The organism is Leuconostoc sp. C5, assembly GCF_056530425.1.
The window spans coordinates 1,657,501-1,715,171 of the sequence record NZ_CP134351.1; the positions used below are offsets into that span (position 1 = coordinate 1,657,501).

A 57,671-nucleotide genomic window follows, 5' to 3' on the forward strand; every position below is an offset into this window, starting at 1 on the left:
AACACTTTTGTAACTCTTATATATCAGTCCTACAACCCCAACATGCAAGCACGTTGGTTTGGGCTCTTCCCCGTTCGCTCGCCGCTACTTAGGGAATCGATTTTTCTTTCTGCTCCTGCTGCTAATGAGATGTTTCAGTTCACAGCGTATTCCGTCAAATATCCTATGTATTCAGATACAGACAACTCTTACGAGTTGGGTTTCCCCATTCGGAAATCTTTGGGTCATAGCGTACTTACCGCTCACCAAAGCTTATCGTAGTTAGTCACGTCCTTCATCGGCTCCTAGTGCCAAGGCATTCACCACGCGCCCTTATTAACTTAACCTATACAACCGAAGTTGTGGTTTAAGTTTATGAGTTGGTCATTTTTCAGACCTGCGATTAAACCGTTCTTTTTAAAGAACTTTTTGTGTTGTTTCTCGGTTCATTTTAGTGCAATCTTACGATTGCTTTTAAAAGAATTTGTTACTATTCAGTTTTCAATGTACAACATGCTAGCCTTTCGACTAGCTATGGAGAATAGCGGGATCGAACCGCTGACCCCCTGCTTGCAAAGCAGGTGCTCTCCCAGCTGAGCTAATTCCCCATAGGATCACTTTGAGACCATGATACCTATTAAAGTATCACACTCAAAACTAAACAAAACTTTGAAACAAACAAATTGACACTTAAGTCCCTGTCGCTTTCCGATTATCCTTAGAAAGGAGGTGATCCAGCCGCAGGTTCTCCTACGGCTACCTTGTTACGACTTCACCCCAGTCATCTGTCCTGCCTTAGACGGCTCCTTCCTAAAAGGTTAGGCCACCGGCTTTGGGCATTACAAACTCCCATGGTGTGACGGGCGGTGTGTACAAGACCCGGGAACGTATTCACCGCGGCGTGCTGATCCGCGATTACTAGCGATTCCGACTTCATGTAGTCGAGTTGCAGACTACAATCCGAACTGAGACGTACTTTAAGAGATTAGCTCACCCTCGCGGGTTGGCAACTCGTTGTATACGCCATTGTAGCACGTGTGTAGCCCAGGTCATAAGGGGCATGATGATCTGACGTCGTCCCCGCCTTCCTCCGGTTTGTCACCGGCAGTCTCGCTAGAGTGCCCATCTGAATGCTGGCAACTAACAATAAGGGTTGCGCTCGTTGCGGGACTTAACCCAACATCTCACGACACGAGCTGACGACGACCATGCACCACCTGTCACTTTGTCTCCGAAGAGAACACTTCTATCTCTAAAAGCTTCAAAGGATGTCAAGACCTGGTAAGGTTCTTCGCGTTGCTTCGAATTAAACCACATGCTCCACCGCTTGTGCGGGTCCCCGTCAATTCCTTTGAGTTTCAACCTTGCGGTCGTACTCCCCAGGCGGAACACTTAATGCGTTAGCTTCGGCACTAAGAGGCGGAAACCTCCTAACACCTAGTGTTCATCGTTTACGGTGTGGACTACCAGGGTATCTAATCCTGTTTGCTACCCACACTTTCGAGCCTCAACGTCAGTTGCAGTCCAGTAAGCCGCCTTCGCCACTGGTGTTCTTCCATATATCTACGCATTCCACCGCTACACATGGAGTTCCACTTACCTCTACTGCACTCAAGTTAACCAGTTTCCAATGCCATTCCGGAGTTGAGCTCCGGGCTTTCACATCAGACTTAATAAACCGTCTGCGCTCGCTTTACGCCCAATAAATCCGGATAACGCTCGGGACATACGTATTACCGCGGCTGCTGGCACGTATTTAGCCGTCCCTTTCTGGTATGGTACCGTCAAACTAAAATCATTTCCTATTCTAGCTGTTCTTCCCATACAACAGTGCTTTACGACCCGAAAGCCTTCATCACACACGCGGCGTTGCTCCATCAGGCTTTCGCCCATTGTGGAAGATTCCCTACTGCAGCCTCCCGTAGGAGTTTGGGCCGTGTCTCAGTCCCAATGTGGCCGATCAGTCTCTCAACTCGGCTATGCATCATTGTCTTGGTAGGCCTTTACCCCACCAACTAACTAATGCACCGCGGATCCATCTCTAGGTGACGCCGAAGCGCCTTTTAACTTTGTGTCATGCGACACTAAGTTTTATTCGGTATTAGCATCTGTTTCCAAATGTTATCCCCAGCCTTGAGGCAGGTTGTCCACGTGTTACTCACCCGTTCGCCACTCACTTGAAAGGTGCAAGCACCTTTCGCTGTGCGTTCGACTTGCATGTATTAGGCACGCCGCCAGCGTTCATCCTGAGCCAGGATCAAACTCTCAATTTGAAAATTTGAAGATTGCTCTTCGATTAAACTGACTATATTTCGCTATATCTCTATAACGTAATCCGTTTATTGTTTGTTACGAATTGACTTCGCAAATTTGTTTTTGTTACTTTACGTAACAGCTACAGATTCGTTTGTTCAAAGTTTTGTTCAGTTTTCAATGTGCTACTCGTTGTCGCTGAGACAACTATATTATCTTACCACGCTCGTTTCGCTTTGTCAACTACTTCTTTTAAGAAGTTTTCGTCGACCTCACTGCCCTTACGTTGCTGCTTCGTAAGAAACAACTCCTATAACTATACTCGCTTTATTAAAAAAGTCAACCTTTTTTTCAATTTTCTTCAAAACTGACAAATAATGTGGTTTTTAAGGTTTTTAAGAGCTCATGAATCTTATTGGCCGGCATGAATTTAAGTTTAAAATTTAATTCTTGTTCAATCTTCTCAGTATCTTTTACCTCAAAAGAATAAATTGATAACAACTCACCCTCAACTTCCACGCTAGTCAATTCACCAAGACGCCAATCATCAAAATTTACTGCCCCCAACTCTTTTAAACCGCGTAGTGCTGCTCCCAAGGATGTATCATTATTGTGTTTATGCATCTTTGTAGTGAAGAACTGGTAGCCATTTTCTTTTTTTTGTACCAAAAAATAAGGTAGATTATCTTTCACTGCAATTGCTGTAACTGCTATCAACGACATATTTACTCACTTTCCGAGACGCTCAAGTGCCTCTTCAATCCATTCATTCTGTTTATTAGCAATAGATGTAAAGCCGTATTCTAAATGATAGTTTGTCCAAAAACGTTTTTTAAAATTGTGGTTTTTGCCCATCATTTTTTTGTTAGTGTTTATCATTTCATCTTGACGCAATGATAAACTTATTTTGCCATTATACTGTTCAATATCCATAATTACGATATTGACTTCTTTGCCCACTTTTAATTCACCATTCAAATCACGGACAATACCAGATTTACATTCCGAAATATGAATTAATCCTTGTGTGTGATCGTCTAATGATACGAATGCCCCATATGGTTGAATCCCTGTTATGCGTCCTTTTAGTTTTTGACCTACAGAATACTTCATTATTTTGCCTCTATGTTTCATTATATCATGGTCTCTTAGTTGTTCGTTCTTTTGAACAATAAAAAAAGCAGGTTATGCACCTGCTATCTCAATCGTATTGATAACTACGTCTACACGTGGCTTATCCGCCATATCAACTTTTACTTTCGCTATTTCATCGACAATATTTAATCCTTCAATCACTTGACCAAACACAGTATGTTTGCCATCAAGCCATGGTGTACCACCTTTTTGTCGATAAAAATCAGCTACCTCTGCCGGTAAATCACGCAATGCCGAAACCATTTGTGATGGAAAATTAGATGCCTGTACAATAAAGAACTGCGATCCATTCGTATTAGGACCAGCGTTAGCCATCGAAAGAGCCCCATACGTATTAAACAAACGATCGCTAAACTCATCTTCAAAACTGCCGCCCCAAATACTTTCACCGCCCATACCGGTTCCTTCAGGATCGCCACCTTGAATCATAAAGTCACTGATCACACGATGAAAAATGCCATTGTTGTAATATCCATTTTTTGCATGTGTAATGAAATTTTCGACAGTTTTTGGCGCAATATCAGAAAACAATTTAATTCTAATATCACCCTTATTTGTTTTAAAAATTGCAACAGGGCCACTATAATTAGCAGCGTCTAATTGTGGATAATCTACCATGAATTTTCTCCTAAAATTATAAAAAACGCCTAGTGGCGTTTATACTTCGTCTTCAAATTTGGGGTCAATAATGACAGCGCCATTTTCAATTTCTTCTAACGCTTGCCCAACAGACTTATTCGATTCAAATGTTTCTTGAGTTGCTGGTAAACCAGCATCCAATTCACGAGCACGCTTTGCGCCTAAAGCAATTAGCTTATAGCGTGAGTCAACTTTTTCTAATAGCTTATCAACTGATGGATATAGTAACATGTCTCTCTCCTTATTGTATCTTATCAAATACACGCGTTACGCGTAGGCGTTCTGCTGTAATGATTGATTTGATTCGTTCAACTGCGTTTGAAACCACATCGTTTTCAACAGCATAATCGTAATTAATCATCATTTTAAGTTCGTCACGCGCCGCTGCAACTCGTTTTTCAATCACATCAGCAGAATCTGTACCACGGCCGACCAAACGGTCGCGTAGATTTGCCAAATCCGGAAGTGTCAAAAATATGTAAATACCTTCTGGCATTTTTGATTTAACTTGCAAGGCACCTTGTACGTCTATTTCCAAAAAAACATCACGCCCGCTCGTCAACGTCTCGTCTATAAAGCTTTTAGGTGTTCCGTAATAGTTGCTGACATATTTTGCATACTCTAACATGTCACCATTATTAATTTTTTCTTCAAACTGTTCACGGGTTACAAAGAAATAATCTTCACCGTCTACTTCTCCAGCACGGGGCTGACGTGTTGTAGCGGAAATCGAATATTGAAAATCAATGCTTTCTTCTTCAAAAATTGCTTTACGTACAGTGCCTTTTCCGACACCTGAGGGTCCTGAAAGTACGATTAATAAACCACGCTGAGTCATAATATTCCTCTTTATAAACTAATAAGAATATTATAGCAATGTACAGCCACAATATCAATGTTAACATAAATACAGCCACTGTAGTGAATATTTGTTCGTATAGACAAATATAGACTTTATAAACAGAATATGCCTATTTATCAACATAATGATCATAATAATATTCAAGAAACGTTTAAGAAACTTTCCATGATTTGCTTATTTGAACATTTGTTCGTATAATAAATTTATACAATAACGAGTGGAGAAGACTGGTATGCAAAATTATATTGTCCAACATCAATTTCAAGCACCATTACATCATTTACTTCAAAAACTTATTAAATACGTTGCTTCAAAAAAAGCAGTGCCTTTAAAGCGCCAATTAAATGCACAGGAAATCATTGTACGATTAGAACTAGCGCTAAATACAACTGATCCTGTAACCGTTCAGCTCAATGATTCTTTGTTCAATGAGCGCATTACGCAGTTGTCTGGATACATTTACCAAAATAATCATGGCCAGCTTTTTGTGCAATCCTATAAGACTCATAAGTTCTCTAATATAACACCAGGAATGATTCGACACATTTCATTTAATTGACTGTCAACCAACCATATGTGTACGTAAAAAAGCACAATCATAGTTGTGCTTTAACTAAGTTTCTCTATATCTTTCATATCTAACTTTTCAAGTAAAGAATTAATCGCAATTACATCAATATAACGATCAATATCAAGAGTCCCTGCTACAAGGTCACCTAATCCTGTGAGGGCTTTTTTACTACTCAAAAAAGTTAAATAAGATTTGACCTCACCACCAATGCCATCTAAATCACGCCACTGTGGTGTCCAATAATCTAACAGATGTTTTTCAGCAAATGCATTTAACAAATTTGCTCGCCATAATTTGTGAGTTGCATTAAACTCGCGTGCCATTCCCTCGTGAAAGGCATGAAGCATATTAATGACATTATCACTGACAACATCTTTAACAGAAGCTTCTTGGAACTTTTGTAGACTTTTATCAGCAAATTCAATTTCTGTTTGCATTTCGTCTGGTGACAACGATGGTTGCAATTTTTGCACATCATCAGTATTCTTCAAAGGCTTCATTTTAGGTGATAGTCCGCGGAATGTTTCATTAATAATTTCAAGATTAAAGTCATCATCATCTTCACTTTCTGACAAAAACTTAAATTGCAGTTCATCAATGGCGTTTGACGTTTTCATCATTTCCGCAACATCTTTACCTTGCCACTTGAAAAAATTAATCGCGATTACCGTGCGCATAATCATACGCCAAAAATTAATATCAAATTTTGGTGCGTGAGCGATAAATCTCTTGTTAACACTACTTTCTTTTACCAAGAATTGTTGCATATCATACAAGACGGGTACCAACAGTACAAAGTAACGCCAATCACGATCATCGCTATTCACTAATGCTGCTTGCATAACCTCGTTCAAATTAACTGTGGCCCGTTCGTTGCTAGTAAATTTTGTAAAATTTTGTTGCACAATCGTAGCAATCACGTCATCCAAGAAAAAAGAAGCTACTTCAAATGTTTCTGTAGAATATTTAGTATTGTATGTCAAATAATATCGTGCACGCAAAAAGCCCGCAAAATCATTGTAGTTAAATTCTGGCAATACACTTTTTGAAGTGAATTTCTGCTTTGATTTTATATGACGCATTTTTTTTATTTGCGCTGATTTCCCTTGTTTCATATCATAAAAGTATCAAATTAAATCACTTATAATTCGTGATCTGCATTCAACACATCCTCCTTTTTAAATACTCAAATCTAGATTGTACTTCCCACTACCAAACTCGCGTAACTTGAACTGAAATACTTGCTCGTTACGCTCTAAATTAGGTGTGACAACGGTTGCCTGTTGTTTGCCCTCTAATTCGGCAATTTCAATTGCACTATTAATAGCTGACATCACTGGGGCAAATTCCTTTGGATCCGCAGACACATAAAACATTTCTGCATTCCCGTATGTTGCTGACCTGCGCATCAAACTAACTGAGACCCTATATCTGTTTGCATCAAAAATAATATGATTAAAGTTAAATCCGTGCGCATAATGAAATAATGATGATAAAAATTCTTGAGAGTTAAATTTTTCTTTTGCCATGTGTTTTCCTTAAAATAGTTTCAATACAAGTATACTATAAAAAATCAATCAAATTGAACAATCAATGTTCGTCGTATTAATCCCAATTTATTACCCGTTCTTACGAAAGAAGAAGGCTTTCGACGAGAAAGCCTTCTTCTTAATCAATAGTTAAATTACTTCAATTCCACAATCGTTGCACCGTCACCACCTGCATTTGCACTAGCAAAATGATACGACTTCACGCGACGATCAGATCTCAAAAACTCGGTAACACCTTGACGCAACGCACCTGTGCCTTTTCCATGTATAATTTCAACAGGACTAATGTTTGCTAATACTGCCGTATCTAAATATCGATCTAGCTCGGTTAAAGCAGCTTCATAACGTACACCACGCAAGTCCAATGACGATTTTACAGAAGCCCGCGTTGATCCACTGCTTGTTGTTTTTCGAATAATTTTTTGTTGTTTCTTCTTAGCTTTACCTTTTTGAGCCTTCACAGTTGCTTCAGTTTTAACAATATCGTCTTCATCAACAAGCATTTTTAAAATGCCCATCTCCACTTCCCATTGACCATTCTTGTGCTTTTTGACTAAAGTACCCTGCTGGCTGTAAGAACGGACGGTAATTTCATCCCCAGGGGCTAATTCTTTTACCTTTTTTGCTTTTTGCAAAATTTTATTTTTTTCCAAAGAGTCATTCTGCCGTAACTGATCTAGCTTTCCTTTTCTGGCTTGCAGTTCTTGCTCAGTTAACTCACCACGCTGTCCTGCTCTTAAACGCTCTTTACGAATTTCACTAATCAATTGCTCTGCCTGTTTTTTGGTTGCTGCGACAATATGATTAGCTTCATTTTTAGCGTCTAAAATAACATGCGCGCGCTCTTTTTCCAACTTACTTTGTTCTTCGCTTAAGGCTTCTGACTTTTCTTCCGTCGCCTTTAGTTGTGATCTAAGTTCTTCATTATTTTTTTTGACTTCATCTCGCTGTGCAACCAAATCAGCAATCATATTATTCAAGTCTTGATCCGATTCGTCAGTCAAAGCCATCGCTGCACCAATGACATCTTCACCAAATCCTAAACGCTTCGCAATTGCTAAAGCATTAGATTGTCCTGGCACACCCATCAAGAATTGATAAGTTGGTTGTAATGTTTCCACATCAAACACCATGGAAGCGTTTTTAGTTTCTGGTCGATTATAACCGTATAACTTCAACTCAGGATAGTGTGTCGTAGCTATCGTATACGCCCCTAGGCTAGCAACTTTGTCTAATATGGCAATTGCTAGTGCCGCCCCTTCTGCTGGGTCAGTTCCAGCGCCCAGTTCATCGAAAATAACTAATGTTTTATTATCAATGTGGTCAAGCATTGACACAATGTTGGCCATGTGAGAGCTGAAGGTAGACAAGTTTTGTTCAATTGATTGTTCATCACCAATATCTGCAAAAACTTCATCAAAAATACCTACCGTAGAGGGTTGCCTTGTCGTTATAAATAATCCAGATTGAGCCATTAATTGTAATAGCCCAAGCGTTTTAATCGTGATCGTTTTACCACCAGTGTTAGGACCAGTAATAATGATAGTTTTGTAGCTATCCCCAAGGCTTATATCGTTAGCTACTGCAATTTTTTTATCCAGCAGTGGATGCCAAGCTTGTCGCAAGCTAATGTGGTTCTCTACGCTGACAGTTGGTTGCATAGCATCTAAGCGGGCTGCTAACCGCGCTTTGGCATTAACAAAGTCAAAGTGCCCTAAAATTTGAACATTTTGTTGAATCTCATTTATATGTGGCTCTAATTCTGCTGATAGTTCTTGCAACACTCGCTGCTCTTCTGCATTTTCTTTCACGCGAAGCTCGCTTAGTTTGTTACTCAATTCAACAACAGCTTGTGGTTCAATATAAAGTGTCAATCCTGTTTGACTTTGATCATGAACAACACCACCAAATTGACTTCTATACTCTGCTTTTACTGGTAAAACATACCGATCACTTCGAATAGTAACAATCGGATCACTCAAATATTGTGCAGTTTTGCCTTTAGTAAATTCCTGCATCTTATTTTTAATGGCATTTTCGTGACCGACTATTTTGCCTCGAACTGATTTTAACTCATATGATGCTTCATCATTAATACGACCAGTTGAGTCAATAGCAGTTTGAATTGATTTGGTAACCTCAGGCAACGTTTCTAATTGCTCAGCTTGTTCAATAAGCACTTCTAAAGATTCACCAATTGACTCATCTTTCATCTGTATGAAAAAATTAGAAATAGCACTTGTATTACGTAAAACATTTCCTATTTCAGCTAATTCAGTAGCACTTAAACTTGCTTGAATATCTAGTCTTTTCAAATGCGGTGTGATATCGGCTAATTTAGCTAGCGGGATGCCGCCTTTCAAACGATCAATCATCATCGCATCTGCTGTTTCTTGCAGCCAATAATTAATTATATGTACATCAGTAATTGGCTGCAGCGCGTCTGCTTCTTGTCGTCCAATGGGCGTTGATAAAAAATCACTCAGTTGTGACTTGATTTTGTCATATTCTAATGTTTGTAGTACTTTTTGATTCATTTTATCTTCCCAAATATCTAGAACAAAAATGTTACTAGATTCTGTTCTATGTCAGATTCTATAGCCACCAATTATATATTTGATTAGCAAAAAATGGCATATTGTCTAATATATCGTTTAATAGCGGCGTTTTTAAGAATTGGTCTTGGATCCAGACGTTAGGCATTACAGACAGTAGTTCTAGGGCAAAAAATGCTATAACAGCGCCCATGATACCATACAGCAGACCACCGAGGATCGCGTCAAACCATCCCAATAATGGAATGTGTCGGACAACGCTAAAAGATTTTAATATCCAGTGACTAACAATGCCACCCAGGATGAATATTATTGTAAATACTAATCCTGATGCTAAAAATTGTGAACCGTCACCAACAACACTCTGTGGTATTGTCGTTCGCACAAATTGCCCCGAGACAAAATCAGTTAATAGCTGTCCAAACGGCTTAGAAAATTTAATGGCAATATACCAAACAATTACCCACAATATAAAACGAAGCACCGCATTGACTAATCCCATGCGATAACCCATTCTAATAGTAATTAAAATAAAAATTATTGCCAATCCTAATAAAATCATTTGTCAGTTTCCTTAAATATTTTGTTTGATGCGCGCGTACGGCTTTCTTGCTTAGCTGTAGCGATAATACTTGAAACGGCACTTTTTTTAGGCTTCAGCCTTTCTTTTTGCGATTGTAGCAAATTAATTTCTGCTTCCATTTCAGCTATTTTTTCACGTAATTCATCAATTTCTGCTTGTTTATACAACTGATCAGATATTGAATTGAATGTCAAAAGAATCGCCTGATCCAATTGTGACAACTTTGGAGCAACAACTTTAATTTGCTTAATCTGTTTATTAAGTAATTCCTCTGTTGATTTAAAATGGGTCAGACTCGCTTCCCCAGAAATAACATATGTTTTACCGGCAATAGTTGCCTTGTATTGTCTTCTTTGTTGTTTTGTCATACTTTAATTATACAATAAATCCCATAATTGCGCGGAAAAACTACCAACACCGTTAGTTTAGTTAATGAGCACTGGAGAAACTGGAGACTATCCTTTCATTTCATGAATTATTTAATATCGGCGCTCACAACATAGAAATTATCTCTAATTTTTACACTACGATTAAGTTTTACCGTAATTATATCTCCAACTTTAAATATCCTATCAATATGATTATTATCAACTAAAATGCTAACCTTTTTATTATTGTTTTCTGGCAAATTCAAAAGTATTGAATCCCCTTTAATCACTTTATCATTAATTTTAAATTGGAGGATTTTATCAGACACATCAGTTTTATGAAGAACCTGATAAAATTTCCTTTCATCATCTTTATTCACCACTGTGTAATCTGCCCCCGTCGTGAACTCCCACAACAGAATAGCTACCCCACCAAAAACTACTACTATTATTATGGCTATTAATAGTGACTTAGTTTTTAACATACTTTATTTTCTCCCCATGTGACTATAATTCAACAGCAATAACCCATACTGCGATTATATAATATTAACATATCTCAAACTGATTTTGAGAATGTTATCACTAACAAGTAGAAAACCAATAATAATAAGATGAATTTTTTTCTAAACACACAGTGCCAAAAACTGCTATACTGCTAATATGCAAAAAGTTATTCAAGTCAATAATCAAAAATTAAAACAAATGGCTCATTATTATAGTCAATTTTCCAGTAAGAAAGTGCCTACTGGAGCCTTGTTCTCAATTAGTAGTGGATCTGCCACTGTAACTGGCTACTACTCTGGTAAAGTCATGTTTCAAGGCAAAACTGCTAGTGCTGAGGCTGCTAAGTGGCAATCAAATTCAATTCACAGTCTTGACACGCCTAAAAAAATGAGCACAACTCTTCCAGCTGATTTCGCTAACTGGTCGGTTCTAGGTTCTGATGAGGTAGGTGCTGGTGCCTATTTTGGTCCACTAACAACAGCCGCCGTTTATGTATCCCAAGAAAACTTAGAGTGGGTGCGAGCACTAGGTATTGCTGACTCCAAAACCTTAACAGATGACAGAATGAAAAAAATTGCTCCCCAAATTATTGCTAAGCTACCTCATCATGTTGTTAATTTAATGCCTGAAAAATATAATCAACTGCAGCCATTGCATAATGTGAACCAGATGAAAGCAATTTCTCATAATTTTGCCTTAGGTAAAGTATTGGATAAAATTTTCCCAATCACACCCCAAGCCATTTTAATTGATCAATTTGCACAACAAAGCACATACTTTAATTATCTCAAGAATGCCAAGCAACAACGGATAATCCATGAAAATGTATACTTCACTACTAAAGGAGAGCAATATCATTTGAGTGTCGCCGCTGCTTCTATCTTAGCTCGTGTAGTAGAATTAGACGCCATGTCTAAATTAAGTGTCGAAGCTGGTATCAAGCTGCCTATTGGTGCAGGACGTGAAGTTGATACTGTTGCTGCGGAATTATTACGACGAGGTATTGATTTGAAACACTACGCTAAACTACATTTTGCCAACACTAAAAAAGCAGAACGCCTATTATAGACATTCTGCTTTTTTATTTATGCTTCTGGTTTTGCTGTTGTTTCTGAAGTATCGTCATCTTTAATCGATGATGCTTCAGCATCTTTTACATTTTCATCGTCGGCCAAATCAGCCAAAGCTTCTTCCAAATCAACATCATCTTGTGTTAATTCGATATCCTCACTGGCGAATTTATCTCGTAAATCAGTAAGTGCATCTTGTGTTTTTTCAATATAAGGAGTAACAAAATCTTTAGCTTTATCAACATATGGCGCTGCTTGATCTGTTAAATCCTTAATTTTTTCAGTTGCAGCGTCAATTTGGTCAGCATATTTTTCTTGACTATCCGTCTTCAAGGCAGCGGTTTTTTCTTTGGCTTTTTCTGTCACATCAGCCGCTACATCCGCTGCATTGTAAGCAGCATCATAAGCCTTATCACGTAGCAATGCCCCCGTATTATGTGCTTTGGCTGACAATTCATCCTGCTTATCTTTAGGCAATGCTTTATAAGCAACATATGCTGCCGTAGTTGCTAAAACACCTGCAATAAATACTTTTGTCTTTGACATAATTAGACCTCCGTCTTCTTTTTATTTCTAAACTTACCCATAGCCGCTTTTGTTGCGTTTTTAGTCATAGCAGCCGCCACACCAGTTGCACCGGCCTTAACACCTGAAAACTTGTGAGTCACATTTTGCGCTGAATTATTTAGTTTTGACACAGTTACTGATAAATCAGCCATTGCCTGTACCGTTGGATCAAGGGTTTTAACTTTGCCATTGATATCATTTAGCAATACATTAGCATTTCCCAAAATCTCATTACTTGAACGTGCGATCGTATCGACATCCATTGTTATAACACCCAATGAACGTGTTAGACGTAACAAGAATATGCCAATAAAAATCACCAAAAGTAGAAAGGCTACGGCAAATATAATTAATGCTAATTGTCCTGGTTCCATAAAATCCTCCGCTAAATATCATAGTTATGATTATACTTTGTTTAACTTTTTATGAAAAATTTAAAACATTCTCACTTGTATTAATTATAACAAAAAAAGACGCTCTACGAACGACTTTTTTATTAGTGTATTATTTATCATGGCTTAATGTGCATAGTCAATTGCACGTGTTTCTCGAATAACCGTAACTTTAATATGTCCGGGATATTCCAGTTTTTCTTCGACATCCGACTTAATGTCGTGTGCCAATACTTTAGCTTGCAAGTCTGTAACCTTTGTAGGTTCAACAATCACGCGCACTTCTCGACCTGCTTGAATAGCATATGCTGTGTGAACCTCCTGATAATTATTTGCAATCGCTTCAAGATCCTTTAAACGTTGCACATAATTTTCTAGTGACTCGCTACGAGCCCCCGGACGAGCAGCGCTAATAGCATCAGCCGCAGCTACTAACTCAGCAATCGGCGAGATTGCTGCAACATCACCATGATGAGAAGCAATTGCATTGATTACAATTGGCTTCTCATTAAACTTCTCAGCTAATCTGACGCCTAATTCCACATGGGAACCTTCGACCTCAGCATCAACTGCTTTTCCAATATCGTGTATTAATCCAGCGCGTTTCGCAAGCGCAACATCCATTTTAAGCTCTGCTGCCATCATTCCCGCAAGTTTTGCGACCTCGATTGAATGCTGGAGCACATTTTGACCGTATGAAGTTCGATAGTTCATACGCCCTATCATCTTAATTAAGTCTGGGTGCATGCCTCGTAATCCTAGTTCAAAGACAGCTTGTTCACCCTTTTCACGAATCGTTTCATCCATTTGACGTCGTGATTTTTCAACCATTTCTTCAATACGAGACGGATTAATTCGACCATCCGCAACTAAGGCATCTAATGCCATTTTTGCGATTTCACGTCGAACAGGATCAAATCCACTCAAAACGACTGATTCTGGTGTATCATCAATAATTAAATCAATGCCAGTTAGGGATTCTAAAGTACGAATATTACGGCCTTCACGACCAATAATTCTTCCCTTCATATCTTCACTTGGCAAATTGACAACAGAGACAGTCACGTCAGCAACAGAATCAGCTGAGGAACGTTGAATAGCTTGCACAATAATATTACGAGCACGCTTCTCAGCTTCGCTAGTTGCTTCTTCTTCCGCTTCTTTAATCAAGGCTGCTCGTTGACGAGTCAAACTTGCTTTAGTTTCACTTAAAATTTGTTTCTTAGCTTCATCAGGAGACAGTTGAGCAATTTCTTCCAACTTGTCTTGTTGTGTAGTCAACAACTTCTGTGCTAATACTTCTTTTTTATCTGCGTCATCAAGGCGTGTCTGTACTTGATTTTCTTTTTGAATCAATGATGCATCACGTTGATTCAAGGCCGCATCTTTTTTATCGAGGTTATTGATGCGATCTTCTAGCCTTTGTTCTTGTTGCTGCAGATGCTTTTGACGATCATTATACGAATCATTAACTTGATTTCGATAAGTTTGTGCCAAATCTTTAGCATCAACTTCTGCTGCACGTTTCAAACTTTTAGCTTCATTATTTGCTTGTTCAAGAATGTTAGTTGCCATTTGCTCGGCAGAAATAACTTTATGCGCGTCTTGTGACTTGCGCACATAGTATCCAATACCAAGACCAATCACAATTGCGAAAAACACTGAAATGATTGTAACTACCATGTTAGTATATCCTTTCAGCTTGTGAATATTAGATTTCACATATATTAAGTATATATGTTAATTCATGACGGGTCAATAGAGTATTCCAGAGACCGATGAGTTGTTTTACAAAAATAAAAAAGAGCGTTTTAGCTCCTAATTTTTAAATCGACGGCTTAATTCTCGCTCTTGATCACGTTTTTTAATATCTTCTCGTTTATCATATTTTTTCTTTCCACGACCTATACCGATTAAAACTTTAGCAAAGCCATGTTTTAAATAAACCTTCAAAGGGACAATGGTTACACCTTGTTCCTGCGTTGCTTTCTCAAGAACTCGAATTTCTCGTTTGTGCAACAATAATTGTCTAGTCCGTAATGGATCAACATTAAATTGATTCCCTTGCACATAAGAGGAAATATGCACATTGGTTAGTAAAGCATTACCATTGTGTACCGTTACAAATCCATCCCCTATGGTAATTTGACCCGCCCGAACTGACTTAATTTCCGTTCCCGTTAATGAGATACCGGCTTCAAAAGTTTCCGCAATGGCATAGTTAAATCGCGCTTTACGATTTTGAGCAAGATAATTTTCAGTATTTTGTTTCTTTTTTGCCATGACAAACCACCTTAAAAGTTACGTTTGCTATCCCGTTTATGCCCCTGTTTACTATCTAAGGGTGCTCTCTTTGGACGTGGTCCTTCTGATTTACCACGGCGCTCGTTTTTACGCCTCTCATCACGATTGCGACCTTTACCGAACTTACCATGTGCCTTTGAAGCTACACGAATATCTGTCGTTGGCGCATCTTCTGGATTAACCAATACAAAATCAACTACGCGCTCATCTTTATTAACACGCAAAACCTTGACTCGTACTTTTTGCCCAATTTGGAAAATACGATGCTTCGAACGGCCAATTAATGCAGCATGAGACTCATCATACTCATAATGATCATCAGTTAAGTTCGAAATATGAACCAGTCCTTCAACTGTATTCTCAAGACTAATGAACAAGCCAAACTTCAACGCTGAATTGACTACTCCATCAAACTCGAGGTTAACTTTATCCATCATGTATTCAGCCTTCTTCAAAGCATCAACATCACGTTCAGTATCAATGGCTCGACGCTCACGTGAGCTTGTATCTTCACCAATTTTACCAAGATGACTAGCATACTTTTCTTGTGCTTGAACACCATGACCATGTCTCTCATACCATTTAATCAACCGATGAACTGTCAAATCGGGGTAACGTCGAATTGGTGAAGTAAAGTGAGTATAATACTCCGCACCTAAACCAAAGTGTCCAACTGGATCCGGTGAATATTTCGCTTGCTTCATCGCGCGCAACATCATCGTAGAAATCATTTGTTCAGCAGGATCACCAGCAACATCTTCCATTAACTTTTGTAACATGATCGGTGTTACTTTACTTGGATCACCAACAACTGGGTGCCCTAAAGCCTTTGAAAATTCAAAAAACGACTTAGCACGATCAGCATCAGGCGTCTCGTGAATACGGTACAAGAATGGTACTTTAAGTTTATCAAAATGCTCGGCAACGGTTTCATTGGCCGCTAGCATGAAGGATTCAATCATTCGTTCAGCGGTACCGCGTTCTCGCAACTTAATATCAGTGGCTTTACCATCTTCATCAACAATAATTTGTGCCTCAGGTGCATCAAATTCTATTGCGCCACGCTTTTTACGCATATTATACAGAATTTCATGTAGCTCACCCATCACTTTAAACATGGGTACTAATTTTGCGTACTCATCTTGGACGAAAACATCACCCTCTAAAATTTTATTGACTGCATCGTAAGTCATACGAGCATGAGATTTCATAACTGAGGTATGAAGTCTATGATTCACTACATTTCCTTGTGGATCAATTTCCATCTCTGCAGACATTGCCAAACGCACAACGTTTGGATTTAATGAAGCAATACCGTTAGATATATTTCTAGGCAGCATTGGAATAACACGATCAGTCAGATAGACAGATGTACCGCGATTATAAGCCTCAGCATCAATACTAGAACCTTCCGTCACATAGTGTGAAACATCTGCAATGTGCACACCCAGATGGTAGTTGCCATTGTCTAACTTCCAAGCAACTACAGCATCGTCAATATCTTTCGTGTCAGCACCATCAATTGTAACTAATGTTTGCTCTGTGATGTCCTCTCGGCCAGCCCATTCAGATTCGGAAACTTCACTTGGAATTTCGAGTGCATCATCTAACACCTCTTGCGGGAATTCATTTGGAACTTTCTTACTGTAGACGATTTGTAAGATGTCCATTCCTGGTTCATCTTTATATCCAAGTGTTTCGGTTACCGTAGCAATTATTTCTCGTGGATGGATTTTATCAGGAAAACGAGTAACTTCCGCTACGACTACCTGACCATCATTAGGTGTTAATCCGTCACCGCTAACTAACACTTTAAAATTCATTGTTTTCTTGTCGCTGAGGTGTAATTCACCAATCATGTTGCGAGCTTCTGAACCTAATGAAAAGGTACCTACTATACGCTCGTAAGCATGTTCAAGAATCTCTTCTACTTTACCTTCTGGTCCACGATCTGGTGTTGGTGATGGTTTTAATGTTGAAACACGTACCGTATCGCCCTGCATTGCTTGTAGTGTATTTTCTGGGTTAATAAAAAAGTCAGGTAATTCGTCATCGTATTTAACAAACCCAAAGCCCTTATCATTAGCACGATACTCGCCAATTGTATAGCCAGCATTTTTGTTATATTGATAACCATTTTTGATGTCGATAGCATCCCCGTCACGTACACTAGCGTTTAAAGCATTGACAACCTGCTTGTATTCTTGGCTATCTGTCATTCTTAAGCCGTCAGCTAAGTTTTGTGCGGTAAATATTTGCTCACGGTTAGCTTTCAAGAAGCCAGTAAGCTGTGATTTTAATTGTTCTAGTTCCATATGTTTTCCTTGTTAGTTTAATTTACTACCATGTAGTATGTATGTTATTTACTATAAATTGAGATAAAAAAAATCAGTTTACGAAAAAAAGCGTAAACTGATTTTTTTAATGTGCTGAAATGTACATTAAGGCAAATCCAATGACAAACCATAATGCCCCAAGCACTGCTGTTGTACGACGCATAACAGCTTCAAATCCACGCGACTTACGTTCTGCGAACAAATCTCCTGCGCCACCTGATAATGCTGATAATGCATCTTGTTGTTTACTTGGTTGCATCATAACTGTCATAATAAGCAAAAAGCCTACAACAATTAGAGCAATAGTAAGTAGTTTTTCCACAGTTATATCCTCTATTAAATCGTTAACATTTATTATAGCAAATTTTACGCTAAATCGCCAATTTTGGCAAAATGTTATTAGTTTCCCAATGCCAAACTAAACATTAGAATACCACCAGCAATAGCTACATTCAAACTTTCAGCCTGTCCCTGAATAGGAATGTATAAGTTGGCTGTTGTTTTTTCTGCTAATTCAGCTGACATGCCTTGTCCCTCATTACCAACAATTAAACCAAATTGTGTGCTTGGTTCAACATCGCGATATGATTTTGCTTTTTCATTTAATTGTGAACCATAAACTGGAAGATTATTAGCTGCCAAGGCAGCAACCCACTCGCTTAAGTCTCCATTCAAGACTTCTAAATGGAATTGAGATCCTTGCATAGCACGTACAACTTTGGGAGCAAATGCATCAGCTGTGCCAGCACCTAAAACAACACCTTTAAAACCTGCTGCGTCTGCTGTTCGCACTAATGTGCCAACATTTCCAGGGTCTTGAATCTTATCTAACAACAACCATGCACCATCGTGAACATAGCTGGGATCAAATGTCTTTTCAGGTAAACTAATCTCTGCAAAAATACCTTGTGGAGTATTCGTACCAGCAATATGTTTGGCAACTTCTTCACTGATTTCAAAAGCCGGAACACCATGAGGCACATTTGGGAGATAGTCAGCCATTTGTTTTTCTGTAGCCATTATTGCATGGAATTTTGCACCAGCCTTAACCGCCTCTTCAACTAAATGCAAGCCATCGAGCAAATAAGTATGATTCTCTTGACGACCTTTCTTTGTTGCAAGTTTTGCCCATGCTTTCACACGTGCATTTTGATTTGAAATAATTCTTTCCATGTGTATTTCTTTCTGTTCTTTCTAAGAACTGACAAAAGTACGTCAAAAAATTGACGTACTTACTTCGACCGCTGTTGCTTCCCAGCATTGCGATTCTTTTTGTTTTGATTTTTTACAACGTTTGGCGCATCAGTAACTTTTGTGTTTCCTGCATTGGCATTTGGTACTTTAATATCCTCTGCCATTAAATCATCAGCAGTCTTTTGAATTTTAAATTCAGCTGTAACGCGTTTTTCTAAACCAGGACGTTGATAGTGTTGAATTAATGTCTGGATTAAAGCAAATATACCGCCGATAACGAAGTATAGGCCAATAGCACCACTTGCAATCATAGCAAAAACAAAAATCATTACAGGACTAACAAACATCATTGCAGCTGATGTCTTACGTTGTTCCTCAGGCATATGTTGCATCATTAACCAAGCCTGAATTAGATAAATAATACCGGCAACGATGGCAAAAACTAATTGTGGTTTCCCAAGGTCAAATCCTAAAAAGGATGCACCCTGCAAAGCTGGTGCATGCAAAATAGCAGAATATAATCCTGAGAAAATAGGCAATTGCATTGCCATTGTCAAAAATGAAATGCCACCAATAACACTGACATCATTTTCTCGATATAATGACATCATCGCCATACTAGCTTTTTGTTGTTCTTCTGTCGTAGCTGCCTTACGAGATAAAGTTTGTAATTTATCAATTTCCGGCTTCAACTTCTGCATTTTAATTTGATTGACAGTTGTATTAACTTGTTGATTCAAGAAAAATGGTAACAAAATCAAGCGGAAAATTGCAGTTATAACGATAATTGCCCACCCAATACCGTTTACACCACCGATAAAATGAGCGATATTAGTCATTAATTCAGCCAATGGCTGACCAATCCAACGATACATTCTACTGTGTTGATTATAACCACCAGTAAGCAAAATAATATCAAAAATAACAAACGCAAACGTCAGAACGCGTTTTAATTGTTTCATAATCAGGGTTTCTCCTTGAAAATCATGTTAAAAAAGTTGCGCACAATTACAAGATACTATTATAGCAAGAATTACCCACGAATAGCAAAGTCATTTGTTTCAAACAATGGAATATTTGTTGTGATAACTTTGTCAACGCGACTATAACAGCCTGGCCCCTTCTCGAGCATCGACAAAAAATCTATTAAATCACTTTGTGAACCTTGAGCTTGTATTTTAACAGAACCGTCTGTTTGGTTACTTACCCAACCAACAATATTGTGTTGCTGTGCAGTTCGTTGTGCAAACCACCGAAAACCAACACCTTGTACTAAACCAAAAACATCAACTTCAATTGCTTTCATTTTTTTCCTCAACGTACAAAGGTAAATATACTGTGAAAATTGACCCTGAGCCTTCTGCACTTTCTAATGCAATTGTACCACCATAAGCCTCTACCAAACGTTGAGCAATACTTAGTCCCAGCCCAGTTCCCCCTTTGGCTCGTGATCTCGCCTTATCAACGCGATAAAAACGATCAAAGACACGTTTTGCATCTTCCGGTTTCAACCCTTCACCGAAGTCTTGTACGCCAATTTCAACACGATTTGCGGTCTGTGACAAGGCAAAATGAATTTCATGACGATCTAGAGAATACTTTACAGCATTGTCAGCTAGAATAATTAGAATTTGTTCCATATGATCTTGACGAATCTTAACCCTTGCCTTCGTTGATAAATCATCATCTAGGGTAAAAGAAAAGTCAGGATGTATCATTTTAAAGTTGTCATAAACACGATGCATTGTACCGCCAACATCAGTAATTTCTTTCACGTTGTCAACTGGAATTTGCTCAGCACGTGTTAAATTGAGCATTTCGTTAATCAGTGTCTCCATTCGTTGTACTTCTGCCAGAGAGGATTTGATTGAATCTTCCAAGACCTCTGGATCATCTTTACCCCAGCGATTCAGAAGTTCCATGTGGCCTTTCACGATTGTTACCGGCGTACGGAGTTCATGGGAAACATCTGAAACAAATTGCTGTTGCGCACTGATTAATGCTTGTAGACGGTCAATTGTGCGATTTAAAATACGTGTTAAATCAGAAAACTCATCATTTGCACCAACTTCACTGGCACGTACTTCTGTCATCGGATCATCTTCAAAAGCTTCAATGGTGGTTTCAATTAATCGGACTGGTCGTAAAATTACTTTAGTTAAGATAAGTGCAAATATGAATATTGCCAAACCACCGAAAGCAATAATAACCCACAACCAAAAAATAACTTCATTCGGCAGTGCACCATAGTGATGCTTTATCAACCCAGAAAGCAATAAAGCAAATACTATAAATATAACAAAAAAGCCGGACGCCATTCCAAGTGCTAACTGCCAGCGCAGTGAGAATCGGCGTACAGCTTTTTTAGTTGTTTCTTTTTCATTATTGTCCATAATTAATTAGAATTAGCTGCGCATCACGTAGCCAGTACCACGTACTGTTTGGATATATGATGCCTTACTTTCAGGATCATCAATCTTATTACGCAAGTAACGAATATACACATCAACAACATTCGTTTCTACTTCAGAATCAAAACCCCAAACTTCTTTCAATAATTGCTCACGAGATTGAACCACATTAATATTTTCTACTAATGTTAATAGCAAGTCGTATTCACGCTTTGTCAAATTAATAATTTGATCATCGCGACGTGCAATACGATTTTCCTTTTCAATACGGAGGTCTTTGAAGTTAATAATTGAACGATGCTTATCGTTTGTTTCAGTCTCAATTGCAATACGGCGCAAAAGCGAACGAATACGAGCCAATAATTCTTCAATTGCAAATGGCTTTACCAAATAATCATCAGCGCCATAATCCAATCCAGAAACACGATCAATCACTGAATCACGAGCAGTCATCATAATGATTGGTGTTTTTTTAACTTCACGCAATCGACGTGCAACTTCTAAACCGTTTAGTTCAGGCAACATCAAATCGAGCAAAATAACATCGTAATCATTTTCTAATGCTAAATCTAGCCCAGAACGACCATCATTCACCGTTTCAGCTTCATATCCTTCATGTTTAAGCTCAAGACCAACAAACTTTGCCAAGTTTTCTTCATCTTCAACAATCAATACTTTACTCATTTTTTGTCCTCAATGTTTTAAATCGGCAGAAGCCGAGTCTATTTGTATTACTTCCCTTTATTTTAGAGCATTTGTTTAACTCTTGCAAGTGTTTTCTCATTCTTTGAAAAAATCGTCTAATTTTGACAATCGAGGGTCAATTTTGGGTTCGTCTTCTATCATTTTCTCATTTTCATAAGCTTCTTGACTGATAACATGCCAATCTTTTCCGGAGGGCAAATTATCGCCGGTCTCTTCCTCAGGCGTTAAAATCTGTAAAGGCAAAGTTGCTATAACATTATCCAAAATAGCATCGTCCACATTTAAGGAATCATTCTCAAGTACAAAAACAGCCTCGGTTTCTTCAAAATCCTTGAGACGGCTCTCATCTTCAATGTATAATTCAGAAAATGCTAAATTAATTGGCACAACCACGGGGTCTAATGACCGTGAAGATGGTACTGTGATATTTCCTAGAACATTCACGTCTAAAGTGATATCATCATTATCTAAATAGTTAATGCTCCCCGTAACTTCAAGGGGTGATAACGCTAAGACAGTTTCTGAAAAACGACTTTTAGCTTGTTCCTCCAAATTCAAAGTTTCTTCGATAATTAACGGACTTTGACGGTATTTTAATAATTGATTTTTTGCATATTTCATACTATTTCTCCCAATATAATGGCATTCGTGTCACATCTTGTGTCGGCGCACCTTCATTTGCCAGTAATTGCCACACTTTACCAGCTTTATAATCTAAGCGCAGATTACTTTTAGCCAAACTTGAATCAACTTTACTGATAAGGGGCAATGTTACTTGTTTTTTAATTTCATTTAAGTATTGCTGCCCCGTTGAAGTAAATCCTAGAATACGCAAGTATGGGTCCTGCATAGCTGCTTGCATCTGGTCTACCTTAATATTAAGCAAAGTATATAATAATGTACGCTGTATTCGAGTAAACGTATAACGTTTAGATTTGGTCGATTTAATAAAGCTTTGATAGCTTTGTGGACCAGAATCATTTAGAGCTGTTTTAGCAAAACGATGCTCCAACCCCTCGGCCATTTGATAAATTTGACCTAGTTGACCAACTGTATCTGTTGTTAACCGGTACTTCAGCATTGACCAGAATTTACTTTCGAAATCAATTGTATTGGCAGCGGTATCTAATGCTACTTTGGTCGCTTCAGGCACCACATTTTTGATTTTTTCAGTTTTTCCCTTGTGTAAAGCTAAACGAATAGATGACGCTGAGGCAATCGATTGTTCGTCTGTAAAGTTGGCATCATGATAATTTGCTTCAGCGCGTTGAATAGGTATAATGCCAATGTTAGCCTGTTGGTTTAGAATAGCACTAGCATAACCAAGCGCTAGAATATCATTAGGCTCTTCCAGTTTAAAGCTAGTTTCAGCCTCTAATTGTTTAGCATACGCACTAGCAAAGGTTTGCGTATGATTCTTAAATTCTTGTCCTTCTGCAATAGTTGGTGCTTGTTTAGCTATGGATAGAAAATCAACCTCTGGATGCTCACTGCCAAATACAATATTATCGACACCAAGAGCGGATAATAATTGAATCGCTCCATCAGCAAAAATATGACTTGGTTGCACTGCAAAAAAAGTGGGTAACTCAATGACTAAATCCACACCATTTTCCAAAGCCATTTGTGTTCTTTGCCATTTGTCAAATAAGGCTGGTTCACCACGTTGCACAAAGTTACCAGACATAACGGCCACAACTACATCCGCACCAGTTAATTTCTTGGCTTGTTGAATATGATAAATATGCCCATTATGAAATGGATTATATTCCGTTATTATTCCGACTGCTTGCATTATTTCACCGCCCTAAAAAACCAACGTTCTGTGTTTTCATCAATATTATTTTGTCCAAAGTTCGCAAAAACTTCAATATTATGAAAACCAGCACTTCTTAAGGTTTCTTGATATGTCTTTAAATCATAGGTTTGCTCATGATGAATTTCGCGCATAATCTTAAAAGCGTCAATTGCCTCATCATACACAAAAAACTTTAAGTCATGGTCAACACTATTCTCTTGCTCACCAGGATAACTAGTCCACATAAAAATGTTTTCATCGTCGTCATCATTATTGTAGTAATAATTATCGTACAGCACGTTAACCTGGTAAGGTGTTATCACATCAAATAAAAATTGTCCGCCAACCGCTAAATGGTCATACACTTGTTGAATAGCTAATTTAAAATCAGATAAATTTGGTAAATAATTTAAAGCATCTGCAAAACTAACAATGATAGGGTATTCCTTTTTCCAATCAGAAAAGTCACGCATGTCAGCTTGCAACAAAGATAAGTCAACGTTTGCATCATTAGCATGCTTTTGTGCCAATGACAGCATTTCAGGTGCCAAGTCTAGCACATCAACAGTGTAGCCAAGCTGTGCTAATAAAACTGCTAATCGTCCAGCACCCCCACCTAAATCCATAATAGATGTAGCTTTACTATTTTTTGTCACGAAATCAACCCACTCTTGATATAATTCTGAATCAAACAGTTGGTCATATTTTTCCGCAAATGTAGAGTAATTGTTATTTATTTCATTATTCATAATTTTAATTTTAACATGGTGTCGGTCTGAACGGTTATATTATTGTTCTTACAAACTAAAAAATCGAGACATTGGCCTCGATTTTGCTTAATTTTCTGTTAATAGATTATCAAGATTAACATAGGGGGCATCATTCCACAAACGTTCTAGGTTGTAAAAATCGCGACCTTCTGTCGAGAATATGTGGACGATAACATCCCCTAAGTCCATAAGAACCCATTCCCCTGCTTGGAATCCTTCCATAAAGCGAACCGATCCGCCCGCTTCTTGTATTTTATCTTTAACTTCCGTAGCAATAGCTTGCACCTGTCGTGTAGACGCAGCGTCTGCAATGACGAAGTAATCTGCCATTAAGCTCACTTTGCGCATATCAAGTGCAACAATATTATTTGCTTTCTTATTATCAACTGCCTCCACGGCAGTATTTAAAGTATCTTGTACATTTAATGCTGTTGTTGTCATATTTTATTTTTCTTTCTTAACCCAATAATTATACGTTTCAAGTGATTTAGGATAAATTGGTGTTTCTTTGTGAATCAAACGTGCTAAGGTATGAACGATTTGATATTTAATGCCTTGCGCTAAACTTTGGTCAGTAATCGTACGGGCTTCCTCTACCCCTTTGAAATCACGACCTAATTCTAAATAATCTGCCATAAATATAACTTGTGACAACTTATTCATACTAGCGCCCGCACCTGTTGTGTGCTGACGGACAGCAGTTAATATATCTTCATCAACAATTCCTAGCTCGTTACGGATCATTTCCGCCCCGACAATACCATGCCAGACATAATTTCCCCAGTTAATCAAATCTGGATCCATATGCTGGGCTTCAATAACCTTTAAAAAATCATTATCTGATCGCTCTTTGGCATAATCATGGACCAAAGCAGCAACTTCTGCCTTGTCAACATCAACATCATTGGCCTTGGCCAATTTCACTGCATAGTCTCGTACACGCAAAACATGCTGGTAACGATAATCAGATAATTTTTCGGAAATTTTTGCTTCTAAATCAGTAATTGTACCATTAAAATACTTAGTCATATAAGCCTCTATACAAATCGTACTCTCGAATAAATAGTGCTTCACGTTCTGGCACCAAATAATTAATACTCTGATTCATACGAATTCGCGTCCGTACTTCTGAAGCGCTGACGCTAATGTTTGGAACATCAAACCATAGCACGGGATAATCGGACGTTGTCTCTTGTCCAGAATGGACACCTGCAGCAAACGTAACAATTTGACTTAACTCATCAATATGATCCCAAGTGGGTAACTTTCTCACTGTATTTGCACCCATGATAAAATAATATTCATTTTCTGGATGCGTATCCACAAGTTCTTTCATTGATTGGTAAGTATGAGATTCACCGCCATTACGGATTTCCAATAATTCAAGTTCAAAAAAAGGATTATCCAAAATTGCCATGTGAACCAATTGCATTCGATAAGACGGTTCAATTGCGCTAGCATGAGTAGCATCAACCGGCTGTGCATTAGGCATCCAATAAACTTTTTCAAGTCCAAGCTGTTTCCCAACACATTCTGCTAAAACCAACTGCCCAACGTGCGGTGGATTAAAGGTACCACCAAAAATTCCAATACGATGTTTGGTCTCACTTGGTTCTAGTTCTAATTGATGTTTTAGTGCAGTTGTTGATGTTCCAATCATAGCCATCTCCTCAGATTTTTGCTAGATCTAATGAAATCTTCTTATATTTGTCTTCTTTTGCTGGTAAATACAAAACAACCGTACGACCAATTGTCTGTGCAACCGTAATATCTGAATGTGCTTCAATAAAATCAGCAACTTCTTTTGCTGTTTCGTCAGCACTTTGCTGCAAACTAATTTTGACTAGCTCTCTTTTAGCCAGTGCCAGAACAATTTCATCAACCCAATTCTGAGTCAATCCATTTTTCCCAACTGAAAAAATTGGCGATAACGTGTTTGCTTGTGAACGTAAATAACGTTTTTGTTTTCCTGTTAATTGCATTAAATCATTGCCTTTCGAATGAGGACGCTGACGCCCTTTGGTGCCCAACCAGCTACTTTTATACCAGCCGGTACGCTAATCCAACCTAAACCTGAAAAGACAATGTCACTGTCTTCAGTAATGCTGAATTCGTGTTTGATTAGATTTTGTAGCTGACTTGGTGCTGGTACTAGCAGCCCACCTGCATGCTGTTCATAAAAATCATCCGCACCGATAAGCTTCGTACGGTGCAAGTTCAAGTTATTTTCAAAATAAGCCGTTATGGCACTACGCGCACCACTGATAAAATCAAAACGTGCCAGACCGCCAATGAAAATTGTTTGTTCTGGATTTAATTGATACGTCCGTGGCTTAATTTCATTTTTTGGTAGTGCAAACTTTAAGTCCTTATCGGTTAGCACATGAGCCATCTGATCGCGCTTAATAATTCCTGGTGTGTCAATTAGTTGCTGACCATCTTCCAATGGAATTTCAATGCGATCAAGTGTGGTCCCTGGAAATCTCGATGTAGTAATCAAATTTTGAATACCTGTGCGAGACTTGATAATTTGATTGATTAATGTTGATTTACCAACGTTGGTAACCCCAACGACGAAGACATCACGTCCGTCACGGAAATTATCGATGGTATCCAATAAGTCGTCTAAATTTTTGGGACGGGTTGCAGACGTCAAGAAGACGTCGACGGGTTGAATACCTTGTGCCTTCAATTCAGTGCGCAGCCAATTTTTCAAACGATTCTTATTTAATAGCTTAGGTAATAAATCAACCTTGTTAGCTACTACTAAAATTGGATTATCTTTTCCAACAAAGCGAGGTAATCCAGAAATTGCAGAACCAGTTACATCAAACACATCAATAACATAAACAATCAATGCCTTGGTATCTGAAATTTGATGAAGCAAGTTGGCAAAATCATCATCAGTAAGTTCTACTGGCTGAATTTCGTTATAGTGACGTAAACGAAAACAACGTTGACAAAATAATTCTTCACTGCTAATGGATTTTTTGAGGGCGCTCATTGGCAAGTAACCTATTTTGTCTTTATCTTCGACTTGCATCAAAGCGCCACAGCCAATGCAGCGCAATCCTTCATTTAATTGTTCTTGAACATATTCATCAGTAATTTCAGTTGTCACGTAACGTTTTCTCCCATTTTAAGTGTGGATGTGCTTGAAACACAATTTTTTTGACATATTTCTCAATCCGACGATTTAACCATGTTTGCCACATGTCTGACTCAATTAAGCGTTGTACAAGTACACTACGTACGCCAGCACTATGCGCTGCCCAGACATCAGTCAACAGTTGGTCTCCCACCATAATGACTTCTTGTCGCTTTAAATGATGCGTGCGCAATACATGCAAGATACCTCGCGGCAATGGTTTTAACGACCATGAAACAAATTTGACATCAAGTGGTTTAACTGCTTTTTCGACGCGTTTCGTAGTATTATTAGAAACCACAATTAATTCAATACCACCATCCCGTAAATCTTGTAACCACTGCTTTAATTCAGGCGTTCCATCTGGGTTGTTCCACGCTAACAATGTATTATCTAAATCCGCGAGTACGGTTTTAATACCACGCGCTTTCAAATCTTCAACAGTTAAATCGTAAATTCGTTCAACCATATATGTTGGTGTAAAGTGTTCTAAGCGCATTATGTCCCATCGTCCGTTTATTTTATTCTTTTCCCATTATAACAAAAAAACACGTATGTCGTGTTACGTGTTTGACTAATACCAATTATTAACTTGCCAATGAGCAATAGCATTAGCAACAGTTCCATAGCGAGCAGAGATATACTTCTGCATTGCTTCTAACTGGACTGCATAATTACCATGATAATCTTTTCCTGGAACATATTGCGCGTAGTAATTTTCAGACAGCTGACCAATACCATAGTATGCACCGTTTTGAGCATTGACGTTTCCGCCACTTTCATGTTGGATTAACCATTGTATGTCTGATGATGCAACCGGTGTTTCTGTTACGGTTGTATTCTGTGTTGACTGATTACTTTCTGCAACGACCTGTGTTGGTTGCGTCTCATTCACTGTAGCAGCTGTTTTTGACACTTCGGCAGTCGTTGTTGCAGAAGATACACTGGTTACTTGCGCTATATCTGCAGCTTTTTCTTGTGCTTCACTTGGTTGTAAATTCGCTTTAACTTCATTTTTCTCACTAGAAGTTACTACTTTTTTAGGTATTGCTTCAACTTTAGTAAGCTTAACATCCGTAAATGATGAAATGGCAGAACTAACTGCTTTGACATTCACGGTTTGATTCATACTGGCGGCTTCAGCAGGCTGGTTTTCTGTTTCAAGTTGCGTTCCCAAAACAACTAAAGATAAACCAGTTAATAGGGCACTTATTATTATTATTCTCTTCATCATGTAATCCATTGTGCCGCCAAAATATTACGTAAATATTACAAATGGTGATAAAAACGTGGTCTAAAAATACTTAATATACAAAACTTTGATAAGCGTTTAACTAAATGTGTAATATTTAGTAATGTGGTAACCAATTAGTTACCACAATCAGTGCAATCATTATTAAATACATTGACCAACCCCATACAATGTGACCCAAAAATTCAGAGAAATGTTCTGAAAACGGTTGTTTTAAAGCGGATGGAATGGTTTTCGTAGCTGGTAAAATAATAATATGGAAAATGATCCAAATCACAACACCATACACGCTACCTTGTCCAAACGTAACAATAGGGAAATATTGATCAAGCAAAACTAACAATACACCGAAGGCAATCGAAAAAGAAAAGTGCATGATTAGCGCTACATAGTGCACTTTTTGATCAGTAGCATAATAAAAATAGGCGTGCGTCCATTTTCGTGGTATACCCATTTGTTGCAGCAACCGCTGTGGCGGATTAGTTTCATCACGTTCTTGTGTTCTTGGTGGTAAAATCGCTTCCCAGCCGATTTTAACCATTCCAGAAATAACCCCTGCAATCGTTCCAATTACAACGACAGCTAACAAAAATTTCAACATAAATTTCTCCCTTACCAACTAAAATATTTCACTTTTTATACTACACGTTATTTTTATATTACAAAAGAGCAACGCTCATAAGAAGGTCGCTCTTTTGTTCAAACTATTAAGCATTAACCACTGTAAAACGCTTTTTTTCCGAACTTGGTTTAATAATTTCTGACACAATTGCTTTGGCCATCGTACCACTGTTTGTAACGGATTCGTTATCTTCACCAAAAAGCAGATAGTCTGTTCCTAACTTATATTGGGTTGCTTCGCCTGCTTGGAAAGTAATACCAGGTGATACACCAGTCCAATTGACATTATCAATATTTCGTAAAAAGTCTAGTTCCTTTTTCTGATTATCTGGTATTGATACCCAAGAAGCAGCATCTGGCAATTTTTTTAAATCCTCTAATAGTAAATGATTGTCTTCCCCAGTCATCAAGCTGCCTGCACCTAAAATAAAGATTAAACGTGGAACAGTTGTTTCTCGGAACAGTCCAATAAGATAGGCTGCTAAATCAATATGTCGATATGCCAGCGCAGGAGCTGTAGCAAATGCATTAATAATTACATCAAACTGCAACAATTCTTCTTTAGTCAATGCAAACGCATCTTTTTCCAAGACTTTTGCGTCCTGACCAAGTGTTTTATGCGCTTTGACAGTAGATCTTACAATCGCGGTAACATCAAATCCCTGATCGAAAGCTTCTTGATATACTGCAGAGCCAGCCATACCTGTTGCGCCAATAACACCAATTTTAATTGCCATGTTTGCCTTCTTTCTTAATACTAATTACTTAAAGATCTTAAAGCGTGCATCATCCGTCATGTATTCTTTAGTACCCGCTGGTGCTTCAATTGATCCAAATGGCATCTGACCACGTAAGTTCCATGATTCAGGTATATCAAATGCTGTATGTACGTCGTCATCTATCAAAGGATTATAGTGTTGCAGGCTGGCACCAATGTCATTTGCTGCCAAGGCTTGCCAAACATTAATCTGGGCCATACCATTTGCTTGATCAGCCCAAATTGGAAAGTTTTCCGCATATAAAGAAAGCTGTTCTTGATATTGCTGAACAATATCATCATCCGTGAAGAACAGGATTGTTCCAACGCCCGCCTTGAAACTATCAACTTTTTGACGAGTTGCTTTGTAACTTTCTTCATCAGGAACTTCTGACTTTAATCTTTCGGCAACTATTTCCCATAATTTATCAGATGATTCACCAAATAAAATCGCAGCTCTGACCGTTTGGTTGTTAAAAGAGCTTGGTGATTCTTTAATTGCTGACTGAATTAATTGGGCAATGTCCTCATTGTTATCAGCTACATTCTTGCCTAATGCATAAATCGATCGCCTTTTCTTAATTGTTTCAATATAATCTTGATTAACCATGTGTGACACCTCTTTCATTTTGTAGTATACTTTTAATTATAGACTGTAACAATATTTGTTACAGGTAAATCATACTACGGATAATGAAAATTTGTCAAGAAAAAAGTATCGAAAAGATACTAGAAAGTGAACATAACCATGAAATACTCTACTAAGTTAAGCGATGCTATACATATTCTAACTTATATCGTCATTAATCAAGGCACTGACCTGTCAAGCACACAAATTGCTAAGAGTGTTAACTCTAACCCCGTGGTTATTCGACGGATTATGTCACAGCTCAAAAATGATGGTTGTTTATTATCTAGTAATGGACGTGCAGATCCAAAATTAGCTCGTCCAGCCGACACAATTAGTTTATTAGATATTTATCGCGCTGTGGAGGAAGACACCTCATTTCTCAAAATTGACACCAAAACAAATCAAAATTGTAATGTTGGTAGTCACATTCAGACAACTTTGGATAAATACTATAACCAAGTACAGGAAGCTGCCGAAAAAGAAATGAATAAAATTAAATTAGCCGATATCATCAAGGAAATTCAAATAGACAATTAAATCAAAAAGCCAAAGGTTAAAAGGACCTTTGGCTTTTCACTATATATACAGAAAGCTTATGCTGACACAGCATTTCCATTATTATCAAATTGGTAAACCTTACCCTGAGCACTTATTAAAGCACTATCTTTTGTTTGTACACCAGTGACTTCATCAAAATGTTGTAAGCTGTCGTCAACTGCTTTAAAACCTTTGATAAGTTGATAATTAGCATCTGTTAAATACCAATTACCTTGATACTCGAAATAATCATTTTTTACAGCGACACCTTGTGTTGCATTGAAATAATAACTCAAGTTAGTATCTGGATCCACAATGATAGCATCTTTCACTTGCTCACCGTTTTGATCGAAGTATCTTAGTACACCATCTTGCAATACAAACCCTGTTTTCGCACGACCACTATCATCTAACAACATATATTTACCATCTGCTAATTGATAATACTGATTTGTGATCAAATTTCCTGTGTTATCAAAAGCATAGGTAATACCATTAATCTTCTGAACACCAGTTACTAGGCGACCATCAGTGGCACTCGTATAGAAAGTATCACCGTCTGCATCAATGAATTCACCTTTACTTTGATGACCATCATTATAGAAATATTGTTTTTTACCATTAATTGTTTGGAAACCAGTGACAGCATGGCCATTACCATCAAAATAGAACCATTGATTCTTACTGTTTTGCACATAACGTAGGATAGCTAAGTTACCACTACCTGGTTCAAAGTAATACTTATAACCATCAGTGCCAATCACAAACTTATCCTTAACCTGCACACCATTTTGATCAAAATACTGTTGATGTCCATCAATCGTTGCAAGCCCTGATTTAAGCATTACACCAGCATCATCAAAGTAATACGCATTTCCATTTTGATCAGTTATATATTGGTCAAAAACTTGATGACCTTTCTTATCGAAATAAACAATTGTACCATCTTCGTTTTGTAAGAAGCTCTTGACCAGTTCGATACCATTAGGTAAGAAGAAGTAGGTATGGTTATTAATCTTTTGCAAACCTGTTACTAAATGACCTGTTTTATCAAAATAGTAATAGTTATTATCATCATCTTGAATAAATGCATTTTGGGCACGATAACCACTTAATGTATAATAGATGATTCCTTTATCATCGTGTGTAAAGCCAGTTTCTGACAGATCATTAGTTAACTGTTTTGGTAAGTAGTCACCATCCTCAGTGTTCGAAACGACCTTAAAGTACTTATTAGAACCCATATCTTTCAATACGTATCCAGCACCTTTACCTTGGATGTTAGAGCCATTGAAGTACTTAGCCGCCCACTCAGTAATCTTTACACTGCCATCAATTGGAACGCCAGTTGAGATTTGATTCACTTTAAATAGGGATGGATAGAGTGCCTGTAACTCTTCTAAGAAGGCACCACCATACATCTCTTGATATTGACCACCCCCACGACTTTGTACAACATATAAGGCATTGTCAATATCAGAATCTGTATCGTCATCTCCAAATGAATTTGTTCTTGTGACAGTAGCTAATTCTTGCTCTGGCAAATTATAAATTTGGTCCGGCACCCAATCGGCAATGGCTTGAATACCGCTAGCATGTAAGGCTTTAATAGCATCGCGCAACTGATCAGCAGTTCCATATTTTGTCGGTGTGCCATAACCTAAGTCATAACGATCCGTGAATGCATACCCGTTTTGAATAATTGAATCCAAGAAACTTGTATCTGTACTTGAACGATATTGTGGTGCCAATTGGAAGCTTGTCACACCCCATTGCTTAAATTGGTCCGCATTCTGAGCGATGACTACGTTTGTATATTCACTGCTGTCTGTAGCAAATGCTTGGAAGTTTGAGAAACCTTCGTAGATGACTTGAGAATCAAGAGCAGCGTTTGAATGGAACACTTTATCACTCGTGTTTGTTGTTGTATCAGAGGCCGTTCGTGCATCTTGATCTTGTTGCGCACCTACCGGAACCCAAACTGCCAAGTAACCAGAAACTTGTGGATTTTGTACACCATAAATTGATTCATTCGTAAAAATCAAATCGCCGTTAGCATCTGTGTACGCCACAGGTGCATTTTCATCAGTATCATAATAAGCTAATCCATCTGCAGTTGTTGATAACAAAGCACGATAAGCTTGGTTCTTATGAGCTGCCCCCATGTGCAATGTGACTGTATGCCCATCCTCTAATTGTAGCTCCGCGTTGTTGCTGACGATGACCCCAACACCTTCAGTACGCGTCTCAGATGTTCCAGTGTCAGAAGCCGTCATGGCATCTTTACCATAGCGAACACTTGTTAACACGTCATTACTATCAACGGACATCGATTGGCCACCAGCAACATATTGGACTCTAGCCTTCAGCAAAGTGTTAATCGCATCATAGTATGGTGACTTTGTTGCCATATATTGACCATCATCTGTATATAAATCGCCATAATAGACACGAGGAACAGTATCCTTGTTGGTTAGCAACATCGCATAAGCACTAGCCATATTATATTGTGTGTACTTTTTGTCTGCTAATTTTTCATCTTCATTGTATACTTTGAAAGCAGCTGCCAATTGTTCTGTTGTTGGTGCCAAACTATTTTCAACATCAGGATACAAATCAGAAACAATTTGGGCAATAACCGTTTGCACTTCACTGTCGTGTGCACGTACAAAGCTGTAATTAGGAATTGCTTCGTTTTCTGTACTATCATTAGATCGATCAACCATATAATAATCCACGAAGCGCTGCATTGTACCTCGTATGTCAGATGATTTTGTTAGAGACCAGATTAATTGTGTGTGCACATAATCATCCATGGTTAATTGATTGCTTCCTTGATCTGTTACATACAAAGGATCATTGTGACTCCAATCTTCCAAAATTGAAAGATGCTGATTAGCAGTAGCATCATTTTGATCAACACCGTAAGCTAGTTTGAAATAATCGGCAGCAATTTGTAACAAATCAGCATCCACATTGTCGACTGCATCTACACGAATACCATCAAAATTAGCATCCGCGTCGTTGGCCGTAATCGTACCAAAATTCATTAAATAATATAACCAATTTAATTGTTCAGCTTGTACTACAGGGTTTGAATTATCAACGTCATTAGCTAACAATAATTCAAAACCACCTTTTGAATTATCTAAATTATACGCTTGTTCACCAGTCTGATTTGTTGGTGTCCGATTAAGTAGTCTAAAGTTTGAATTAGCGTCAGGTGTCAGTGGACTGTTGACATAAGTTAATGCGCCATTTTGTAAATGGTCATTGCTCATATCTTCACTAGTCTCATTCCACTGTGGTTGCGTGACAATGAAAGCCGCCATCGCATCCTTTAACCACTCTGTACTTTGTTGCGCACTAATTTTCATTTCAATTGATTTTTGAACATAGTTACTTGCTTCATTTAATAAGCTTTGGCTATCCCCAGTTTCAAAACTGTCCGCATTACTGATAAACCCTAAATCAGCCATGTAATTTAAATAATTGACCTGGGTGTTCTTATCTGGCCACCACACTGACAATATTGGTCTGAAATCTGTATCTGTAGAAGGTTCCCAGTCTGTTCCGTTACGTAAAATATCTGTTGGACGATACCATGAACTAGCTGTTAAATAGCCGTCAATATTTTCAAAGTCCTCAGCATCCGTACCGTGGGCTGCATTATGTTCGCTATAATCCGTGTTTTGTGTCGTCAAACCTTCTTTTATTTCAGAAGTTGTGTTAGAAACTTCTTGCCCTGTTTCCTGATCAAATGTCATTATTTGACCATCAATCACACCAGAGAAGCCTTTTTTTAGTTGCCCAAGATTATCAAAATAATAATTTTTGCCCTCGATATTCTTAATACCGGTAGCAGCGTGTCCTTTATCATCAAAGTAGTATGTTGTACCATTTTCAGATTGGTAATATTGATTAAAAATTTGTTGCCCTTCATCGTTAAAAGCAACTATGTTCCCATCAATGCTTTGCAGACCAGTTAACTCATCACCTGAGTCCTTATCAAAATAATATGTTTGATTATCAATTGTGACATACTGTCCTTTGACTTGTTTACCACTCTCGTCAAAATATTGAATATTGTTGTCTATCGTTGATAAACCTTTAGCATTTTTGCCATCATCAAAATAATAATACCAACTACCGTCTTTTTCAACGTACTTGCCGCTAACTTGTTGTGTTTCGTCAGTTGTCGTTTCAGCAGGATCAGTGTCAGTTGAAGCAACTGCTGATTCCTCATCTTTGCTAGTAACATTGGTTTGAGCGACTTCATCTTGTTTGTTATCGACTTTTTCATTATCAAGTGCATGATCATCTGACTGTTTTTCTGTCACATTATTATCAGCAGACTGCGTTGTGTCGCTTGCAGCTGTTGTTACATTATCATTAGTAACTGCAGACTGTACTTTATCATTTTCTTCGGTAACCGTAGTGTTCTGCTGCGTATCCGTTGTATTATCTGAAGCAGATTGAACGTTATTCGCACTCACATCAGGTACACTACTGTCTCCCAAAACACTTGGTGTTGCTAAAGCAAATGAGGCGGTTAATGCAAAAGCACAAACCCCACCAACTACCCAACTTTTCCCAACTTTATAAAGCTTTTTCCGCATTACTTTTTCTGTAAATGGCATAAATTTTCTCCTTATAATATTCTCTTCTATTACATTGAAAAATTATAACTTAATTTATTTGTAAAAACAGTAAAAATTTCAATACACAATCGACATATTTTTAAAAAACATTGTAAAAACAGTCAATCAGAGAATTATATTAATATTATAAACATTAATTTTTTTATAAAAAAATATTGTTAACTTATCTAGTGATAAGTTAACAATGTTAATTATTATTAATTAGTCATTAATTTTATTGATTATAAAATAATAAAAAAATAAAATAAAATCACATAATATATAAAAGAGGTATTTAACAAGACTAGTATGTCTCGTAATAAATATACGAAATAATAAAATTAGTATTTTTATAAATAAATCGTGTTGGTAATAATAAATATAAAGTAATTAAAAATAAATATCATTGTTATTTATTACATCATATTCTAATCTTTTTGTATACTTTAGAAATTATAAGCAACATCGCTAGTAAAACGGCTTCCAATGCCGATGCAAAATATCGGTGTCCATTTGTTTTAGGGAGCTGTAACCCATTATTTTTGGATTGATTTATTTTCTGTTTTTCAATATCTTTTTGAGAAACTACATCATTGGCGTTATCTTTTGATTCTAAATTATCCGTATGCAATGTCTTTCCTTCATTCTGGTTTTGCTCACTTTTGTGGTAACTACTTGTCTCCCCAATGATAGCAGCTAAATCATTTTTCTTTAATTGATCGGCTGAAAAAGTGCTTTGATCAGAATTGTGATCGGCTTGATAATAACTCTCTAACCCTTGATTAGGTACGTTATCTGCATCGTTAGCTGAAACTTGCTTTTCTTGAACTTGATTGTTGTTTTCAGTAGGTGAGCACTCTTCTTTGACTATCATTTCCTCTATGGCATCACCGCTTGTTTTGGATGTACTTAAGGTATTACTTTTAAAGTTCTCCGTATTGTCTCGCCCTTTTTTAGTATCAATGCTGTCTGCAACATCTTTGTCCTCAATACTATTTGAGGCCTCTTGATTATTTAAACTGTTCTTGCCATCGACACCATTCTGACCATCAATGCCGTTTACGCCATCTTTGCCATTGACACCATTCTGACCGTCTATACCGTTTACGCCATCTTTACCATCGATACCGTTCACGCCATCTTTACCATCGATACCGTTCACGCCATCTTTACCATCGATACCGTTTTGACCATCAAGACCGTTTATGCCGTCTTTTCCATCGACACCGTTTTGACCATCAAGACCGTTTACACCACTTTTGCCATCGACACCGTTCTGACCGTCTATACCGTTTACACCATCTTTGCCATCGACACCATTTTGACCATTGATGCCGTTTACGCCATTTTTGCCATCGACACCATTCTGACCATCAATGCCGTTTACGCCATCTTTGCCATTGACACCATTCTGACCGTCTATACCGTTTACGCCATTTTTGCCATCAACACCGTTCTGACCATCGATGCCGTTTACGCCATCTTTGCCATCGACACCGTTCTGACCATCTATACCGTTTACGCCATCTTTGCCATCGACACCATTTTGACCATCTTTGCCGTTTACGCCATTTTTGCCATCGACACCGTTCTGACCATCAATACCGTTTACGCCATCTTTGCCGTCAACACCGTTCTGACCGTCTATACCGTTTACGCCATTTTTGCCGTCGACACCGTTCTGACCATCAATGCCGTTTACACCATTTTTGCCATCGACACCATTTTGACCATCTTTGCCGTTTACACCGTTCTGACCGTCTATACCGTTCTGACCATCAATGCCGTTTACACCATTTTTGCCATCGACACCATTTTGACCATCTTTGCCGTTTACACCGTTCTGACCGTCTATACCGTTTACGCCATCTTTGCCATCGACACCATTTTGACCATCAATACCGTTTACGCCATCTTTACCATCGACACCATTTTGACCATCTTTGCCGTTTACGCCATTTTTGCCATCGACACCATTTTGACCATCAATACCGTTTACGCCATCTTTGCCGTCAACACCGTTCTGACCGTCTATACCGTTTACGCCATCTTTGCCATCGACACCATTTTGACCATCTTTGCCGTTTACGCCATTTTTTCCGTCGACACCGTTCTGACCATCTATACCGTTTACGCCGTCTTTTCCATCAACACCGTTCTGACCGTCTATACCGTTTACGCCGTTTTTGCCATCGACACCGTTCTGACCATCGATGCCGTTTACGCCATCTTTTCCGTCTTGGCCGTTCTTGCCATCAACAGAATAAGTATAAATCACCCAAACATTCTGTTTTGGATTAGAAATATTTTTTTGCTCAGTAAATACACCGCCATTACCATCTGCTGTATAAGTATAATGTAGTAATCCATCATTAGAATTGGTAATGCCTGCCACTTCTTGATTAAATGTTTCTGGAATCTCATATGTGGTTACATCTTCGTCTGAATTATTGCCAATGAAATTACCTACTTCATCGTAATAAGATTGACCACTAGTTCCCTTAATAGTTTGCGTCGACTGTAATTCTTTGCCATTTATCCTCTTAAGAACATAGTGGACTGTGACTTCAGATTGATTTTTCACGCTTGATTCTGTCAAAGCTGGGCTAGTTGCTGCACCATAACCCTTCTGATTATTTTCAGGTGTTCTTGTATCATTTGATACTTCATTTTCCTGATGAACTTCGGGATCTGAATCAGTAATTTCTGCTACTAATGGTTGAATATTATTGTTTTTTTCGTACGTTATAGTATTTAAATGATAAGTAACCGTAACTGGATCAATCTTTTCCGGCTTTTTCAAAAATGCTAGTTCATCAGAATTCATATTATGATTCTCATGCCACCAACGCGCATTTTTATTCATCGGAACTGCACCAATATACAATGTTGGTTTATCCGTTGTAAAATCTGTAAAAGATACACCTTCTTCAATAGCATAATGTTGTGGGTTAGTATCCTCATCCCAATTTGGGGATTGGAAATCAGCACTTGTGTTTACATAGGCAAGTCCATCAGGGGCATTGTCTGCAATGCCATCAGCGCTGATATAATCTAAGCCAATTGTTGATTGCTCATTAATAATAGCTGTTTTGGCGTCATTCGTTTGAACATACTCTTTGCGATTACCGTTCCAGTTATCCCACTCTGGACCAGCAAAATTTGTCGAACTTAAGGATCCAGACAAGAAATATACTTTAGGTTCCTCATTTGAACCAGGAACCTTAGAAATCGGTACAACTTCATGACTATCACTATAGGTAAACCAGAAAGTTGTTTGCCAATTTAGATTCGTTGCCCATATGTTATCAACGGCATTACTACTGATAGCTAAATGCGGAATGCCAGACTCCTTATAGTTGTTAGTGTCATTCCAATTGCCATTTTGTAATTGAAAATCATGGAAAATTTCGTGAAAATCGACACTTCGCTTATTGCCATCAGCATCCTCGATACTTCCTGAACGTGACCACGTTTTTTCGATTGTAGCATTCAATACCTGTGGCCCTACATATTCCCATACTTTCGTACTATCGCTGAGATTTGAATGTGAACCAATACCCGTGCAGATTTTGCTGGGTTCTATATTCGACGTTGGACTACTCTCATCCGCCGGTTTTGAAGTATCAAAATCCAATGCTTGTTTAGCAGCTGATGTTGCAATCTGTGTTTTGCCATCCTTATTTTGCTGTTTCCCCTTATGTAAAGCTGATTCGTATTCTTCAGTATGTTGATTAAATTGTTGATTATTTTGCTGTTGCGTCTTTTCAGCATTCTGTAGTTCAGCAATTTGTTGTTCATAGTCACTTGCAATATCGTTTTTAACCTTAGCAATATCCTCCGTATTCTCAGAATCACTCACTATATTACTTCGGGTGGGTTCCTGTTTAACAACAACCCCCACACTTTCAGCCGATTCAACAGCACTGACAATTTCCGTATCATCTACCGCCATAGATGTCTGATTGTCCGATGGATTCTCTGATACGAGAGCGACATCTTTATCATTTTGAACTAAACTGCTTTGCTCTGTAGTCTTTCCATCATCAGCACTGACAACTGTTACAGATGCGTTAAACAACACCACAGCAACCGTTGCAGTTATCCATAATTTCCCTGACTTATATAATTTATATTGATCTTTTCTATTTTCCATATGCTCCCCCGAGTAATTATTGTAAGTGTTCATTATATCATTTTGATAAACGTTAAACAATAATTGTATAACTTTAGCAAACATTTAAATGAAAAAAATATCCTTGATTTCTTTATCAAGTCCTTTAGCAATTTTTTTAGCCGTTGGTGGTGATGGATGCTTCTTATTATTTAAATATTCTGTCATCAATGAATAATTGACCCCTATTCTTTTGGAAAAAATCGCAATACTTTCCCCACGTATTGCGATTTCCTTTCTGACTGAAGTAGCATCTCGAAATTGTAGTGTTAGTGACATTTATCTTCCCCATTCTTTATCATAGTGTCATTATATAGGCGTTGTATCACATTGTCAAACGTTTTATATTCTGTTTTGCAACTTATTGTGTTTATGTTTGTTTTTCATTTGTATATAATAAAAGTAAACAACTAACAGGAGGGCTTGCATATATGGTAACAAAAGAACAGTTCGGCCAAAAAATTAAACATATTAGAGAAAAAAAGCATTATACTGTTCGTCAAGCTGCCCTACAAGGTAATTTTTCATCCGCCTATTTATCTCAGATTGAAAATGGCAATAAAAATATTCCTAAAGTCGAAACACTTTATCGCATTGCTAAAGGACTGAGAATATCAAAAGATGAAATATTACATATTGCCGGAATTACTTCCCATACTGCACCTAAACACCCCAATAGTGTAGATCTTGGCAAACAATTTGCCGATGATGATTTGCTCTTGTCTTTTGAAGGAAAACCTTTATCCCCAGAATATCGCGAAGCAATTTTGTCCATACTCCGCACCTTGCCAGATGTCGATGAAAAAACAAAAGAGGATTAATTTTCAGTGTACATAGATGACAGAATTTCAAACTATCTTGAACAAATCGTGCAAAAAAATGGTTTGACATTAATACACATTGATGGCACAGAACTTGACCCAGATGTGGCCAATGGTCGTAAAAGAGCTATCATCATCAACAATAATTACAAAACAAATTTCAGTCGCTATTTTCGAATTGCGCATGAAATATCTCATTTAATTTATACAAGAAGCAACGATACTTACGCGTTTTCTCCTCTTTCAAAATTATCAGATGAAACGGAAGCTAATTTACATGCTATCCAAATTTTAGTAGATTTTTATTTCTCAGAAATCCCCTTAAAACAAGAACGTTGGGAACGGCGGTTTCACTTTATTGAAGCGTTTGGTCTTGGTCAAATAACGCATCTTGTTGAAAAAATATTAGCATAAAAAAAGTGCCACCAATTAATTGATGACACTTTTTTGTGTTATTAGCTAAATTCGGTTAGCTTTTAATCAGCTCTCCAGAATTTGCGTCATAATATTTTTGGCTACCGTCAGCTTGTGTTACTGCGGCTCCCTTAACTTGATGACCATTGGCATCAAAATACAGTTGTTGTCCATTTATATTTTGTTCCCCAGTTACAGCAACACCATTAGCACCAAAATATGCCCATGATCCGTCTGATATTCGTTCAAAGCGATTCGTCACCATATCACCAGAATCTGCATCGTAGTAGCGCATCTTCCCATCAGTAGCCGTGTATTCACGACCCTTAACTTGGTTACCGTTGCTTTCAAAGAACAAATGTTGACCATTAATGACTTGTGCGCCGGTTACGATGTTACCTTTTTTATTAAAGTACGCCCATGATCCATCTGATAACTTTTCAAAACGATTAGTGATCATTTCACCAGAATTAGCATCATAATAACGCACTTTGCCCTTTTTATCAGTCGCTTCCTTACCTTTAATCTGTTGTCCGTCAGCATCAAAGAACAATTTTTGCCCACTAATTGTCTGTGCACCAGTTACAGCGATACCGTCAGCACCAAAGTATGACCATGTACCATCTGTGTTTTCACCAAAGCGGTTCGTCACCATATCACCAGAATCAGTGTCAAAGTAGCGTAGCTTTCCGTCTGCATCTTTCACGGAAGTCCCTTTGACCTGAATACCGTTCTTATCAAAGTATTGGATATGCTCCTGCCCATCAACAGTCACGGTTGTTAAGCCAGCATTAGCCATAACACCATTTTTGTCAAAGTAACGCCAAGTTTTATTAGCCAACATGTAGTATCCATCAACAGCTTGTTTGCCATATTGATTGAAATAATAAACATTTCCTTTACTATCTTCTAAGATAGCATCTTGTAATTCAATACCATTAGGCAAGAAGTAATAATTATTATCATTGACTGTCTGGAAACCATATGTCATATAACCATTCTTGTCAAAGTAATACCAATTAGATTTGTCATCTTGGATGAATGTATCTTTTGCCTGGTATCCACTTGTAGAATAATATGTCATCCCACCATCAGTTGAAATAAATCCAGTGTTTGATTCTTCATTCGTCAACTGCTTTGGCAAAAATACACTGCTGTTGCTTGAAGTGCTTACCTTGAAGTACTCATTTGTAGCCCAGTCCTTAAGGACATAGTAAGCACCACGACCTTGAATGTTAGTACCGTTAAAGTACTTAGCGGACCATTCTTTTATCTTTTCACTAGCATCCATTGGTACGCCGGTTGAAATTTGATTTTTTTCGAATAGAGAAGGGTACAATTTCTTGATTTCATCAAGGAACTCTCCACCATATAGTGCCTGATATTCTCCGCCACCAACGGTTTGTGAAGCATACAATGTTTTATTAATTACAGAATCTTGATTATAGATTCCTGAGTTGTTGACACGTTGTACCGCAACCACTTCTTTACCTGTCAAATTATAAATCTGGTCTGGTACCCTATCTGCCATTGCCTTGATACCTGTCGCATGCAAAGCTTTAATAGCTGTACGGAGTTGATCTACAGTACCATACTTCGTTGGTGTATTGAATCCAAGATCATAACGATCAGTAAATGCATAACCATTTTGAATAATTGAATCTAAGAAACTACTATCCGTACTTGAACGATATTGTGGTGGAAACTCGAAGTTCGTAATTCCCCAACTCTTGTATAAATCAGTATTGTTTGCAATTTGCACATTAGCATATTCAGCTTCTGTTGTTGGTGTAGATTGGAAGTTAGAGAAACTTTCATAAATAACTTGAGAATCAAGTGCGGCATTTGAATGTAATGTTTGTCCATCAGTAGTTGTTGCTGTACTACTTTCAGTTCGCGCATCTTGAGTATCTGAAGCACCAACGGGTACCCAGACCGCCAAGTATCCAGAAACTTGTGGATTTGCTGTACCAACAATATCTGAACTATTGAAAATAAGTTGCCCATTACTATTTGTATATTTTATTAAGCTTTGTGAGACATCACTATCAGATACATAAGTATCTATGCCATCTTTAGTTGTTAACAAAGCAGGACGATAAGCCTGGTTTTTGTGCGCTATGCCCATATCTACAACTACTTGATCTGTACTGCTCAACTTCAAATCTGGGTTATTACTTTCAATTACCGCAATACCTTGCGTACGTGTTTCATTTGTCCCTGCATCGGTAGCAGTCATGGCACCATTACCATAACGAACTGATGTCAGAATGCCTCTATAACTGTCAGCAGCCATACTACTATCACCTTGCATATATTTCATAGACATTGTTTGCCCGCCAGAAACATACTTGATACGAGACTTCAGCAAAGTATCAATTGCATCGTAATAAAGTGACTTTGTTGCCATGTATTGACCATCATCTGTATACATATCACCATAGTACACACGTGGCACTGTATCTTTGTTCGTTAGTATTGTGGCGTAAGTACTTGGAATGTTATATTGTGTGAATTCTTTATCCGTTTTCAACTGATCAGCATTATAAATTTTAAACGCTTCTGTTAATTGATCCATCGTTGGTGATAAGCCATCAGAATCCGGATCAATTCTTTGTTTAATAATTTCAGCAATAACTGTTTGTACTTCAATATCATGTGCACGAACAAAAGAATAATTTGGTTGTGCGGTATTATCTGTCGAATCATTTGTACGATCAACTAAACTATTTGTCAAAAATGGTTCTAATCCACTTCTTTTATTACCATATTGATCGACTGCTGGCATAGTGAGTGAGTATTTTAATGACAAACGCAATTTATTATCCATTGACAATTGATTGTCGCCATTGTCTTTCACATATTCAGCATCATTGTCACTCCAGTCTTCAAGAATGGAAACATGTTGATTCGAAATTGCATCACTCTTATCGACGCCATATGCTGCCTTGAAATAATCAGCTGCAATTTGCAATAAGTCGGCATCAACGTTATCAACAGCATCTACTCGAATACTATCAAAGTTAGCATCTGCATCGTTATTAGTAATTGCTCCAAAGTTTAACAAGTAATACATCCAATTTAGTTGTTCTGCTTGAACAACTGGGTTTGAATTATCCACATCATTGGCCAAGAGGAAGTCATAACCACCTTGAGTTGGATCTGTCGTATACAAAGGCGTGCCTGTTTGATTTGTTGGTGTACGATTAAGTAATCGATAATCAGAATTGGCATCTGGTGTTTTATCACTATTGACATACAACAATGCACCACCTTGCAAATGATCAGTTCCTTTTGATTCACTAGCAATATTCCAATTTGATTGGCTATCAACAAATTTTGAAATATCATCCTTTAGCCATTGTGTTTGGCCTTCTTGACTAATTTTTTCTTCAATTTTCACTTGAATGTTCTGTGCTGCTTTGTTCAAAGCGTCTTGACTGTCATCTGAAGTATAAACAGTTTCCGTTTCAGTGGCATCTAAATACTTCATCGCATTCAAATAGTTTACTTGTGTTGCCTTATCTGGCCACCAAGTCATTAACAATGGTCGTAAATCGTCATCCTTTGATGATTCCCAGTTTTGACCGTTGACTAATATGTCCTTAGGCCTGTACCAACTGTCGGCTGTTAGGTACCCGTCAACGTTTGTATAACTATCAGAAGATGTACCAACTGAGGCATTATGCTCCGTATAAGTATTATTTTCACTAGTCAATCCTTCTAAAAATTGATAGTCATTTGTATCAGCTAATGCGCCAGTCTCTTTATCAAAATAAAGTACCTTACCATCAATTACGGTAGCAAAGTTCTTTTTTACTTGATCATCATCGTCGTAATAATATGTTTTGCCATCAATCGTTTTCAGATTCTTTGAACTAGCTTCTAATGCTGCAGTAGTATCGGCCGTCTTCGAATTGTTATCAATCGTTTGACTTTTTTGTGCCGATGAACTGACATCTTTATCGCTCGCTGTAGTTGAATTGTTATTATCAGATGTGCCGACTGTTGTTGCTGTTTTATCATCCGTTGATGTATCTGCTGTTGTTGCAGCTTTATCATCCGTTGATGTATCTGTTGTTGTTGTAGCTTTATCATCTGTTGATGTAGCTGCTGTTGTTGCAGCTTTATCATCTGTTGATGTAGCTGCTGTTGTTGTAGCTTTATCATCTGTTGATGTAGCTGCTGTTGTTGTAGCCTTATCATCTGTTGATGTAGCTGCTGTTGTTGCAGCTTTATCATCTGTTGATGTAGCTGCTGTTGTTGCAGCTTTATCATCTGTTGATGTAGCTGCTGTTGTTGCAGCTTTATCATCTGTTGATGTAGCTGCTGTTGTTGCAGCTTTATCATCTGTTGATGTAGCTGCTGTTGTTGCAGCTTTATCATCTGTTGATGTAGCTGCTGTTGTTGCAGCTTTATCATCTGTTGTGATTGATTTGTCAGACGTAGTCGCATCCAAATTCGATTGATCGACTGCCGTGGCCACTACTACCCCATTGTTTTGTGAAACATCAGCTTGTGCTTGTTGAATAAAACTGGTAACACCAATTATTGAAACACTCCCTGCAATGACTAACATTTTCCCAGATTTATACATCTTTTTCCGGAAAACGCTTGTTGTATTTCTATTTCTCATTTACTTCTTCCCTTCATTCTTTCCCTTTTTGTCACAAATAACTACTATGTTCTCTAATCAAAACGGTTATTTGTGCTTGTGATATCCTAAACATTTATGACTAAGAATGTTTTGTCAACAAATGTTTTTTACAAACGTTAATCATTAAAACTAACTATTTTAATATATAATGAAACAAATATTTAAAATAAATTATGCAGAATTGAATAATTAGAAAATATTAAGGTTATTTTAATATATAATAAGTCACTGCTTTTAAATAAAATATAAAAAATTAAATAATTATAGGTTACTGAGGATATGAATAATAAAAAAGGATCTGTTATCAAAGAAATTAGGAAAATACGAGGAATATCTCAACAACGGTTGGGTGTTTTAATTGGATCACAATCAATGGTGTCTAGAATAGAGAACAATAAGACAGAACCAACTGATCACACCATACTTTTACTGTGTGACGCCCTAAACATTTCATTTGAAGAATATTTTTCGGCTGCTTTTGGAAAAAAAAAAACAACTTAAAAACCCTGACAACTGTTTTAAGTCAATATTATCAAGACAATGATCGTCAAAAATTGAATCAATTAACGCAATTATTACAAAATGATACAATCAAGAATCCTAGCGACCCATTCATGCGTCATTATTATTTAATGTCGCTGTCTACTTTGTATCACTTAGATTTCCTAGTCGCATCAATCGACGATCAGAATGAATTGATTGATTACTTTTTTAATATTAGTTACTGGCAGTTCTATGACTTATGTTTACTGGCGAATGTAGTTAACATGATACATGTTGAAAGAATCACACCTTACATATTTGACATACTTAAACAGTACGCTACGAATAATATGCCAACGGCATCCGTTGAAACTGCGAGCAAAATATTGATTAACGCTTTGGAAACAAGTATTATACAAAAAAAGATGACTTTACTAGATATCTATTAGATAAAATTAAAAAATATAAATTTAACACCGATGACTTTAAGTTTCAAACGTGGCTACTATTTTGGACTGGGGTGTTTGAGAATAATAATAACAAAGTTAGGCACGCCTATAGTATTGCTACGTACCTACATCAAAATATTACTTTGAAAAATTTTGATAAGTTTTTAACAATTACTCAAACACCAAGTCCTTTTTTTGAAGACACTAAAAAAGACACACCTAAAAGCTAAACTCTTAGATGTATCCTTTATTAACTAATTATTATAGCTCTTGTTGGAAATCCATTGGTGTATAAAGTTTCAATAGTTTACTAAACACAAATTGTGCAATGAATCCTGCAATGATGGGAATAACCAACCATGCCAGAACTGCAATCGCTGGATTAATGAAGTGATTCATAACTGTTGAAGGTACAGTAGGATCTTTGACCATTGATTGAATTGGTGATACCAATCCAATATAACCAAATCCAGCTGTTGTTGGTGTTCCTTGGATATTAAACAACGCAACTGGAATACCAGAAATCGCGGCTGCTAACAAGAATGATAGCATTGTCACCGGCTTTGCAAAGACTGATGGCATCATGCCTTTCATGGCACCTAATGCAATAGCAACTGTTACACCTGGCTTATTGACTTTCCATGAATTAATCAATAGCACAATGGTTGTAGCAACAACACCCATGGCAGCCGCACCAGATCCAATTCCTGATAGACTAATTGCCAAAGCAATTCCAACAGTTGAAACTGGTGTAATAATGATAATGGCAAAAGCCATTGCAATTAACATTGCCATAGGTATAGGTGCTAATTTAGTAAATGTTTCAACTAATTGACCAATCCAAGTAGTAACATCCCCGACATAAGGCGCAATCATTTTACCGACCAAACCAACGCCACCACCAACAAGGATAGGACTTAAAATAATAGCAACTGATCCAAATCCTTTTAGGTAGCGGGCAACAAGCCAAGTAACGAAAACCGCAATAGCGGAAACGATCATTGCATTGATCACATCACCAGCACCAGATGCTATATAAACGTTAGCAGGTGCTACAGAGTTGAGGCCAGTCACTGGATTAAGCCACCCCTTGGGTGCGACGGCCCACTTGATTGATCCAGAAGCTACGGCTGTCGCTATCGCAACAACACCAACATCTAAGCTCTTCATTTTGAACTGTAAAGCAACCGCCATACCAATCAAAAATGGAATCAATGATGTGAATAACGTTAAAATAGCACTCAAATTAGCGCCAAATGCTGTAGTACCCAGACCTGAATACTGAATGATGTACTTCATAACAGCTGATGGCAAAACACCAATTAAAATACCTTGCGCTGAACCTGACAAAACCTTAAAAAAGAAATCTTTCAAACGTAAATCAGTTTGACCACTAAACTCAACGGGGGCATTTTCTTTCGCTTTACGTGCATATTCTTCATTACGCAAATCCTGCGATTCTTTGGCAGACCACTTCTCGCCTTCTGCTTTGATAGACATACTATCATTTCCTCTTTTCAATTCATATTTGTGACACATCCCTCACTGCGCCACACTCTCTCCCAAAACCACGATACTATAATCAAAATTGTTTGATTATTCTTTCACAAACCCCTCGGATAAAAAATTCCCAAACACTGAATCTGGGAATTCCATCATATTAATATTCAACAGCAATAGCTGGCTTCTCACCCTTGGCGAAAGCAACTGCTGCATCAAATGATTGGTGAACCATTTCTAGAACAGCTTTAGTTGTATAGAAAGCCGTGTGTGGCGTAACCAATACATTTTCGCGTGCAATCAAGTCAGCAATCTTAGCATCTGGGAATTCTTTACCAGACCAATCTTCATTGAACAAGCCAACTTCATTTTCATAAACGTCCATACCGAAGTCTGAAATCTTACCAGAATTCAAACCATCAATAATAGCGTCAATGTCCATCAAATTACCACGCGCAGCGTTCATGATAACCACACCATCCTTCATCTTAGCAATAGCATCTGCATTGATTAGATGATGGTTTTCAGGTACACCAGGAACATACAATGAAATTGCATCAGCTTGTGCATATAATTCGTCTAATGTGTCAACGTACAAACCTTCTGCTTGTAATTCAGCATTTGGGTACTTGTCATAAGCAATAACCTTGGCCCCAAAGCCTTTCAAAATGTTAATAGCAACACGGCCAATATGACCTGTACCAATAACACCAACTGTTTGCATACGCATTTCACGTCCAATTGTTGGTGCCCAACGCAAGTCGTGCTTAGCAATTTTGGCATCCAATGCTTTCGTGCGACGTAGCAAACGAGATAATTGAATCATTGAGTGTTCTGCAATAGCATTTGGTGAATAAACAGGAACATTTGAAATGTTAAAGTTAAATTCACGTGCTGCATCAAAATCAATGTTATCTGTACCAACGTTACGCAATGACAAGTTAGTAACACCAACGTTAGCTAAAGCTGTCAATGTTTCACGTGTGTAGTCCAATTGTTGATAAACAACAGCTGAATCTGATCCCTCAGCCAACTTAGCTGTTTCAGGTGTCAATAATTCTTGTGTGTAGTCCACTTCAATCTCTGGGTTAGCCGCTTTCCATTCTTCAAGTGATGGCTTTTCATCATCACGAATGCCGTAAGCAAAAATCTTCATAAGATCCTCCAAAATTTTATTTCATCTATAATTGTACCCTATTTCACGAGCTAACGCACGCGATTAAGCCCATATAATGCATAGATTTCAGAAAAAATTTCACCCCTTACAAATGACAGTCGTTAAGCAAATGTAACCCATTCCATTTTCTTTACTTTAATCACTAATTAAAGCACTTTCTACTAACTATAACAATATGCCTACTAATAAAGTAACCAGCATCCCCATAAAAACGACAACTAAATTTTTAATGGCTAAAATGAATGTCTCTTTTTTGACAGGATGATTCACGAATGCACGTGCATTTTTGATAATAATCGGCAGTAAAATTAATAAAGTATAAGAAGTTGTTGGCAACCAGCCAACTAGTGTCACGAGTATAATTTCAACAAAAGCTAAAATTGCCCAAAAGACATATATTTTTTTCGCATTTTTAATGCCTATGTAGTGAACTAACGTATGTCGATCATTTGCTTGATCCTCATCATAATCAGCAATGTTATTAGCAAACATAATCTCTGCAATAAAAATAGTCAATGGTAAACTGACAATAAACCATTGAAACAGTACATTCCCTGTCGGCACCATGCGTGTGTTTACATATACTTGAGCCACGAAAATAAAATAGCCCATTGTTATTCCAGATACAATTTCACCAAATGGTGTATTTGTGATCGGTTTTGGTCCGGCAGAATAAAAATAACCAATTAAAAAACTAACAATTCCAATAATCCAAGTTATATAATCCGTTCGTAAAGCGACAATAACTCCTGCAAGCACTGCTATCAATGCCAGGCCTTCTGCAACATGCAATACTTGTTTATCAGTAATTGCTTCAACATCATCAGACTCCCTCAAAAAAGAGTTCTCTTTTTGGCGTTTATTATCCTCATAACGATTGAAAGTATTAACGGCTAAATGTACCGCAACCGTCGCAATAATTAACAATAGTGTATTCACCCAATTAACACGAGCATACTGCCACTGGCTATATGCTAAACCAACCAATAGTGGTGCAATACTCGGTACAACAACCCGAATCTCCACCAAGTCTAAAAACTGCTTATATGTCATCATTTTATAAATCCTCTGACATTTATTGTATCAGAAAACAAAAAACGACACCGCATCGTGTCGTTACAATAAATGTAAACTTTTGAATTAGTGTGTACTATCACTTACTTTCATACGGTGTTAAGCGAACTTTGCCATCGATGTACTCGCCAACGAATATGTCATTAATACTGTCATAACCTTGATTTTGTACAATATCAGTTAACCATGACTCATCACGATCAATGATGTCCAATACATCTGTGTTGATTTGCCCATCAAATATAATAGGATATTTCATATTCTCCTCACCGGCTAAGATTACTGTCAGCTGTCCATTTATTTCAAGCACAGCTCTTTTAACTTGAGACAAATCATAGACACTTTGTGATCGCAATTTAAACATTAAATCATTCGCTGATAAGCCAGAAGACAGGACGTTTTTGATGTTTACTTTTCCTCGTTCAATGACAACCTTAGGCTGACCATCAATTAATAGTTTAACGTAACGATTATGTTCTTTTAAAAACTTGAATGTCATTACTAACATTGTCCAAATAATCAATACAATCGTAAATTGAAAAACTGTGATGGTGTCTGAGTAAATAACTGCGCCAATAATACCACCCAAAACATAATTTTGAACCTGATCTAACGCGTTTGTCGGTGCTAAGTTGCCCTTTCCCATAACATTAATCTGAATTATTAAAGCTACCAACCCAATTGCTAGCTTAGTTAATATGGGTAGATAAATACTCATTTGACCACCTTCACTTTCGAGTTAATTAGGTATGCACGTGTCAGGCTATAAGACTGTTGATCAGCACTAATTGTGAGCCGATAGAACTTTTTGTCCATTTTTACTAACATACCATCACTCACTGTTGTCGAATTAAAATATAATTTATCTTTAGAAACACCTTGCGTTTTGGCAAACTTAGTTACAAAAGCAGCCATTTGCGTCTTCTGATCGTCCTGCGATTTAGCTTGCTGATAATCTGTATATCGTGCACCAGCTAGGAATAAAAAAAGCAACAACGCTATAATGCTTAATTCGCGATAGCGAGTTTGCAAACGATTTCTAACTGAAGCCACCGCACCGACTGCCATCAAAACAAAAACAACAACCATTAAATATTTACCAATAGTGTCGTTTATATTTGTTTGTTTTATTAAATAGTCAACGGAATAAAAATTCATCTCAAAATACCTCGTTAATTATCATACCATATCTCTAAAAAGCCATTGAATCGAATTCACAATGCTTGAAGCAACTATCAAAAAGCGATATATTATTTATATTATACTCATATAAATAAAAGGAGCTGCTATCTTGTCAACAGAAATTACAAATCAACAAATTAAAGATTTTCGTACAGCAACAGACGATAAACACAACAACATTATTCGTCGAGCTGTTACCAAAAATGGTATTCACAGCGCGAGTTTTGACCAAGAGATTGCAAATATTAACACACCAATATTCTCAATTGATCTAGACACTGGAAAAGTTGCTAACCAAAAGCAATCGGGGCGTTGCTGGATGTTTGCCGCCTTAAACACGATGCGCCATGATATTAAAGATAGGTTTCACATTAGTGATGAATTTCAACTTTCCCAAAGCTACACGTTGTTCTGGGACAAGTTTGAAAAAGCCAATTATTTTTATGAAAATGTTCTCAAAACGGCAACTGAGCCTCTTGATTCACGTCGCGTTGCCTTCTTATTGACTACGCCTCAACAAGACGGTGGACAGTGGGACATGATTGTCTCTATCATTGAAAAATACGGTCTGGTGCCACAAAGCATTTATCCTGAATCAAAAGCTTCTTCTGCCACTGCAGAACTCAACAACACGCTCAATACGCTTCTAAGGCACGATGCAACTGTCCTGCGTGGGCTAGTAGCCCAGCAAGCATCAAAAGACAAGATCTCTAATGCACGCAATGAAATGTTAGCTAACGTCTACCGCTTGTTGTCACTAACTTTGGGTGAGCCACCTGTTCAATTCGACTTTGAATACCGAGATGAGCTGCACAACTTCCACGTTGAACGTCAATTAACACCACAGGGTTATTACCAAAAATTTGTTAGTTGGGACTTAGATGAGTATATTTCTGTCATTAACGCACCAACTGCTGACAAACCATTTGATGCCACTTATAATGTTGACATGTTGGGTAATGTTGTTGGTGGTCGTGACGTCAAACACCTTAATGTGGATATCAACAAAATGAAAGCATTCGCCATTTCACAACTCAAAGATGGTCAAAGTGTCTGGTTTGGTGTAGATATGGGTCCTCAAGTTGATCGAGAGAGTGGTCTCATGGCCAGCGGTATTTTTGCTTCCGATGATTTATTTAACGTTGACTCAACGATGACCAAAGCACAGCGTCTTGACTACGGCGAAAGTCTAATGACACACGCAATGGTCTTGACAGGTGTAGATTTAGATGAAAATGACCAACCAACAAAGTGGAAAGTCGAGAATTCTTGGGGCGAGAAAGTTGGTAAGAAAGGCTACTTCACAATGTCAGACGATTGGATGAGCGAATATGCTTATCAAATTGTTGTCAAGAAGGAATATCTAAGCTCAGAACTAGTCAATATTTATGATAATTCAAAGCCAACATTGTTGTCTCCATGGGATCCAATGGGTGCATTAGCTTAGAAAAAGATGAGGCGTCAATTTAAATATGACTCTAAAAGAACAGCTTCTTCAGATTAAACAAAATAGCCCTTCGATTATTTCTAACAAACTACTTTTTGAAATGGTTGAAAACATTGGCTCGTTAGATTCTGAATTACGAGACACACTCATCTACAGTCTCTTTTCTGACTGGACTACAACCGGGAAGTTATCAGTAAATCAAGAACAAAAGGTGTCGAGTTTCTTGCTTGATAACAGTTATCTATTACAAAATATCGATAATAAAAACGATAAACTAAGTATCTTTACTCGTAGCTTTACAGCACTTTTTCTAGCCTCACTATCATACCGTCATAATAATCATTCATTTTTATCTCAAAGTCAACAACGTCAGATTATTGAACAAAGTATTGATTATATTCAGAACGAACATGATTTTCGTGGTCTAACAAATGATGGTTGGGCTCATGGCATTGCCCATATTGCAGATTTGCTCGATGAAGTTGTTGATTTCACTACTTTTACACACAATGACAGCATCCTTGTCATTAACGCCATCAAAAATATTTTACACAATTCATTTCTATTCACAGCTGATGAACCTGGTCGAATGGTCGTTCCAGTTCTGCATTTGATTAATAAAAATATAATATCCGATGATGAGCTTAATAATTGGATTACTTTGCTTAATGACCTCAAAGTTGATAACTTCAATGCTTATAGTAATGTTTCACTTTTCATGATCAAGTTACAAGCACATTTATTAATAGCGTACCCAGATTCGAATAAATTAGTTTCGTTAGTCAATTGCACAATTAAACAAAATTACCAGCGTTTCAAATATATATAACCAAATTCTTTAAAAAATAAGGAATACAAAAAGACCAATCTATTACAAGATCGGTCTTTTAATTTTACTAATAATATTACATCATACCTGGCATACCACCTTGTGGCATAGCGGCTGGTGCATCATCTTTTGGCTCTTCAGCAACGACAGCTTCTGTTGTCAACAACAATGCTGAAACAGAGGCGGCATTTTGCAATGCTGAACGTGTTACCTTAGTAGGGTCCACAATACCAGCGGCAATCATGTCTACCCACTCATCAGTAGCAGCGTTGTAACCAAATCCTTCTTTTTGTTCCTTCAACTTGTTAACAATCACTGATCCTTCTAAGCCAGCATTTTCAGCGATTTGACGAACAGGTGATTCCAATGCTTTAATAACAGTATTGATACCAGTTTGAACGTCGCCTTCTTCTGACAAAGCTGAAACAGCAGCAATAACATTTACCAAGGCTGTACCACCACCGGCAACGAAACCTTCTTCGACAGCAGCACGCGTTGCATTCAAAGCATCTTCAATGCGGTACTTACGTTCTTTCAATTCAGTTTCTGTGGCTGCACCAACGTTAATAACAGCGACACCACCAGCCAACTTTGCAAGACGTTCTTGCAACTTTTCACGATCAAAATCAGAAGTTGTTTCAGCAATTTGTTGCTTGATTGTGTCAACACGAGATGCGACAGCACCCTTATCACCTGAACCTTCAACAATTGTTGTGTTATCCTTTGTGATGTTAATCTTTGAAGCTTGACCAAGTTGATCAATTGTAACATCCTTCAAATTCAAACCAAGATCTTCAGTAATTACTGTACCGCCAGTTAAGATAGCGATATCTTCCAATTGTGCCTTACGACGATCACCAAATCCTGGTGCCTTAACCGCAACAACATTGAATGTACCACGCATCTTGTTCAAAACTAATGTTGGCAAGGCTTCACCGGTAATATCATCAGCAATGATCAACAAAGCACGTCCTTGTTCAACAACACTTTGCAATACTGGCAAAATATCTTGAATGTTACCAATCTTCTTATCAGTAATCAAGATGTATGGATTATCTAGGTTAGCTTCCATTTTGTCATTGTCAGTCACCATGTATTGTGACATGTAACCACGATCGAATTGCATACCCTCAACAACATCAAGTGTTGTTTCGATACCCTTTGATTCTTCAATGGTGATCACACCGTCATTACCAACTTTATCCATTGCTTCAGCAATCAATTCACCAACTTCTTCATTGGCGGCTGAAATTGATGCAATTTGAGCAATTTCATCTTTAGTATTAACTGTGTGTGACATTTCATGAAGCTTTGCAACGGCTGCTGCAGTTGCTTTTTCAATGCCTGTTCGAATCCCAACTGGGTTGGCACCAGCAGTCACGTTCTTCAAACCTTCACCGACAATTGCTTGAGTCAAAACAGTAGCGGTTGTTGTACCATCACCGGCAATATCATTTGTCTTTGAAGCGACTTCAGCGACAAGCTTAGCGCCCATATTTTCAAAATGGTCTTCTAGTTCAATTGCTTTAGCAATTGTTACACCATCATTGGTAATGGTTGGTGCACCGTACGATTGTTCCAAAACAACATTACGACCCTTTGGTCCAATAGTCGTTTTAACTGTATCAGCTAACTTGTCAACACCGGCCTTCATCTTTGCACGTGCATCTTCTGAAAACTTTAATTCTTTAGCCATGATTTAAATATCTCCTTTGATTTGATAATTATTCGACAACTGCAACTATGTCTTTTTCGTGCAATGCTAAGTAATCTTGCCCTTCAAATGACACTTCTTGTCCTGCATACTTATCAAACAAGACTTCATCACCGACTTTAACTGTCAAATCACGGACTGTGCCATCATTTAAGACATAACCCGTACCCGCAGCTACAACTTTACCAGTAACAGGCTTGTCCTTGGCATTACTTGCCAAAACAATCCCACCGACAGTTTCTTCTGCAGCTTCCGTTACTTCAATAATCACACGATCACCCAATGGCTTCAACATGGATTCATACCTCCGAGATTTTCTTTTTTAGCACTCTTTAAACGTGAGTGCTAATTACAATTTTAAGTATAACACTATCATCAAAAATGTCAACAAAAAAGACGTGATCTAGTTGTCACGTCATCAAAGAAAAGTCCCTCCATGCGCCTCAGAAATATCATAAGCGATCGTAAAAGCCTCCGGATCAACTTGATGAATGCCACGCAAAAAATGATTATACTCATGATTATCAAGGACCACCATCAACATTTCACGTCCATCACCCATATAACCGCCACGAACATCCATAATTGTGAAGCCCTTGTCACCATCGAGCAAATATTTTTTCAAATCATCAATGCGATCATTTGTTGTAATGTAGACCATTTTACGACGATCCAAACCAGTTTCGATATAGTTCATCACAACCGCAGTAATAACTAATGAAAAAAGCGCCAAAATCAGTGCTTCTAACCCTTGCGTTACCAAGTTCCCTAACGAAACAACTGTATCAATTGCCAGCAGAGATAAAGCTGGTGAAATGCGAAAATACTTCTTAAAAATCATCGGAGGCACTGCAGTTCCACCACTAGAAGCATCAATTCGATAAAGTAATGCTACACCAACAGCAAAAATACTACCACCAACAAGCACCGCAAAGGTTCGATCTTGTAAAACTTGAAAACTTGGTGTAACTTTCAATAACACCGGCAAAACAATACTGCCAAAAGCAATTCGCGCTGTGGTACCACGATCCAAAAAAACAGCTGCCAAAACAATCATAATCAAATTGACGATCAACACAGTAGCTGCTCGATCAAAACCCACCAATTCGTTAATTAAAATAGCCAATCCAGTTGCGCCACCAGCAGCAACTTTTGCCGGTGCATAAAAAAAGTTAATGCTGATTGCTACGATTTCGAGTGCCATTACAATAACAATATAACGTAGTGCTTGATAGTTTTTAAGTATTTTCATTTAATATCCTCATTGTTTGTGGCATTCATTTATTTGCGTTTGAATCGTGACCGAATAGTATCCCATAAGGATGCAGTTCGTAATATTTTGTCGTTTCCTAGATGCTCACGCATCACTTTAAGTAAACTGCCCGACGACTTAGCAGAAAAATCTAAATCAATTTTATCTGTTTTAATTTTAAATCGGCGACTAACTCGATTCCCTGTGACGTGTACGTAGACAGCGCTTATGTTTTCCCAAGGAATTTGAATATAATCTTCAACATTATTATCATTAAAGAACTCGAACGCCTGATCTCCTACTAGAATCTTACCATACTTCGCCCCAATACCTAGATAAGAAA

58 protein-coding genes, 1 tRNA gene, 2 rRNA genes and 1 pseudogene (2 of these 62 only partly in view) are annotated in these 57,671 nt (G+C 37.8%); 10 read left to right on the forward strand and 52 right to left on the reverse strand.

Going from position 1 to position 57,671, the window contains the following annotated elements; genetic code table 11:
• The 8 genes from RHP56_RS08455 to gmk form a co-directional block, all read right to left on the reverse strand.
• A 23S ribosomal RNA gene (locus RHP56_RS08455) occupies positions 1-326 on the reverse strand; it reaches 2,590 nt to the left of the window's first position.
• A gap of 188 nt (positions 327-514) precedes the next feature.
• Positions 515-587: transfer RNA gene (locus RHP56_RS08460), tRNA-Ala, on the reverse strand.
• Positions 588-701: 114 nt separating this feature from the next.
• A 16S ribosomal RNA gene (locus RHP56_RS08465) occupies positions 702-2,252 on the reverse strand.
• The 16S and 23S rRNA genes sit together here with 1 tRNA gene alongside, the layout of an rRNA operon.
• Positions 2,253-2,583: 331 nt before the next feature.
• Positions 2,584-2,955, reverse strand: a complete 372-nt coding sequence (locus RHP56_RS08470) for a hypothetical protein (RefSeq protein WP_011680320.1) — start codon at positions 2,953-2,955, stop codon at positions 2,584-2,586.
• A 6-nt stretch (positions 2,956-2,961) separates the two neighbouring features.
• Positions 2,962-3,345 carry a CvfD/Ygs/GSP13 family RNA-binding post-transcriptional regulator gene (locus RHP56_RS08475; RefSeq protein WP_011680321.1) on the reverse strand — a complete coding sequence of 128 codons (384 nt, stop codon included), beginning with the start codon at positions 3,343-3,345 and terminating at the stop codon, positions 2,962-2,964.
• Between the two features lie 72 nt (positions 3,346-3,417).
• A complete protein-coding gene (locus RHP56_RS08480) occupies positions 3,418-4,005 on the reverse strand; it encodes a peptidylprolyl isomerase (protein WP_011680322.1) in 588 nt (195 codons plus the stop codon).
• 39 nt (positions 4,006-4,044) lie between these two features.
• Positions 4,045-4,257 (reverse strand): DNA-directed RNA polymerase subunit omega, encoded by a 213-nt coding sequence (gene rpoZ, locus RHP56_RS08485; RefSeq protein WP_011680323.1) that lies wholly within the window; start codon positions 4,255-4,257, stop codon positions 4,045-4,047.
• 10 nt (positions 4,258-4,267) lie between these two features.
• Positions 4,268-4,864, reverse strand: coding sequence for a guanylate kinase (gene gmk, locus RHP56_RS08490; protein ID WP_102753813.1), 597 nt, complete (start codon positions 4,862-4,864; stop codon positions 4,268-4,270).
• Between the two features lie 256 nt (positions 4,865-5,120).
• On the opposite strand from gmk, the gene RHP56_RS08495 reads away from it, so the two are divergent.
• On the forward strand, positions 5,121-5,447 hold the full coding sequence (locus RHP56_RS08495) for a hypothetical protein (RefSeq protein ID WP_010291209.1): 327 nt from the start codon (positions 5,121-5,123) through the stop codon (positions 5,445-5,447).
• Between the two features lie 50 nt (positions 5,448-5,497).
• Here RHP56_RS08495 and RHP56_RS08500 read toward each other — a convergent pair whose 3' ends face one another.
• From RHP56_RS08500 to RHP56_RS08525, 6 genes are all read right to left on the reverse strand, one after another.
• Complete coding sequence (locus tag RHP56_RS08500; protein ID WP_011680325.1) at positions 5,498-6,574, reverse strand: hypothetical protein; 1,077 nt, start codon at positions 6,572-6,574, stop codon at positions 5,498-5,500.
• A 63-nt stretch (positions 6,575-6,637) separates the two neighbouring features.
• Positions 6,638-6,988, reverse strand: a complete 351-nt coding sequence (locus RHP56_RS08505; protein ID WP_010279689.1) for a hypothetical protein — start codon at positions 6,986-6,988, stop codon at positions 6,638-6,640.
• Positions 6,989-7,143: 155 nt separating this feature from the next.
• Positions 7,144-9,546, reverse strand: a complete 2,403-nt coding sequence (locus RHP56_RS08510; protein ID WP_102753763.1) for an endonuclease MutS2 — start codon at positions 9,544-9,546, stop codon at positions 7,144-7,146.
• Positions 9,547-9,604: 58 nt separating this feature from the next.
• Positions 9,605-10,126, reverse strand: coding sequence for a CvpA family protein (locus RHP56_RS08515; RefSeq protein ID WP_011680327.1), 522 nt, complete (start codon positions 10,124-10,126; stop codon positions 9,605-9,607).
• Entirely contained in the window at positions 10,123-10,515 is a 393-nt protein-coding gene (locus tag RHP56_RS08520) for a cell division protein ZapA (protein WP_102753762.1), read from the reverse strand. The genes RHP56_RS08515 and RHP56_RS08520 overlap by 4 nt, the downstream gene beginning before the upstream one ends.
• Before the next feature lie 107 nt (positions 10,516-10,622).
• Positions 10,623-11,000: a hypothetical protein gene (locus RHP56_RS08525; protein ID WP_010291083.1), complete on the reverse strand. Its 378-nt coding sequence runs from the start codon at positions 10,998-11,000 to the stop codon at positions 10,623-10,625.
• 178 nt (positions 11,001-11,178) lie between these two features.
• On the opposite strand from RHP56_RS08525, the gene rnhC reads away from it, so the two are divergent.
• Positions 11,179-12,090, forward strand: a complete 912-nt coding sequence (gene rnhC / locus RHP56_RS08530) for a ribonuclease HIII (RefSeq protein WP_042251451.1) — start codon at positions 11,179-11,181, stop codon at positions 12,088-12,090.
• A 17-nt stretch (positions 12,091-12,107) separates the two neighbouring features.
• Here rnhC and RHP56_RS08535 read toward each other — a convergent pair whose 3' ends face one another.
• The 24 genes from RHP56_RS08535 to RHP56_RS08650 all read right to left on the reverse strand — a co-directional run bounded on the left by RHP56_RS08535 (position 12,108) and on the right by RHP56_RS08650 (position 30,957).
• Positions 12,108-12,638, reverse strand: coding sequence for a hypothetical protein (locus tag RHP56_RS08535; protein ID WP_011680330.1), 531 nt, complete (start codon positions 12,636-12,638; stop codon positions 12,108-12,110).
• A 2-nt stretch (positions 12,639-12,640) separates the two neighbouring features.
• Positions 12,641-13,033 (reverse strand): DUF948 domain-containing protein, encoded by a 393-nt coding sequence (locus tag RHP56_RS08540; protein ID WP_002815745.1) that lies wholly within the window; start codon positions 13,031-13,033, stop codon positions 12,641-12,643.
• 144 nt (positions 13,034-13,177) lie between these two features.
• Entirely contained in the window at positions 13,178-14,734 is a 1,557-nt protein-coding gene (rny, locus tag RHP56_RS08545; RefSeq protein ID WP_036092244.1) for a ribonuclease Y, read from the reverse strand.
• A 135-nt stretch (positions 14,735-14,869) separates the two neighbouring features.
• Positions 14,870-15,334 (reverse strand): SsrA-binding protein SmpB, encoded by a 465-nt coding sequence (gene smpB / locus RHP56_RS08550; RefSeq protein ID WP_025268446.1) that lies wholly within the window; start codon positions 15,332-15,334, stop codon positions 14,870-14,872.
• Positions 15,335-15,345: 11 nt separating this feature from the next.
• Positions 15,346-17,670, reverse strand: coding sequence for a ribonuclease R (rnr, locus tag RHP56_RS08555; protein WP_050895110.1), 2,325 nt, complete (start codon positions 17,668-17,670; stop codon positions 15,346-15,348).
• A 106-nt stretch (positions 17,671-17,776) separates the two neighbouring features.
• Positions 17,777-18,013 (reverse strand): preprotein translocase subunit SecG, encoded by a 237-nt coding sequence (gene secG / locus RHP56_RS08560; RefSeq protein ID WP_002815749.1) that lies wholly within the window; start codon positions 18,011-18,013, stop codon positions 17,777-17,779.
• Between the two features lie 77 nt (positions 18,014-18,090).
• A complete protein-coding gene (locus tag RHP56_RS08565) occupies positions 18,091-18,864 on the reverse strand; it encodes a TrmH family RNA methyltransferase (RefSeq protein ID WP_002815751.1) in 774 nt (257 codons plus the stop codon).
• 59 nt (positions 18,865-18,923) lie between these two features.
• Positions 18,924-19,847 carry a membrane protein insertase YidC gene (gene yidC, locus RHP56_RS08570; protein ID WP_025268448.1) on the reverse strand — a complete coding sequence of 308 codons (924 nt, stop codon included), beginning with the start codon at positions 19,845-19,847 and terminating at the stop codon, positions 18,924-18,926.
• Between the two features lie 71 nt (positions 19,848-19,918).
• Positions 19,919-20,191, reverse strand: coding sequence for an acylphosphatase (locus RHP56_RS08575; protein ID WP_102753469.1), 273 nt, complete (start codon positions 20,189-20,191; stop codon positions 19,919-19,921).
• Entirely contained in the window at positions 20,178-21,278 is a 1,101-nt protein-coding gene (locus RHP56_RS08580) for a sensor histidine kinase (protein WP_011680335.1), read from the reverse strand. Before RHP56_RS08580 ends, RHP56_RS08575 begins: the two co-directional genes overlap by 14 nt.
• Positions 21,279-21,290: 12 nt before the next feature.
• Positions 21,291-21,980 (reverse strand): response regulator transcription factor, encoded by a 690-nt coding sequence (locus RHP56_RS08585; RefSeq protein ID WP_011680336.1) that lies wholly within the window; start codon positions 21,978-21,980, stop codon positions 21,291-21,293.
• 96 nt (positions 21,981-22,076) lie between these two features.
• Entirely contained in the window at positions 22,077-22,622 is a 546-nt protein-coding gene (locus RHP56_RS08590; protein WP_042251436.1) for a YceD family protein, read from the reverse strand.
• A gap of 1 nt (position 22,623) precedes the next feature.
• A complete protein-coding gene (locus RHP56_RS08595) occupies positions 22,624-23,796 on the reverse strand; it encodes a nucleotidyltransferase (protein WP_011680338.1) in 1,173 nt (390 codons plus the stop codon).
• Entirely contained in the window at positions 23,796-24,548 is a 753-nt protein-coding gene (locus RHP56_RS08600; protein WP_042251434.1) for a class I SAM-dependent DNA methyltransferase, read from the reverse strand. Before RHP56_RS08600 ends, RHP56_RS08595 begins: the two co-directional genes overlap by 1 nt.
• A gap of 87 nt (positions 24,549-24,635) precedes the next feature.
• Complete coding sequence (rsfS, locus tag RHP56_RS08605; RefSeq protein ID WP_011680340.1) at positions 24,636-25,010, reverse strand: ribosome silencing factor; 375 nt, start codon at positions 25,008-25,010, stop codon at positions 24,636-24,638.
• Positions 25,011-25,013: 3 nt separating this feature from the next.
• A complete protein-coding gene (gene yqeK / locus RHP56_RS08610; protein ID WP_050884267.1) occupies positions 25,014-25,598 on the reverse strand; it encodes a bis(5'-nucleosyl)-tetraphosphatase (symmetrical) YqeK in 585 nt (194 codons plus the stop codon).
• Positions 25,591-26,229, reverse strand: coding sequence for a nicotinate-nucleotide adenylyltransferase (locus tag RHP56_RS08615; protein ID WP_011680342.1), 639 nt, complete (start codon positions 26,227-26,229; stop codon positions 25,591-25,593). Before RHP56_RS08615 ends, yqeK begins: the two co-directional genes overlap by 8 nt.
• Positions 26,230-26,239: 10 nt before the next feature.
• Entirely contained in the window at positions 26,240-26,551 is a 312-nt protein-coding gene (gene yhbY / locus RHP56_RS08620) for a ribosome assembly RNA-binding protein YhbY (RefSeq protein ID WP_002815764.1), read from the reverse strand.
• Positions 26,551-27,690: a ribosome biogenesis GTPase YqeH gene (gene yqeH, locus RHP56_RS08625; RefSeq protein ID WP_011680343.1), complete on the reverse strand. Its 1,140-nt coding sequence runs from the start codon at positions 27,688-27,690 to the stop codon at positions 26,551-26,553. Before yqeH ends, yhbY begins: the two co-directional genes overlap by 1 nt.
• On the reverse strand, positions 27,680-28,216 hold the full coding sequence (locus tag RHP56_RS08630; RefSeq protein WP_011680344.1) for a YqeG family HAD IIIA-type phosphatase: 537 nt from the start codon (positions 28,214-28,216) through the stop codon (positions 27,680-27,682). Before RHP56_RS08630 ends, yqeH begins: the two co-directional genes overlap by 11 nt.
• Positions 28,217-28,291: 75 nt before the next feature.
• Entirely contained in the window at positions 28,292-28,960 is a 669-nt protein-coding gene (locus RHP56_RS08635; RefSeq protein ID WP_059442322.1) for an aggregation-promoting factor C-terminal-like domain-containing protein, read from the reverse strand.
• A 106-nt stretch (positions 28,961-29,066) separates the two neighbouring features.
• On the reverse strand, positions 29,067-29,570 hold the full coding sequence (locus RHP56_RS08640) for a DUF1440 domain-containing protein (protein ID WP_014325087.1): 504 nt from the start codon (positions 29,568-29,570) through the stop codon (positions 29,067-29,069).
• 106 nt (positions 29,571-29,676) lie between these two features.
• A complete protein-coding gene (locus tag RHP56_RS08645) occupies positions 29,677-30,327 on the reverse strand; it encodes an NAD(P)-dependent oxidoreductase (protein ID WP_010283757.1) in 651 nt (216 codons plus the stop codon).
• A gap of 24 nt (positions 30,328-30,351) precedes the next feature.
• Positions 30,352-30,957, reverse strand: a complete 606-nt coding sequence (locus RHP56_RS08650) for a nitroreductase family protein (protein WP_011680346.1) — start codon at positions 30,955-30,957, stop codon at positions 30,352-30,354.
• Between the two features lie 138 nt (positions 30,958-31,095).
• Here RHP56_RS08650 and RHP56_RS08655 point away from each other — a divergent pair, with 138 nt between their 5' ends.
• A complete protein-coding gene (locus RHP56_RS08655; RefSeq protein ID WP_011680347.1) occupies positions 31,096-31,515 on the forward strand; it encodes an Rrf2 family transcriptional regulator in 420 nt (139 codons plus the stop codon).
• Positions 31,516-31,571: 56 nt separating this feature from the next.
• On the opposite strand, the gene RHP56_RS08660 is transcribed toward RHP56_RS08655, so the two are convergent.
• The 3 genes from RHP56_RS08660 to RHP56_RS08670 form a co-directional block, all read right to left on the reverse strand.
• A complete protein-coding gene (locus tag RHP56_RS08660; RefSeq protein WP_258984235.1) occupies positions 31,572-36,155 on the reverse strand; it encodes a glycoside hydrolase family 70 protein in 4,584 nt (1,527 codons plus the stop codon).
• Positions 36,156-36,576: 421 nt separating this feature from the next.
• The gene (locus RHP56_RS08665; protein ID WP_462794690.1) at positions 36,577-40,311 is read right to left on the reverse strand and encodes a KxYKxGKxW signal peptide domain-containing protein; all 3,735 of its coding nucleotides are present in this window, start codon (positions 40,309-40,311) and stop codon (positions 36,577-36,579) included.
• An 84-nt stretch (positions 40,312-40,395) separates the two neighbouring features.
• Entirely contained in the window at positions 40,396-40,608 is a 213-nt protein-coding gene (locus RHP56_RS08670) for a helix-turn-helix domain-containing protein (protein ID WP_011680350.1), read from the reverse strand.
• A gap of 152 nt (positions 40,609-40,760) precedes the next feature.
• Between RHP56_RS08670 and RHP56_RS08675 the strand changes: the two genes are divergently transcribed.
• Positions 40,761-41,150 (forward strand): helix-turn-helix domain-containing protein, encoded by a 390-nt coding sequence (locus tag RHP56_RS08675; protein ID WP_050884272.1) that lies wholly within the window; start codon positions 40,761-40,763, stop codon positions 41,148-41,150.
• Positions 41,151-41,156: 6 nt separating this feature from the next.
• Positions 41,157-41,564, forward strand: coding sequence for an ImmA/IrrE family metallo-endopeptidase (locus tag RHP56_RS08680; protein ID WP_011680352.1), 408 nt, complete (start codon positions 41,157-41,159; stop codon positions 41,562-41,564).
• A 55-nt stretch (positions 41,565-41,619) separates the two neighbouring features.
• On the opposite strand, the gene RHP56_RS08685 is transcribed toward RHP56_RS08680, so the two are convergent.
• The gene (locus RHP56_RS08685) at positions 41,620-45,492 is read right to left on the reverse strand and encodes a glycoside hydrolase family 70 protein (protein ID WP_462794746.1); all 3,873 of its coding nucleotides are present in this window, start codon (positions 45,490-45,492) and stop codon (positions 41,620-41,622) included.
• 70 nt (positions 45,493-45,562) lie between these two features.
• Here RHP56_RS08685 and RHP56_RS08690 point away from each other — a divergent pair, with 70 nt between their 5' ends.
• Positions 45,563-46,033, forward strand: coding sequence for a magnesium transporter MgtE N-terminal domain-containing protein (locus RHP56_RS08690; RefSeq protein WP_462794747.1), 471 nt, complete (start codon positions 45,563-45,565; stop codon positions 46,031-46,033).
• An 80-nt stretch (positions 46,034-46,113) separates the two neighbouring features.
• Here RHP56_RS08690 and RHP56_RS08695 read toward each other — a convergent pair.
• Positions 46,114-46,200: pseudogene (locus RHP56_RS08695) on the reverse strand (KxYKxGKxW signal peptide domain-containing protein); the annotation flags it as partial.
• 300 nt (positions 46,201-46,500) lie between these two features.
• Here RHP56_RS08695 and RHP56_RS08700 point away from each other — a divergent pair.
• Positions 46,501-46,722 (forward strand): helix-turn-helix domain-containing protein, encoded by a 222-nt coding sequence (locus RHP56_RS08700; protein WP_011680354.1) that lies wholly within the window; start codon positions 46,501-46,503, stop codon positions 46,720-46,722.
• Between the two features lie 53 nt (positions 46,723-46,775).
• Positions 46,776-47,153: an Rgg family transcriptional regulator gene (locus RHP56_RS08705; protein ID WP_257999873.1), complete on the forward strand. Its 378-nt coding sequence runs from the start codon at positions 46,776-46,778 to the stop codon at positions 47,151-47,153.
• 261 nt (positions 47,154-47,414) lie between these two features.
• Here the strand turns inward: RHP56_RS08705 and RHP56_RS08710 are convergent, their stop codons facing one another.
• From RHP56_RS08710 to RHP56_RS08730, 5 genes are all read right to left on the reverse strand, one after another.
• Complete coding sequence (locus RHP56_RS08710) at positions 47,415-48,653, reverse strand: PTS sugar transporter subunit IIC (protein WP_011680356.1); 1,239 nt, start codon at positions 48,651-48,653, stop codon at positions 47,415-47,417.
• Positions 48,654-48,813: 160 nt separating this feature from the next.
• Positions 48,814-49,809 carry a D-2-hydroxyacid dehydrogenase gene (locus RHP56_RS08715; RefSeq protein ID WP_011680357.1) on the reverse strand — a complete coding sequence of 332 codons (996 nt, stop codon included), beginning with the start codon at positions 49,807-49,809 and terminating at the stop codon, positions 48,814-48,816.
• Between the two features lie 186 nt (positions 49,810-49,995).
• Positions 49,996-50,883, reverse strand: a complete 888-nt coding sequence (locus tag RHP56_RS08720) for a prenyltransferase (protein WP_025268464.1) — start codon at positions 50,881-50,883, stop codon at positions 49,996-49,998.
• Positions 50,884-50,983: 100 nt separating this feature from the next.
• Complete coding sequence (locus RHP56_RS08725) at positions 50,984-51,622, reverse strand: DUF421 domain-containing protein (protein WP_102753764.1); 639 nt, start codon at positions 51,620-51,622, stop codon at positions 50,984-50,986.
• Positions 51,619-52,062 carry a DUF3290 domain-containing protein gene (locus tag RHP56_RS08730; protein ID WP_011680359.1) on the reverse strand — a complete coding sequence of 148 codons (444 nt, stop codon included), beginning with the start codon at positions 52,060-52,062 and terminating at the stop codon, positions 51,619-51,621. The genes RHP56_RS08725 and RHP56_RS08730 overlap by 4 nt, the downstream gene beginning before the upstream one ends.
• Before the next feature lie 133 nt (positions 52,063-52,195).
• Here RHP56_RS08730 and RHP56_RS08735 point away from each other — a divergent pair, with 133 nt between their 5' ends.
• Both RHP56_RS08735 and RHP56_RS08740 read left to right on the forward strand, forming a co-directional pair.
• A complete protein-coding gene (locus RHP56_RS08735) occupies positions 52,196-53,533 on the forward strand; it encodes a C1 family peptidase (protein WP_096639525.1) in 1,338 nt (445 codons plus the stop codon).
• A 25-nt stretch (positions 53,534-53,558) separates the two neighbouring features.
• Entirely contained in the window at positions 53,559-54,362 is an 804-nt protein-coding gene (locus RHP56_RS08740; protein WP_096639526.1) for a DUF2785 domain-containing protein, read from the forward strand.
• A gap of 76 nt (positions 54,363-54,438) precedes the next feature.
• Here RHP56_RS08740 and groL read toward each other — a convergent pair whose 3' ends face one another.
• From groL to RHP56_RS08760, 4 genes are all read right to left on the reverse strand, one after another.
• Positions 54,439-56,058, reverse strand: a complete 1,620-nt coding sequence (groL, locus tag RHP56_RS08745) for a chaperonin GroEL (RefSeq protein ID WP_011680362.1) — start codon at positions 56,056-56,058, stop codon at positions 54,439-54,441.
• A gap of 28 nt (positions 56,059-56,086) precedes the next feature.
• The gene (groES, locus tag RHP56_RS08750; RefSeq protein WP_002815782.1) at positions 56,087-56,371 is read right to left on the reverse strand and encodes a co-chaperone GroES; all 285 of its coding nucleotides are present in this window, start codon (positions 56,369-56,371) and stop codon (positions 56,087-56,089) included.
• Positions 56,372-56,494: 123 nt separating this feature from the next.
• Positions 56,495-57,328 carry a YitT family protein gene (locus RHP56_RS08755; protein WP_011680363.1) on the reverse strand — a complete coding sequence of 278 codons (834 nt, stop codon included), beginning with the start codon at positions 57,326-57,328 and terminating at the stop codon, positions 56,495-56,497.
• Between the two features lie 29 nt (positions 57,329-57,357).
• Positions 57,358-57,671, reverse strand: the 3' portion of a protein-coding gene (locus RHP56_RS08760) for a DUF956 family protein (protein WP_002815784.1). Its footprint extends 46 nt past the window's final position; 314 of the gene's 360 nt are visible here — the last part of the coding sequence; its start codon lies beyond the right edge, outside the window; it ends in the stop codon at positions 57,358-57,360.

Coding starts and splice junctions, on each gene's coding strand:
- RHP56_RS08500 (WP_011680325.1), bottom strand. CDS start 6,574: ATGAAACAAGGGAAATCAGCGCAAATAAAAAAAATGCGTCATATAAAA.
- RHP56_RS08660 (WP_258984235.1), bottom strand. CDS start 36,155: ATGCCATTTACAGAAAAAGTAATGCGGAAAAAGCTTTATAAAGTTGGG.
- RHP56_RS08495 (WP_010291209.1), top strand. CDS start 5,121: ATGCAAAATTATATTGTCCAACATCAATTTCAAGCACCATTACATCAT.
- RHP56_RS08630 (WP_011680344.1), bottom strand. CDS start 28,216: ATGCGCTTAGAACACTTTACACCAACATATATGGTTGAACGAATTTAC.
- RHP56_RS08670 (WP_011680350.1), bottom strand. CDS start 40,608: ATGTCACTAACACTACAATTTCGAGATGCTACTTCAGTCAGAAAGGAA.
- yidC (WP_025268448.1), bottom strand. CDS start 19,847: ATGAAACAATTAAAACGCGTTCTGACGTTTGCGTTTGTTATTTTTGAT.
- RHP56_RS08730 (WP_011680359.1), bottom strand. CDS start 52,062: ATGAATTTTTATTCCGTTGACTATTTAATAAAACAAACAAATATAAAC.
- RHP56_RS08565 (WP_002815751.1), bottom strand. CDS start 18,864: ATGGAAAGAATTATTTCAAATCAAAATGCACGTGTGAAAGCATGGGCA.
- RHP56_RS08540 (WP_002815745.1), bottom strand. CDS start 13,033: ATGGAACCAGGACAATTAGCATTAATTATATTTGCCGTAGCCTTTCTA.
- RHP56_RS08645 (WP_010283757.1), bottom strand. CDS start 30,327: ATGGCAATTAAAATTGGTGTTATTGGCGCAACAGGTATGGCTGGCTCT.
- RHP56_RS08470 (WP_011680320.1), bottom strand. CDS start 2,955: ATGTCGTTGATAGCAGTTACAGCAATTGCAGTGAAAGATAATCTACCT.
- rnr (WP_050895110.1), bottom strand. CDS start 17,670: ATGGAACTAGAACAATTAAAATCACAGCTTACTGGCTTCTTGAAAGCT.
- RHP56_RS08740 (WP_096639526.1), top strand. CDS start 53,559: ATGACTCTAAAAGAACAGCTTCTTCAGATTAAACAAAATAGCCCTTCG.
- RHP56_RS08675 (WP_050884272.1), top strand. CDS start 40,761: ATGGTAACAAAAGAACAGTTCGGCCAAAAAATTAAACATATTAGAGAA.
- RHP56_RS08640 (WP_014325087.1), bottom strand. CDS start 29,570: ATGTTGAAATTTTTGTTAGCTGTCGTTGTAATTGGAACGATTGCAGGG.
- RHP56_RS08720 (WP_025268464.1), bottom strand. CDS start 50,883: ATGACATATAAGCAGTTTTTAGACTTGGTGGAGATTCGGGTTGTTGTA.
- RHP56_RS08505 (WP_010279689.1), bottom strand. CDS start 6,988: ATGGCAAAAGAAAAATTTAACTCTCAAGAATTTTTATCATCATTATTT.
- smpB (WP_025268446.1), bottom strand. CDS start 15,334: ATGGCAAAAAAGAAACAAAATACTGAAAATTATCTTGCTCAAAATCGT.
- RHP56_RS08580 (WP_011680335.1), bottom strand. CDS start 21,278: ATGGACAATAATGAAAAAGAAACAACTAAAAAAGCTGTACGCCGATTC.
- groL (WP_011680362.1), bottom strand. CDS start 56,058: ATGGCTAAAGAATTAAAGTTTTCAGAAGATGCACGTGCAAAGATGAAG.
- RHP56_RS08700 (WP_011680354.1), top strand. CDS start 46,501: ATGAATAATAAAAAAGGATCTGTTATCAAAGAAATTAGGAAAATACGA.
- rsfS (WP_011680340.1), bottom strand. CDS start 25,010: ATGACAACAACAGCATTAAATGTACAAGATACTTTAAATACTGCCGTG.
- RHP56_RS08590 (WP_042251436.1), bottom strand. CDS start 22,622: ATGAAATATGCAAAAAATCAATTATTAAAATACCGTCAAAGTCCGTTA.
- groES (WP_002815782.1), bottom strand. CDS start 56,371: ATGTTGAAGCCATTGGGTGATCGTGTGATTATTGAAGTAACGGAAGCT.
- yqeK (WP_050884267.1), bottom strand. CDS start 25,598: ATGACTAAGTATTTTAATGGTACAATTACTGATTTAGAAGCAAAAATT.
- rpoZ (WP_011680323.1), bottom strand. CDS start 4,257: ATGTTACTATATCCATCAGTTGATAAGCTATTAGAAAAAGTTGACTCA.
- RHP56_RS08575 (WP_102753469.1), bottom strand. CDS start 20,191: ATGAAAGCAATTGAAGTTGATGTTTTTGGTTTAGTACAAGGTGTTGGT.
- RHP56_RS08655 (WP_011680347.1), top strand. CDS start 31,096: ATGAAATACTCTACTAAGTTAAGCGATGCTATACATATTCTAACTTAT.
- RHP56_RS08600 (WP_042251434.1), bottom strand. CDS start 24,548: ATGAATAATGAAATAAATAACAATTACTCTACATTTGCGGAAAAATAT.
- yhbY (WP_002815764.1), bottom strand. CDS start 26,551: ATGCAATTAACAGGAAAACAAAAACGTTATTTACGTTCACAAGCAAAC.
- RHP56_RS08520 (WP_102753762.1), bottom strand. CDS start 10,515: ATGACAAAACAACAAAGAAGACAATACAAGGCAACTATTGCCGGTAAA.
- gmk (WP_102753813.1), bottom strand. CDS start 4,864: ATGACTCAGCGTGGTTTATTAATCGTACTTTCAGGACCCTCAGGTGTC.
- RHP56_RS08515 (WP_011680327.1), bottom strand. CDS start 10,126: ATGATTTTATTAGGATTGGCAATAATTTTTATTTTAATTACTATTAGA.
- rnhC (WP_042251451.1), top strand. CDS start 11,179: ATGCAAAAAGTTATTCAAGTCAATAATCAAAAATTAAAACAAATGGCT.
- RHP56_RS08715 (WP_011680357.1), bottom strand. CDS start 49,809: ATGAAGATTTTTGCTTACGGCATTCGTGATGATGAAAAGCCATCACTT.
- RHP56_RS08510 (WP_102753763.1), bottom strand. CDS start 9,546: ATGAATCAAAAAGTACTACAAACATTAGAATATGACAAAATCAAGTCA.
- RHP56_RS08635 (WP_059442322.1), bottom strand. CDS start 28,960: ATGGATTACATGATGAAGAGAATAATAATAATAAGTGCCCTATTAACT.
- RHP56_RS08525 (WP_010291083.1), bottom strand. CDS start 11,000: ATGTTAAAAACTAAGTCACTATTAATAGCCATAATAATAGTAGTAGTT.
- RHP56_RS08650 (WP_011680346.1), bottom strand. CDS start 30,957: ATGGTTAATCAAGATTATATTGAAACAATTAAGAAAAGGCGATCGATT.
- RHP56_RS08475 (WP_011680321.1), bottom strand. CDS start 3,345: ATGAAGTATTCTGTAGGTCAAAAACTAAAAGGACGCATAACAGGGATT.
- RHP56_RS08480 (WP_011680322.1), bottom strand. CDS start 4,005: ATGGTAGATTATCCACAATTAGACGCTGCTAATTATAGTGGCCCTGTT.
- rny (WP_036092244.1), bottom strand. CDS start 14,734: ATGGTAGTTACAATCATTTCAGTGTTTTTCGCAATTGTGATTGGTCTT.
- RHP56_RS08725 (WP_102753764.1), bottom strand. CDS start 51,622: ATGAGTATTTATCTACCCATATTAACTAAGCTAGCAATTGGGTTGGTA.
- RHP56_RS08755 (WP_011680363.1), bottom strand. CDS start 57,328: ATGAAAATACTTAAAAACTATCAAGCACTACGTTATATTGTTATTGTA.
- RHP56_RS08615 (WP_011680342.1), bottom strand. CDS start 26,229: ATGATTGGAACATCAACAACTGCACTAAAACATCAATTAGAACTAGAA.
- RHP56_RS08585 (WP_011680336.1), bottom strand. CDS start 21,980: ATGAGTAAAGTATTGATTGTTGAAGATGAAGAAAACTTGGCAAAGTTT.
- RHP56_RS08665 (WP_462794690.1), bottom strand. CDS start 40,311: ATGGAAAATAGAAAAGATCAATATAAATTATATAAGTCAGGGAAATTA.
- RHP56_RS08535 (WP_011680330.1), bottom strand. CDS start 12,638: ATGTCAAAGACAAAAGTATTTATTGCAGGTGTTTTAGCAACTACGGCA.
- RHP56_RS08595 (WP_011680338.1), bottom strand. CDS start 23,796: ATGCAAGCAGTCGGAATAATAACGGAATATAATCCATTTCATAATGGG.
- RHP56_RS08710 (WP_011680356.1), bottom strand. CDS start 48,653: ATGTCTATCAAAGCAGAAGGCGAGAAGTGGTCTGCCAAAGAATCGCAG.